The following is a 56,586-nucleotide window of genomic DNA, read 5'->3' on the forward strand; positions in this document are numbered from 1 at the left end:
CTATGGAAGCGGTAACAATTTTGATGAAAACATCAAACTTTTTATACCTTTATATTTCTTGTTTAGTAGCCGGAAGTATTCTGGGCATGAACCGTAAAGTTTTAATTCAAGGCTTTACACGTATGTTCGTACCGCTTGTGTTAGGTACGCTAGCCGCTGTAGCTGCAGGCGTAGCCGTTGGGATGTTATTTGGTTACGGAGCAAAACATACATTTTTCTATATTGTTGTACCAATCATTGGAGGAGGAATTGGTGAAGGTATTTTACCGCTTTCACTTGCTTATTCTCAAATTTTAGGTAGTTCAGCAGAATCTTTTGTGTCGCAAATGATTCCAGCTGCTGTTATTGGAAACATCGTTGCTATCGTATGTGCTGGCTTAATGAAACGTCTAGGAGAGAAAAAGCCAGAATTAACAGGTAATGGAGTTCTTGTGAAGACAAAAGGCGGAGATGGCATCTCAGAAGATACAAATATCAAGAAACCAGTAGATTTTTCGTTAATGGGCGCAGGTCTTTTAATTGCATGTAGTTTCTTTATTTTCGGAGGCTTAGCACATAAGTTTTTAGGAATTCCAGGTCCAGTTTTAATGATCGTAGCGGCAACGCTAGTCAAATGTTTACAAGTAATGCCTGCTAAGATGGAGCAAGGTGCTTACCATATGTACAAATTCATTTCTACGAGCTTGACATGGCCGTTAATGGTAGGCCTAGGAATTTTGTATATTCCTCTTGAAGATGTAGTGAAAATTGTGACACCAGGTTATGTAGTCGTATGTGCAGCAGTTGTTATGGCTATGGTAGCAACCGGTTATTTTGTAGGTAAAATGATGAAAATGCATCCGGTGGATGCAGCAATTGTAACCGGCTGTCACAGCGGTTTAGGAGGTACGGGAGACGTAGCGATTTTATCAGCTTCCAACCGTATGTCACTTATGCCATTTGCTCAAGTAGCAACAAGACTTGGAGGCGCTTCCACTGTTATTTTAGCTACGCTTCTTATGAAACTTTTAGGAGTATAAAATCAAAACAAAAAAGCAGCTCGGTTCGTACGAGCTGCTTTTTTTGTCTTATGAAACACTAACAGGTTTTAAGATGAATTCTTCCACAACTTTTGCCACACCGTCGTTCATGTTTGTATCTGTTACGTGGTTGGCTTTTTCTTTAATATCTTCAGGAGCATTTCCCATTGCTACGCCAAGTCCAGCAAATTCAATCATGGCAAGATCATTATAACTGTCGCCAATAGCAATCACTTCATCGCGTGTAATGCCAAGCTGCTGAATTAATAAATGTAAGCTTGTCCCTTTTGTGACACCTTCTTCTGTGAATTCAAGGAAGTATGGTTTAGAGCGCATTACGCTTAGCTCTCCTTGAAGCTGCTTTTGAAGTTTCTTTTCAACGTGAACCAGCATTTCCGGTTCTGCAAGCATGAGTACTTTTACAACAGGTTCTGTAACGGCATCAGTAAAAGATGAAACAACACGGATCGGCAGACCTGTAATGTCACTTTCAATATCCGTAAATTTATTTTCTACTTCTGTTATAATTTCATCTCCAACGTACGTATGAATTAAAACTCCTTCTTCGCGGCTAATATCGTCGAGACGTGCAGCGGTTCTCGGAGATAATGTGCTGCTAAATAGCTCTTCATTTGTTAAGCAATTAATAATTTTCGCCCCGTTAAACGATAAAATAAAGCTTCCGTACTTTTCTAACTCCAGTTCTTTGGCGATGTGAACCATTCCGTAAGTTGGTCGGCCAGAAGCAAGTACAACTTTTACTCCCGATTCTTGCGCCTTCATTAATGCTTCTTTTGTGCGCGGAGAAATAGTGTGATCATCGCATAATAGTGTATCATCCAAATCTAAAACAATCATTTTGTAAGGCATAATTTTAAATTCCCTTCTTCTACTAGACTCATATCTTCATATGGTACTATAAAAAAACGTTTGATTCAATTTAATGATTTTTTGAAAACAAGAAGCATGCGTATACTTTGTTTGAACGCCTCGTAAGTAGATGAAACAAAGAACTTGAGACATAGCTAAAACAGCCCAATCAATAGCTAAAAGCAATTAAACACATGAAAGCTACGTTTACCATGACAACGAAAAAATACGAAGTAATAATCAATCATTTTGATTATTACTTCGTATTTTACTTCGACTAAAATTCTTTTATTTCAGCCTCTTGATTAGTAAGCTGCTAGAGTTTGATTCGTTTTCTGAGCATCTCCTTCACTGAAAGCTTCTTTTAAGAGCGTATAAGACCGCTTTTTTTGTTCAAAATCTTGAAGAGCAGTAAGAATAATAAATTCATCAATAGAAAATGCCTGTTTCAAAGCTTGGAGCTTTTGACGAACGGTTTCTTTTGTACCGTATATGACGTTTGCTTCTTTTTCTTCAATTCGATAGCTTTCTTTAGACTGCTGACCAAATTCTTCCGCTTTTTCTTTGGAGCCTAATGTAGCGGATTTCCCATTTTGTAAGTATACTTTAAATATTTTTGTGCTGGATGCTAATGCTTTTGCTTCTTCTACGGTATCCGCTACGATGACGGAAAGGGCAACGACAAGCGAGCGTGCATGGGATGAAACGTGCTGATTATAGACGGAAATCGCTTCTTCTAGCACTTTTTGATCACCATTAATGAATTGAGCAAATACATAAGGAAGATTTAGAGATGCCGCTAGCTCTGCGCTTGAAGCACTTGCTCCCAGTAAAAACATATCTGCTGCTTTTTGGGGCCTTGGATAGGCTTTTAAACCGTAAAGAGGGTGATCTTCCGGCAGCGTATCGTTTAGGTATTGTTTAAGTTCTATCAGTTTGTCTGTTAAGGACTTAGTGGGCTGAGAGTTTTGTTGCAAGGCTTGAGTAGAATGAGGTAGTCCTCCTGGTGCTCTGCCGATTCCAAGATCGATGCGATTTGGAGATAATGAGGCTAAAACGTTAAAATTTTCTGCTACTTTATAAGGGCTGTAGTGTTGAAGCATAACACCGCCTGAGCCGATACGGATATGATGTGTTTTGGCGAGCAGGTGAGAAATTAACACTTCGGGTGATGATCCTACAACATGTTCAGAGTCATGATGCTCCGCTACCCAAAAACGGTGGTAGCCAAGTTCTTCTGCTAGCTGAGCTAATTGAATGGTATGCTGAAATGCATCTTCAGCACGCTCACCTTCATAACGCGGGCTTTGATCTAAAATACTTAATTTCACTGAAAACACTCCTTAAAGTTGATAAAAAAGGTAAGAATAATTGGGATTAATTTTAGCAAAGGATTTTCCAGATGAAAAGAGTTTTTTTAAAGAAAAATATTTTTTGAAAAATAAGTTGACTTTGCCATTTTGAGGCTATATAGTTGAATCATCAAATAGAAAAGTCGATAAAACAACTTGGATAAATAAGAATTGAGTGAGTATGTTTCAAAGACACTTCACTTCATTCTCCGGTTTTATCAAAAAAACAGTTAAAGCTGATTGGTCTACCAAAGGCTCCTGAGGAAACTCTAGGAGCCTTTTTGCTGTAAAAAGGAGGGGGAAAAGGTGAGCGATGTATGTATTTTATATAACGGAAGCTCTCATAATTATCAACAAATAGCCTCAGTGAAAGATGAGCTAGAAGCTTGCTTAACCTCAAAAGGAGTGCACGCCGAAGCTATCTCGTATCATGATGTACACGCTTTGAAGCAGGAAGCGCAGAAAGAAGTAAAGGCATTTATTTCGAAAATGAACCAAGCTAAAAGCATTGTCGTTCTGTTATCGGGAGTAAATGAAACATACGTAGAATCTTTTGAACGGCTAACAAAAATATTGCCAGAAGATTTATTGTATAAAAAAATACTTCTGCCAATTCTTATTGGTGAAAATGTGAATTCTTTACTAAAAGCTAAGTATGATTTAAAACTTTTAGCGTCTTTTTTAGGTAGACCTTACTGGCTCAGCAGTCTTTTTCTACTGCATGAATACGTCTCTTTTACAGGTATTAACAATGCGAATGCCAAAAGTCGTTTAAAGGAAGCGGTGGATGAGCTGATTTACAAAGGTAATCTATCCCTTCAAACATTTATAAAATGAGGTGAAGAAAATGAGTGAATTATTTCGATTAGCTACCGTAGAAGATGCTGAAGAACTGTTGGATTTAACGCTTCGAGCATATGAGCCGATTCGAAAGCTAGGAATTAAATTTCCTGCAGCGACGGCAACGATTCAAGTTGTAAAAGAAAACATTCAAAACAGCCGCTGCTACGTGCTGGAAAGTGATGAAAAAATCGTAGCTACGATTACAGCAAGAACGTATAAAGAAATAACGAACTGGCCTTTCTTATGGTGGTTTGCGGTAGATCCTTTGCTTAAAAAGAAAGGAGTAGGTTCTAAACTCTTAACGTGGGTTGAAGAAACGGTTATTCGAGATCAACTGGGGGCTCCTGCTGTTACATTAGCTACTTCTGATCGACACCCATGGCTGATTCCTATGTATGAAAGAAAAGGGTATGAACGCTTTTTTGAAGTCGATCAAGGAGAAGAAGGAAAAGGCGTATTCTTAAGGAAGATCTTACATCCCGAAAGATATGAGTTAGAAAAACACAAGGAGTTACAACAAGCTAATTAATCATTTAAAAGAAAAGAGGAGAAACCATGTCAGTAAAAATTTTATTATGGAATCGAAAAGGTTGTCATCATTGCGAAGAACTAAAAGCATATTTTCATGAAAAAGGCCATCAATATGAAAGTATCGATGTAGAAGGAAAAGATTATTTGCGAGATTTACTTGAAATTAAATACGGTATTCGTCATGTACCGGTCGTTGAAATTGGAGATAAGGGGCAGTTTAAAGGAGTTATTGAAAAAGATTATGAACAAATAGAAAAGTTGATTGAAGACTATTCACCAATCGTTAAATAGCTGCAACATCCATTTTATTAACTCGTTAAAACAATAAATTATTTTGAGACATAGTGAGGGACCAAACACATGAAAAAACTACAGCTGACAGCTATCTTTTTATCACTTCTTTTATTATTAGCCGCTTGCGGAACACCCAATAAAGAAACAGCAGCTAACGCAAGCAAAGACAAAGTGCAAAAAATTATTGTGGGAACGGGTACGCAATTTCCCAACATTTGCTTTCTTGACAATAAAGGAAATCTAACGGGGTATGACGTAGAGCTTGTTAAAGAAATAGACAAACGTCTTCCAAACTATAAGTTTGAATTCAAAACGATGGATTTTTCTAATTTACTTTTGAGCTTGGAATCCAACAAAATTGATTTAGTCGCCCATCAGATGGAAGTGAATGAAGAAAGAAAACAAAAGTTCCTGTTTAATAAAGAACCTTATAATATCTTTCCGCTACATGTAGTTGTAAATGAAAAAAATACGTCAATTAAATCAATTAAAGATTTGAGCGGTAAAAAGGTAATTGTAGGAGCAACGAGTAACTCTGCTAACTTAATCGATAAGTATAACAAAGAACATGGAAATAAAATTGATATCGTTTATTCAGGTCAAGGATCTGATGATACAAAAACGCAGCTAAAAACAGGACGTGCGGACGCTACAATTAGTACGCCGTTTGCAGTTGACTTTGTCAATAAGCAAGCGGACGCAGAGCAAAAAGTTGTGGGACCTGCTATTTCAAATTCAAAAGTATATTTTATGCTTCGAAAAAATGAAACAGGTTTACAAAAAGATGTTGATAAAGCGCTAAAAGAAATAAAAGAAGACGGAACATTGACAAAATTAAGCAAAAAATGGCTAGGAGAAGATTATACAAAAGCAGCTGGAAATAACTAAATCACTTACTGTGACCCAAGCCTTGAACTTGGGTCCTTTCGCTACCTGTAGAGGGAAACAAAGGAGAGAAAAAGATGGGAAAAGCATTTGATATAGAGCTGATTTTCACCTCTATTCCTCAATTATTATCTTATTTGCATATTACAATTTGGATTTTGGTTGCTTCACTTTTGATTGGCAGTACCTTGGGATTGTTTATTGCCCTGCCTCGTATTTATAAAGTACCGGTGTTAAGTCAATTAGCAGCAGTTTATATTTCTTTTATGAGGGGGACGCCTATTTTAATTCAATTATTTTTAGTTTTTTACGGGGTACCTGCCCTCTTACAATTGATTCATATTGACGTTTCTAGAATGGCTCCGCTCGTATTTGTGATTATCACATATTCACTGAGCACGGCGGCGTCTTTTTCTGAAATGATGCGCGGTGCCATTAATAGTGTAGATAAAGGGCAAACTGAAGCAGCGTATAGTGTAGGAATGACCGGAAAACAAACGTTCACTCGAATTGTGCTGCCGCAAGCTCTCGTTGTAGCATTTCCTAACTTTGGAAACCTTGTGATTGGTTCCTTAAAAGATACGTCTTTAGCCTTTACCATTGGTGTCATGGATATGATGGGAAGAGGAGATACCATTATCGCAGCAACGGCTCATGCAGTTGAAGTATATATTGCACTTGCCATTATTTATTATTTGGTAGCCATTATATTAGAGAAATTTTTTATGAAATCCGAACAGAAGCTGCAAAAACACGATCAGCCTGTTCATGTATAAAACGAGCTTACTAAAAGAGGTGTAAACATGATTATTGACGTACCGTTTATATGGACAGCATTTGTAGAAATTTTGAAGGCATTACCTTTAACACTCCTTATTACCATCGGTCCATTACTAGGCGGATTGCTTATTGGTATTGCTGTTGCGGCTGTGAGAATTAATTCAGTAAAAATAATAACGCCTATTGCCAACGTATACGTATCATTTTTTCGAGGAACGCCTGCCATTCTTCATATTATGGTTATTTACCTAGGGTTCCCGCTATTGATTAATAAACTATCAAGCTACTATGGATGGGGCTTCAATGCAAACAGCATTCCTATTGTCGTATTTGTATTAATCGCTTTGTCTTTTACAGCGGGGGCTTATATGTCAGAGATCATTCGCTCTGGTTTGTTAGCGGTAGAAAAAGGACAAATTGAGGCTGCGTATTCCATTGGAATGAATCGTTTTCAATCGATGAAACGAATTGTTTTCCCTCAGGCGTTTGCTTTATCTTTACCAAATTTATGCAATATCTTCATCGGCTTTTTGCATACGTCTTCTATCGCATTCATCGTCTCACAAAAAGAGTTAAACGGTGCAGCTAATATCGTAGCTTCAAATAATCTTAAGTTTTTAGAAGCCTATATTGCTGCTGCCCTTATTTATTGGATGCTGACGATGTTAATAGAAGGAATAACAGCGCTGCTTGAACGAAAATTAACGGTTTATAATCGAGGAGGGGTTGTATGATTACATTAACAAATATTAAAAAAACATTTGGTCAACATACAGTATTGGACGGTATTGATTTAATTGTTAAAAAAGGGGACGTTGTGACCATTTTAGGGCCGAGTGGCTCTGGAAAGACTACGTTTTTACGCTGCATTAATTTCTTAGAAAAAGCAGATGAAGGAGAAGTTTCGATCGATCAATTTACGGTTCAGTGCCAAAAGCCAAACCGCAAAGATATTTTAACTCTTCGACAAAAAACAACGATGGTTTTTCAGCAATACAATTTGTTTAAACACAAAACCGTTATTGAAAATATTATGGAGGGGCTAGTTATTGTTCAAAAGCTGCCAAAGGAAGAAGCAAAACAACGAAGTTTAGACGTCCTTGAAAAAGTTGGGCTTGCTGAAAAAGCAAATGCGTATCCAAGTCAGTTATCAGGAGGTCAACAGCAGCGAGTGGGTATCGCTAGAGCGCTTGCTTTAAATCCTGAAGTCATTTTATTTGATGAGCCAACGTCTGCTTTGGACCCTGAACTGGTGGGTGAAGTACTGTCTGTTATTCGTAAAATTGCTGAAGAAGGAATTACGATGATTATTGTTACGCACGAAATGAGTTTTGCCCGTGAAGTCTCTAATCACGTGGTGTTTATGGACGGAGGAAAGATTGTCGAACAAGGTCATCCTGAAGAAATATTTTTAAATCCAAAAGAAGATCGAACAAAGCAATTTTTCAAGCGTATTAACCCAACGCATTCGCCTTACTCTTATGTTTATGAAAAAACAATCTAATATTTTAATTTAAAACCCACTTGACTCATAGGAATAATAAGTATATGATAAAATCATCAAATTAAACAAACCGACTAGATCACTAGAGGTTCTTTGCACAATGTCACGCATTGTGCAAAGAACCTTTTATTTTTTACTAGACTTAAGGGAAGAAGGGTGAACGTAGTGAATCGAGGAGCATTAAAAGCTAAAACAAGCAAAAAACTTATTATAAAAGGCCAGGTTGTACCTGGAAGGCAGCAAGGAAGACATTTGGGTTTTCCGACAGCTAATATAGATACTCAGCATGAGGAATTAAAAAATGGCGTGTATGGTGTCCTCGTTCATCTGCGGGGACTTGAACATATAGGAGTTATGAATGTAGGCGTTAAGCCGACATTTGGATCGGAACTATCTAAAACATTTGAGGTTCATATTTTGGATTTTAACGACGTTATTTATGGAGAGACAGTTCAATGCGACGTTATCTTTCGGGTGCGAGGTGAGAAAAAGTTCCCTTCCATTGAGTTTTTAAAACATCAAATTAAAGCCGATACACTACAAGTTAAGCAAAGATTTCAACATATGGGCTATGTATCTAGTGAACATACAGCTTCCAAGCTAGGGCAAGCGAGATATTTAAATCTGCCTGATCTACAGTTTTTTAATTGGTGCCACAGCCAATTCAGAGTCAATAAAGGGATTTACAATACAATTGATCAATGGTTTTATGACGAAGGAATTGAAAATATTCACCCTAGAAGAGTTCACGTTATCGCTTTTTTGCAATTTGCACAGGAAGGAAATGAAAGAAAGACAGAAAAAGAAGGAGTCCTTCGCTTTGGAGCAGGCGGTTTGACCAATCAACTACGAGAATTTATGAATGGATATGAAAAAGGAGAATGGTAATATGACAATAAAAAGACAATTAAAGCTAGGGGCTATTATTCATGGAGTGGGAGGAAACATGGGGGCATGGAGACACCCTGAAATTTTGTCAGATGCCAGCGTTAATTTCGGTTTTTACAAGCAGCAGGCTCAAAAAGCGGAAGAAGGAAAATTTGATTTAGTGTTCATTGCCGATGGGTTATATATTAATGAAAAATCGCTTCCGCATTTTTTGAATCGTTTTGAACCTCTCACTATTCTATCAGCACTTGCTTCTGTCACTTCTCATATTGGTTTAGTTGGCACTCTATCGACTTCGTATAGCGAGCCGTTTACGGTGGCTAGACAATTTGCTTCACTTGATCATATTAGCAGCGGCCGAGCGGGATGGAATGTTGTAACATCTCCATTGGAAGGATCTGCGCTTAACTATGGAAAAGAGCACCCCACTCATGATAAACGCTATAGAATAGCTGAAGAGTTTCTAGAAGTAACGAAGGGATTATGGGATTCTTGGGAAGATGATGCATTTATTCGAAATAAAGAAACCGGACAATTTTTTGAAGAGAAAAAGCTGCATCGCTTGCACCACAAAGGGGAATTTTTTTCTGTAGAAGGTCCGTTAAACATTGGCCGCTCAGCTCAGGGGCAGCCCGTAGTGTTTCAAGCAGGCTCCTCTGAAAGCGGAAAAGATTTAGCAGCGAAAACGGCTGACGCAGTGTTTACGGGACAAGATAATTTAGAAGAAGCGAAAGCTTTTTACCAAGATGTAAAATCAAGAGCCGTAGCGCAAGGACGCAATGAAAACGAACTTTTAATTTTCCCGGGAATAGGTCCTATCATTGGCAGTACAACCGAAGAAGCCGAAAGAAAATATGAAGAACTTGCTCAATTGGTAACAATTGAACATGCGCTCAACTATTTAGGACGTTTTTTCGATCATTTTGATTTTTCACAGTTTCCATTAGATGAGGCGTTTCCTGATTTAGGGGATATCGGAAGTAATAGTTTCCGCAGTACAACTGATAAAATCAAAGAAAACGCTAAAAAACATAAGTGGACACTGCGAGAAGTGGCGCTGCGAATTGCTACACCTAAAACACAATTTATTGGGACGCCAGAGCATATCGCTAATTTGATGCAACAGTGGTTTGAAGAAAAAGGAGCTGACGGCTTTATTATTCATTCAAGCGTTCCGCATGGCTTAGATGACTTTGTTGAACACGTCGTACCGATACTGCAAGAAAGAGGCCTGTATCGTACAGAATACGAAGGGAGTACGTTAAGAAGTAACTTGCAATTGAATGTTCCTAAAAATCGTTACACACAGGTGAAAGTTAACTGAAGTGGATTAAAAGAGACTCGAAGGAGTCTCTTTTTTAATATTTTTAATATTAAAAATATGGTAAAATTATTTTTGTAGGTTATTCGTTTCAGTTCATAAGGCCTAAAGGGTTTTGAATACCCGGAAAGGAGTCAAATGGAAAAAAGACATAAAAGTAAGAAGAAGCGTATGATTATGTGGATATCTTTATCCGTTCTTTTAGTCGGGGGAGGAGCGACAGGATGGATATTGTACCAAAACGGAAAAATTCCTTTTTTATCACAGCAAAGTATAAAGGCAAGTGCCATTAAAGTGAATCAACAAAAAGTTGATAAGCTGGAAAGCAACGATCAGCAGGCAAAAGATTTTATAGCTGAACATCATGACGTACTAAATGATTTGACGGGGTGGAGTGCCATTGAGCACCCAGACTGGCCTGCCGTACAAGAAGAAGCGGCAGCCATTAAAAATACCATTGGCACGATTGAAGTAAAAGATTCTGTTTTAAAGAAAGACTTTCAGCATATGGAGAAGCTTGCTGGACAGCTAGAGCAGACGAAAGATCAAGCACTGTTAAAAGAACTTCATCGTTATTTTCATGACTTAGATGTTGTGATCAATGAAGACGATGGATCAAATACATATTTTAATGTTACCAGCTATGGTAAATCAGTTGTAAAGACTTCTAAATGAGCTATAGCAAAAAGCTTTATACATAAAAGTAGTTTTGTATAACAAACGTCTTCGCTTATTCATGCATATGCTACGGATAAGGAGGAGACAGGTTATATGAAAAAAATTTATTTAGATGCAGGTCACGGAGGGGCAGATCTAGGAGCTGTAGCCAGCGGGTTATATGAAAAAGACGTAGTGTTAGCTGTTCAACAGTACATCATCTCTTTTCTTTCTACTCACTATCAAGGATTTTCTCTTTGCACAACGCGTACAACCGATGTGTTTTTGTCATTAAATGAACGGGTCAACAAAGCCAATGTGTGGGGGGCTGATGTATACTTATCTATTCATATAAGTTCAGGTGGCGAAACGGGATATGAAGATTTTATTTATAGCAAAAATATAAATAACCAAACCATTGTGTTACGAAACGATATTCACGATCATGTGAAGTTTGTTCTCGCTAAATACAATCACTCTAACCGAGGCAGGAAATTAGCTAATTATAGTGTGTTAAGGCGTTCATATATGCCGTCTGTATTAACTGAAATTGGGTTTATTGATACAGAACACGATGCAAAGCTCTTAAAAAATCCTCAATTTCTAAAAGATATGGGGGTGGCATATGCAAAAGGGATTGCGCAGTTTTTAAACTTGGAGCCTAAATCTACAAATTCTGTGGGAGATCCTGACGAGGAAGGGTTTCTAAAGCCTACTTTTTTATATAAACCTTTATGGATAAAAACAACCGAGGATAAGGAGACGTATAAGTATACCAATATGTCAGAGAGAACAGGTTATTTAAAAAAGAATACCCTCTTTCAAGTTGATAGTGAAACGCATGCAGCCTGGATAATTGATGGAGAACATTTTATTGAAAAAAAAGATACAATCATTGAAGGAGAAACTATCACAACTGCGGAATTAACAAAAGAGAATATGGAAACATTAAAAGTGTTTGTGACGAAAGAAAAGTTAGAAACAGCGGTAACCTTTTCTGAAGAAGGAGCTGCGGTAGCCATCTTTACACTTCACGATAAAAAAATATTGAATGTAAAAGCATTTTTAGATAGAGAAAAATGGTGGTACAAAGCTGAACGGATAAAAACATCGTGAAGAAACCTGCTTGTTTTTTTGAAGCTTTCACCCTAGTAATTTTACTTATTTTTGATAGAATATAAAGAGCTGAATCGTAAAGATGCATAAAGGTGTGATGGAAATGGAAGAGCAACAAGAAGCGATTGATTTAACAAAAGTATATGTATATGAGGAGTTTCCGGATAAAGTTGCAGGCAGATGCGATAACTGTGGACATGTGAAATTTAAAAGCTTAGTAAAAGACTTTATTTTTATCCGTACATGCGCAAAGTGCGGCATGAAAAAAAGTATTTAAATCCCTACTTCTTTATAAAAAACGCTCTTTTCTAAAATGAAAAGAGCGTTTTTTCTCTATTTAACGTATAAATGATCGCTAAGCTGCTCTGAAATAGTTTCTACATCTTCTTGCACATGTTTTTGTTTTTTCATCATTTCTAACAGGATTTGTTCAAGGTTCTGTGAATGATTTTGCTTATCTTTTGGTTTATGTAAATACTTTGCGATTTGATGCATATTATTGCTTAGCCGGCTTAGCTCAGACTCAATTTTTCGCAGGTTAACTAATAGTTCCACACCTGCTTCTTTGCCGATTAAAGGCGGCTTAACTTTTCCGTCCATAATAAATTTTCGAATGAGAGACGTTCGTTTTAAATTATAGTGTTCAATAAGTTCCTCTAATTTTTCTTTTTCTTCTTCATTCAACTTAATTGCTGGAATGCTGTGTCCTCTCATAAGGTATCTCCTTTCAAGAGCAGTTCTTGCTGCGTTCAATCATATGTAAACATTCTCTTGTCTTTAATAATAGCAACCTTTTCCATGGTTAACTATGGTGAAAAGTTACTAAAATGTCGAACGTACAGTCTGTTAAAAAACTGGTAAATTAAGAAATTTGGTTTAGTAATAGTTGAATTATAGAAGTAATGTCATTATCTACAATATTGCTACTTTATTAAAAAGGCAGCCAAAGGGATGAATATACCGCCTTTGTACTCACCATTTTTGAAAGCGCAGCTTTAAAGAAGAGGGATGGTTTTTATCGTTTTTTCCTCCTACCACATCTTTCCTCCTAGTAACTCTGTCGAATCTTCTAGACTATTGTCTCAAGGGAATAGAAAGAAAGAAGACGAAATGGTTGAGAACGAGGTAAAGTCATATTATGTCTTTATTTACCTCATTTACATACTTTACGGGGGAGGAATACGTTTGAAGCTAAAAAAACGATTAAAACTAAACAAGATAGGGGCAGCCATGCTTGCGGCTGGGGTTATATGTACAGGTTATACGCCTATTCATATGCTACAAGCGCCTCTAGTCGCTCAGGCTGCAGAGAATCAGTCGGACTCTTTGGAGCTAGCATTTGCACAAGCATCTAAAGAATTTGGTGTGCCAGCTTCGCTTTTAAAAGCAATTTCCTACAACAAGTCGCGCTGGGAAAGTCATAATGGGAAACCTAGCGCAGCCGGGGGATACGGCCTCATGCATTTAACAGACATCCCTTTTTTAGAAGATGGAAAAGGAAACGGAACTGCGTCTTCACAACCAGCATATGACAAACAGCAAACGCTCTCCTTAGCTGCTAAGCTGCTTAAGTCAGATAAAGAAAGATTAAAAAATGACCCTGTGCAAAATATTCGTGGTGGCGCTGCTGTACTAGCTTTTATTGCAAAAGACAAAAATGGAAACGTACCGTCTACTGATCAGAAATGGTACGACGCAGTTGCCGCTTACAGTTCTTCTCAAGATAAAGAAAACGCTCAAGTATTTGCCGATGATGTATATGAAACGCTGGAAAAAGGGGCAGAGCGTACAACATCAGATGGACAGCATCTTAAAATTTCTCCTCAACATATAGATATGTCGATTCCTCGTGCTGAAAATTCCAATACGAATAAAGCGGATTGTCCGGCATCTTTAAAATGTGAATACATTCCTGCTTTTTACGGGAAATTCAGCGAAAGTCCTTCAGATTACGGAAACTATGATATTGCAAATCGTCAAAAATCAGATGTTCGCTATATTGTTATTCACGATACAGAAGTAAGTTATGACGGAACCATTGATTTGTTTGCTAACCCTAACAGAGCAGCTGCAAACTATGTCATACGTTCAAGTGATGGACACATTGCACAGATGATTGATAACAAAGATGTAGCATGGCATGCAGGAAACTGGTATTTTAATACGCACAGTATTGGAATCGAACATGAAGGGTTCGCCCTTGAAGGATCCACGTGGTTTACAGAAGAAATGTACCGTTCTTCAGCAAGACTCGTACGCCACCTTGCCAAAGAATATCATATTCCATTAGACCGAGCTCATATTATCGGTCATGACGAGGTACCGGGTTTGTCTCCTAAGGCTCAATCAGGTATGCATTCGGATCCCGGGCCGTTTTGGGATTGGGGGCACTATATGGATTTAGTAGGAAGCCCAGTCGAGCGCCAGCATACAAGCAAACTAGCCGTTACAATTAATCCCGTCTTTGAAAACAATCAGCCAGAGGTATCAGATGCACCAAAGCAGCCGGCCAACTTTGTGTATTTGCATCAAGCTCCTAGCAATGATTCACCGCTACTGAATGAGCCTGCAGCTTCAGGGCCAGGAACGAAACAAACGTTAGACTGGGGAAGCAAAGCTGTAACGGGCCAAACGTACGCAGTGGCTGAGACAAAAGGAGAATGGACAGCGATTTGGTACGGAGGACAAAAAGCGTGGTTTTATAATCCACATAATCAAAATACGAGTAAAGGTACGGGCATATTATTAACGCCAAAAGCAGGAAAAGAAAGCATTCAAGTGTACGGAGGAGCTTTCCCGGAAGCTTCAGCCTATCCTTCTGATATCCCGGTTAAAGACATGGTCCCACTTCAGTATACAATCTCTCCAGATCAGGTGTACGTAGGGGTAGAAAAAGTAAAGAGTGACTATTACTATGCACCCACTTTTACAACAAATCCAAACGATCACAAAATGATTGTGGGAAAAGATGAATATTATCAAATTTATTTTAATCACCGCTATGCGTTTGTGAAAGCTTCGGATGTAGAGATTAAAAAACAATAGAATAGAGTGTTAAAAGAAAGGAAGAGACAGGGTGTATAAAGGGTTTGTCTCTTCCTTTTAATAAAATGTTATGAAAAATTCAGAATTTTATTGACAGTATTGCCTTATAGTGATTTAATAAGATTATTCAACTGGTAATTACATCATTATGAGTTGTAAGTGTAAATAAAATTTATTTTTTAATTCATTTGTCTTACAATGGAGAAAAGAAATAAATTTTAGAAGAGGTGCATTGTGATAGACAATACAAATAAAATAGTGGTAGAAAAAAATAGACCTTTGCCTCTATACTTTCAGCTGAAAGAAGTACTTAAAGAAAAAATTGAAAAAGGAATTTATAAGCCGGATGAATTGATTCCTTCTGAACGAGAACTAATTGATACTTATGGGATAAGTAGAACACCTGTAAGGCAGGCTTTAAATGAACTAGTGGCTGAAGGTTTTTTGAGAAGAGAGCACGGTAGAGGAACCTTCGTTGCACCAAAGAAGATTGACCAAATGTTTTTGGAAAGTTTGAGTAGTTTTGGAGATGAAATGGAGCGTAAAGGACTTTCCTTTGAAACAAAAGTGTTAAATAAAGAGATTGTTGAAAAAACGTCCACTCTTCAAGAGATCTTTGGAGATAAATATCAGTTTTTTTACCGAATTGATCGACTAAGGTATATTGAGGAAGATCCATACGTCCTTGTAACGACCTATATTCCAGCATCTCTTGCATCGGGTCTGCTTGATGAAGATTTAGAGGTTCAGTCTTTGTACAAGACGCTTGAATTAAAATATGGATTTCATATCAGTCATGCTAAGCGTGTAATAGAAGCTGTTAATGCTACGAGTGAGGACGCTGGCGCTTTAAATATTCCTCCGATGTCTGCTGTTCAAATTACAAAAACAACGGCTTTTCAAAAAGATTCTCAGCCTTTTGAGTATTCTATTGGGCGTTACCGTGGAGATTTAAACAAGTTTACAGTAGAGGTAAAATACGAAAGAATATAAGAAAGCTGAACGAGTTTTTTAACTTGTTCATTTCTCTGCACTAACTGGTAATTACGTCATTACAAGATGAAAGAGTTAGTCTATGAGCTATTGAAGGAGGGATGGGTATGAGTAATGGGTATATTATTGCTCATGATATCGGAACAACGGGAAATAAAGCAACTTTATACAAGGCTGACGGAACGTTGGTTAATAGTACGCTCTATAAATATAAAACCTTCTATCCTAAAGCTGGATGGGCTGAACAAAATCCATCAGACTGGTGGGAAGCCGTTTGTGAAACAACAAAAATTTTGCTTGAGCAAAGTGGAGTGAAACGCGAAGAAATTTCTGCTGTGAGTTTCAGCGGGCAAATGCTCGGCTGCTTGCTTGTAGATCGAGATGGAACTCCTCTTGGTAATTCCATTATATGGGCAGATATGCGGGCGGCCGATCAGGCTCGGCGGTTTGAGAATGAAATAGGTATGAAAAATGTTTATGAAATCACAGGACACCGCATTAGCTCATCATATTCTGGAGCAAAGATTAAATGGGTCAAGGAAAATGAGCCGGAACGCTTTAAAAAAGCATATAAAATCTTACAAGCGAAAGATTACCTTGTGTATAAACTAACAGGTATATTTGCAACCGATTATTCAGATGCATGCGGAACTAACTGTTTTGATTTAGTAAATAAAGTATGGTCTCGTGACATTTTAAATACATGGAGAATTGAGCCGGAGCTTTTTCCAGATTTGTATGCTTCTACTGATGTAGTAGGATCAGTAACAGCTAAGGCATCAGACGAAACAGGCTTACTTCAAGGAACTCCTGTGGTAATAGGGGGAGGTGATGGAGTGTGTGCAGCTGCCGGCGTGGGCGTTATGGATGAAGGAGAAGCTTTTAATTACATTGGCTCTTCTTCATGGATTGCAACGGCATCAAACAAGCCTATTTTTGACCCTGAAATGAAAACGTATACATGGGTTCACCTTGATTCTACTAAATATTCCCCTAATGGAACAATGCAGTGCGGTGGGGGATCTATGCAATGGATCACAGAGTTACTTTATCAAAATTCCAACAAAAGCTATGAACTTATGAATAGTGAAGCCGAGCAATCGTCCCCTACGTCAAAAGGGCTAATTTATTTACCTTACTTAATGGGAGAACGCTCACCCAGATGGAATCCGGATGCTAGGGGAGCTTTTGCTGGTTTGTCCATTACTCACACAAGAGGAGACATTGCTCGTTCCGTCATGGAAGGAGTGGCATATAACTTGAAAATTGTACTTGATACTTTTCAAAAAGAAGGAGCACCAATTGACCGGATGTGGGTATTAGGCGGCGGAGCAAAAAGCACTTTATGGCGTCAAATTCTAGCAGATATTTACGGGCTTGATGTGTATGTGCCTAACTATTTAGATGAAGCAACATCTATGGGGGCAGCGATGGCTGGAGCCGTTGGAGTAGGGATAGTAGATAATTTTAAAGAGGCTAAAAAATGGGTGAAGAGAGTAGGTATTCACCATCCTCAGCCAGATATTCAAGAACAGTATCAAGAGTTTTTTTCGGTATTTAATGAAACGTATGAACAGCTAAAACCAGTTTACCAAAAGCTAAAAGTTTTTAATTAAAAATAGAGGAGATGCATGATAAATGAGTACATTATTTCAACCTTTTGCTACACAATTAGATTTTGAAACAGGTAAATTAAATCCAGAAGGAAAAGTCATTATTCGACATTTATCGGATATGGAAGGCATGTACTTAGACGAGGGAGAATTTGAAAATCAACTTAAGAACAACCCGCTTATTTACGAGGTTTATAACGTAGTAGTTCCAGAGACAATGCCTCACATTCAGCATTGCGTAACTATTTTGCATCCAGGAAAAGTAGGAAAAGAGTATTTTATGACCAAGGGACATTATCACGAAGTATTAGATAGAGCTGAAATTTATTTTTGCCTTAAAGGAAAAGGTGAGCTGCTAATGCAAACAAAAGACGGAGAGTTTTCTAGCCTAGAAATGGTGCCGGGAACAGTGGCATATGTGGCACCAGAATGGGCTCATCGCACTGTTAATACGGGGGAAGAACCTTTTGTGTTTTTTGCAGCTTACCCGGGAGATGCAGGCCATGATTACGGAGGTATTGAAACAGAAGGATTTGTAAAGGCGTTAGTTGAACAAAATGACAAGCCAACATATATTGAAAACCCTCGCTATATACAAGCGGTAAAATAACAAAAAAGGAGAAAACCACATGCTTAAAGTATTAATTACCCCTCGGTCATATGGGATGTTTACAGAAGACATTATGAATAAATGGCGCGAAGAGGGGTTTGAGGTGATAAGAGAGGTCGGCCCTATTTCTGAGTCCAGGTTTATAGAGCTCATACAAAATGTACAAGCCTTAATCATAGGAACTGACCATCTTAGCAAAGAAGTTTTAAACCACGCTTCGGAGCTTAAAATTATAGCAAAATATGGAGCAGGTACTGATAATATTCCTAAAGAATATGCAACCCAAAAAGGAATTGTGGTCGTGAATACTCCCGGTGTGAATCATGAAGCTGTTGCAGACTACGCGTTTGGTTTAATGCTGTCTGTAGCCAGACAAATTTCACTATCTTCTCAAAGGCTCAGAAAAGGGCAGTGGACAAAAAACGTAGGTGTTGAACTTTATGGGAAAACGCTAGGGATTCTAGGGTTCGGTGCAATAGGAAAAGCTGTTGCCCGCCGTGCTAAAGGATTTCAAATGAACATCCTCGTTTATGACGTTTTTCAAGATGAGCAGGCAGCTGCTGAATATGGTGCAACCTACGTCCACATAAATGAATTGTTAACAAAAAGCGATGTTGTATCTGTTCATATGCCTCTTGTGCCTGAAACAACAAACCTTCTAAACTATCAAATGATGAAGAAGATGAAGAAAGAGGCAATTCTCATTAATACCGCAAGAGGCGGAATCATAAATGAAACCGATCTTTTTCATATTTTAAAAGAAGAAAAAATACTAGGAGCGGGAATTGATGTATTTTCCGTTGAGCCGCCTACAGATTCTCCTTTGCTAGAGTTAGATAATGCTGTTTTAACCCCTCATAATGCAGCGGCCAGTAAAGAGGCAATCGAGCGTATGACATTACAGTCAACGCATAGCGTCATTAAATTTTTTCAGCAAGGAATTTCAAAAGGGCAAGGAGGGAACCAGCATGTCACGCAAACGTGAAGTTATGAATGGTATTTGCAAAAGTAGTGTTGTGGCAGTTTTACGAGGTACAGAAGCGGAAGTGTTAACGACAGCTAGAGCTGCAATTGATGGCGGAATACAGGCAATCGAACTAACGATGACGGTTCCAAATGCAATTGACATATTACGTCAATTAAAAAGTGAATGTGCCTCTCAGTCCGTTTACATAGGAATGGGTACCGTCATGGACGTTCATTCGGCGGTTAGTGCCCTTCAAGCAGGAGCAGATTTTGTTGTGACTCCTCACTTGGACATGGACATTATTGCGGTAAGCCATCAATATCAAGCTCTTGTTATGCCCGGAACTTTTACAATGACAGAAATGGTTACTGCGCTTAAAGCAGGGTGCGAAATTCTTAAATTATTCCCAGCAGACTTAGCAGGAACGGCTCATATTAAAAATGTAAAAGGGCCTTTGCCTCAAGCTAATATTATGCCTACTGGAGGCGTCAATGAAACAAATATTGAGCACTGGATTCAAGCAGGAGCAATCGCTGTAGGGGTAGGGTCTAATTTAACAAAAGCAGGTGGGGATTCGCTTGACTCCCAAAAAATTCGTGAATATGCCTCTTTGTTGATACGTAAAGCGCAGCAGGCTAAATTGACGCTTAGCGGTATTAGATAATGAAAAATTCAAGTCGTATACAAACTGTTTTAGGCCTTGTGGATTCAAACGAAATCGTACATGTTCAGCCGCATGAGCACCTTATGCTTGAAAAAGGTCATGCAGCGAGTACTAATTCAGATTTATGCATTGATAATGTCGATGTTACAGTAAGTGAAGTAAAGAAACTGTCTGCGCGCTCTCTTGTAGTGGACGCACAGCCGATCGGCGCGGGGCGCATGGCAATGGACCTGATACGAGTCTCCAAACGAACAGATGTTCATATTGTTGCTTCAACAGGGTTCCATAAATCCATGTTCTATTGGCGAGATCATTGGATCCATAATGAATCAGCAGAGGTCCTTACAGCGCTTTTTGTTTCTGAAATTCAAAAAGGAATGTATGTAGGTAATGGAATAGAGAGGCCCACTAAAAAAGTTAATGCAAAGGCAGGGCTAATTAAAACAGCCGTCGATAAAAAGGGGTTAACTCCCTATTATCAAATGAAGTTTGAGGCAGCTGCCGAAGCGTCACTTTTAACAAACGTCCCTATTATGGTTCATATTGAAAAAGAATCCGATCCGTTTGAAATTATTCAATTTTTGACGGATAAACAGGTAGCAGCTAAAAAAATAATTCTTTGTCATCTCGATCGTACTCATCATGACTACGGATTGCATAAAGAAGTAGCGGCAACGGGTGTCTACCTTGAGTACGATACGATTGGACGGTTTAAATATCACAGCGATGATAAAGAAATTGAGTTAATTCACCACATGTTGAATAGCGGCTTTCAAGAATCTCTTTTAATTAGCCTGGATACAACTAGAGCGAGGCTGCAAGCATATGGGGGAGAAATAGGAATTGATTACTTAACTAAAACCTTTATTCCAAAGTTGAAAGTAAGTGGGATTTCAGATAAAACCATTAGTACCTTAGTTCTGGATAATCCGCTCGCAGCTTTAAGCGTTTAGAAAAATCAAGGAGGACACTATGTTAAATCTAGTAAATGCAACCAAACCAACCTTTTATTTTATTGGCGTTACAACAGGACAATCCTCTATCATGAAGCTATTTCCTTTATGGGCTAAATCTCTTTGTATCGATGCGGAGATTAAAGGAATTGATATTGATATTCATGCAAGCCGTGAAGTGTACCGTGAAGTGGTAACTTTTTTAAAGAATGATCCTCTGTCGCTGGGGGCATTGGTCACAACACACAAAATTGATCTATATCATGCGGCAAAAGACTTGTTCGATGAGCTTGATCCTTATGCGCTGTTATTTGGAGAGTTATCAAGTATTTCCAAAAGAGACGGAAAGCTGATTGGACATGCTAAGGATCATATCTCTAGCGGATTAGCCATGGAGGGTTTCCTTCCAAAAGGTTATTGGAACAAACATAAGGGGGATGTCCTTATTATGGGAGCTGGCGGAAGTGCCATTGCCATTGCTTCAAACTTGATCCACGATGCAAAACGTAATGGCATGCCATCTGCTATCTATGTGACAAACCGAAGTCAACCGAGGTTAGATTCAATGCAGAAAATTATCTCGGAAATGTCTACGGATGTACCTATTCAGTATCTTACAGTAGACGAGCCATCTAAAAATGATAAAGTGTTATCTAAACTGAAGCCCTATTCTCTAGTTATTAATGCAACAGGGCTTGGAAAAGATCGACCAGGCTCTCCGCTAAGCAACGAGGCGCTATTTCCTCACAATAGTCTTGTGTGGGAACTGAATTATCGAGGGGATTTGTTGTTTATGCACCAAGCGCTGTCGCAAAAAGAGACGCAGTCATTATATGTTGAAGACGGATGGATTTATTTCATACATGGGTGGACTCAGGTAATATCAGAAGTGTTCCAAATTCAACTAAGCAATGAGCAATTTACTGAAATTGAAAGAATTTCAAGTGAGTTTAATCAATCAAAAGTAAGTGGGAAATAAGGGAGTGAGGAGAAAATGTTTCTCCTCTTCACTTACATAAAACAGAGATAACTAAAAGTGAAAACGTTAACAAAAAAGACTACAAAAAGGTGAAGGATGTGCCTCTTATGAAGATTATAAGCACAGAAAATTATGAGGAAATGAGTTACATGGCAGCTGTTGAAACGGCTAAATGTATAAAGGGAAATCCAGAGTTAGTATTGGGTCTTTCGACCGGAGGAACGCCTCTAGGTACGTATAAAAATTTAATTCAGTTATACGAGGAAGGAAAAGTAGATTTTTCAAATGTAACAACATTCAATTTAGATGAATACATCGGTTTGGAGCCAGAGCATTTCCAAAGTTACGCGTACTATACATGGGAAAATTTTTTAAAATACGTAAATATCAAAGCAGAGCAGGCGCATATTCCTTTAGGTATATTTGAGAACGAAAATCAAGCAGTGAAAGAATACAATGAGAAATTAATGAAAGCCAACGGAATTGACGTACAGATATTGGGAGTTGGAAGGAATGGTCACATTGGTTTCAACGAGCCTCAAGATTACTTGCATGGGGCTACGCATATTGCTAAGTTAACCAAAGAAACGATACGAGACAACGCTAGGTTTTTTTCAAATATAGAAGATGTCCCTGAAAAAGCAATAGCAATGGGAGTAGGAGACATTTTAAAAGCAAGACACATTATCTTTATCGCCAGTGGTAATGAAAAAGCAGAGGCTGTTTATCAAACGTTACATGGACATATTACAACAAGATGTCCCTCTTCTCTTCTTCAGTTACATCCTAACGTCACAGTTATTGTAGACAAAGAAGCAGCCTCGTTACTTTAGATGTCAAGGAGTATTTTAACAGCATAGGTGAATACGGAAGCAAGTGGATTTGTAAAGAAATGATGAGTGATAATAGGGAGGCTTTACAATGAAACATAAAAATTTAGTTCAAATGCCTAATGGGTATCTTAATCGAACGCCTATCTTTCAATTTATTTTACTTTCTATTCTTTTCCCACTTTGGGGAGCAGCCGCGAGTTTAAATGATATTTTAATTGCTCAGTTTAAAAGTGTATTTACTCTTAGCGACTTTGCAACGGCTTTTGTGCAAAGTGCTTTCTACGGGGGATACTTTTTAATTGCTATTCCAGCTTCGTTAATTATTAAAAAAACAAATTATAAGCTTGCTGTTATTACGGGACTAATCTTCTATATTATAGGTTGTTCACTGTTTTTTCCCGCTTCTCATATGGCTACCTATTCTATGTTTTTATGCGCAATTTTTGCAATCGCCATTGGTTTAGGTTTTCTTGAAACATCAGCTAATACGTATAGCTCCATGATGGGACCTAGGGAATCCGCAGTGCTACGCCTTAATATCAGTCAGACGTTTACACCTATCGGATCTCTTTTAGGAATTGTACTTGGTAAGTATTTAATCTTCCAAGAAGGGGAAAGCCTTGATAATCAGCTTGCTAAAATGAGCTCGGAAGAAGCACATATCTTTGGCCTTAAAATGTTACAGCATACGCTGCAGCCTTATAAATATATGATTTTAGTTCTTATTGCCGTACTGGTACTTTTTCTTATAACGAAATATCCTTCATGTAAAGCTCAAATAGAGAAGAACGAGGTAGGGCAAAAAAGCGAATTAATAAAAACGCTAAAGTATTTAGGGGGGAATTCGCGTTTTCGTAAAGGTATCATAGCCCAATTTCTATATGTAGGGATGCAGGTAGCTGTATGGTCATTTACCATCAGATTGGCCTTAGATCTTAATTCTGAAATTAATGAGCGAAGCGCATCAAATTTCATGATTTATAGTTTTATTGCTTTTTTTGTTGGGAAATTTGTAGCTAATCTATTGATGACACGTTTTTCAGCCAAAAAAGTGTTAGTTATCTATTCAATTATTGGTACGCTTTTACTTGCGTATACGTCGTTTGCATCCAGTACGATGGCTGTATATGCAGCTGTTGCTGTAAGCATGCTTTTTGGTCCATGTTGGGCAACAATCTATAGTGAAACGTTAGAAATAGTAGAAGAAAAACAGCATACGGAAGTCGCGGGAGCTATTCTAGTTATGGCTATTGTAGGAGGAGCTGTTATTCCCGCCGTTCAAGGACTTGTATCAGACTTAACAGGGTCGCTTCAACTCGCTTTTTTAGTTCCGACGGCATGTTTTATCTATGTAGGATACTATTTTTATAGTGGTGTAAACAAACGTGAAAAAGTAAAAAAACTAATGAATGAAGACCAAGTTAATTCAGCTAAATAGAAATTGATTTTATAAACAAGGAATTTTACGTTTTTCATCGAATACAATGTAAATTGCCTTAAGTAAAAAAGAAAACTGCTTTGGAAGCAGTTTTCTTTTTTACTTTAATTATTTATTATTATCTTTTTAAAAAAGGAAGGAATGTCCTGTGATTATAATTAAGCCTTTAAGTCAGTGTTCTTTTTCTGATGCGCTAGAAGCATTTAATAAGGGTTTTGAAGATTATTACATTCCGGTTGAGATGTCACTAGATCAATTCATTTGTAGGTTTGGTGTGGATCGTTTATCTGTCGAGCATTCTTTTGTCGCTTTTTATAATGACACACCAGCTGGAATTATGTTAAATGGATTAAAAAGAGTCAAAGGAAAGAAACATGCTTGGAATGGAGGTACAAGTGTAGCATTCCTTTACCGAAAAATGGGAATTGGTGAAGCCTTACTAAAAGCTACACTTGAGAAATATCAGCAGCAAGGAGTAGTGGAAGCCAGTCTGGAAGCATTTACAGTCAATAAAAAAGCCATTCACCTTTATGAGAAATATGGATATGAAATTGTAGATACGCTTTTCTTTCTAAAGCATAGAGGTAGTTTTCCCGCTTCTTTACTTAAAAAGAAGAATCAGCTTGCGTATTCGTTAAAGCGAAGGCTTGCAAAAGATATTCAGAACCTACCCTTTTATACATACGACGTTCCGTGGAAAAATCAATTTGACTGTATTTGTGATGGAGAATCGTTTATTGCGTTGAATGAAAGAAACGAAGAAGTTGGCTATCTATTATTTCAAAAGAATTTTTCTTCCATAGGCATCGTGAATTCCGTTACTTTTTATCAAGGAAGCGTTAAGGAACATATCTCAAATTCAGAGGACGTTCTGGGCTTTTTATTAGCAACCATTTTTAATATGTATGGACCAATTGCTTACAATACATATAATGTACCTGAAAAAGGAAATAGCTTACTCGTGAAAATGTTAAAATCATTTGGTTTTCAAGATTTATATACAGATGAAGGAATCAAACTTGAGCAGGTGTATATGAAAAAACAACTTTAAAAAGCGGCCATGGGCCGCTTTTACTGCATTTCCGTAATTGGATGTGCATCATAAAATTCCTCGATTTTTTCTTGCTGCCCTTCGTATTTTGCTTTCCAGGCTTGAGTCCCGTCCTTATAATTGCGCAGATCTGTTCCGTAGAAGTCGGTTAACTCTTTTCGAGTAATCGTGATTGTCTGAGGAACAGTCGTATTAATAGTAAAGTGAACGCTGTCAACATTTTGTGCGGCAGAAAGTAAAATGGTTGCGTTATGTAAAAGTGTACGTTTAGTTTTAACAGACGTCCAGCTTTTTTCAAACGCATGCTGATTATCTGTTGCAGCGTAGTTAATTGCTAAGTAGTAAGGTTTTTGCGCATTTTGAAAAGTTATACCTTTTAAATAAACGTGTCCTGGAAGTTTATTTGTTATTTCTTCTATTGAAGTATCACGTTCTAAAGAAGAAGTATGATGAATAGAAGAAGCAGAGACTCTTTCAGCAGACAGATTATTATGAGGTGCATAGGCACACCCTGATAGGCAAGTGAGCACTATACAAAGTGTAAGAGAAGCATCTATTTTTTTCATAATGGTAACTCCTTTTGTTTATATCTACTTGTAAAGACGAAAGACCTACACTTTTTGTTTCATACAAAATATAAATTTATTCATTAAAAAGACAGACAATCCAAAATAATAGAAGTTAATAACCCTAATGAAGCAATAAAACCAATAACAGGACCACCTTCTTCAAAAGCTTCCGGCAACATCGTAGAAGCAACCATGGCCACAATTCCACCACCGGCAAATGAGGCAATAAAGCCCATCATGTTTGGGGTAGCGTCTTGAAGAAATAGATATCCAATCCAAGAGCAAAGAGCTGATATAAAGAAGACCGAAAGCCATAATGAAAAAATTTTCTTTCGCTTATATTGGCTTTTTAGTAGTCCGCTTGTCCCGGAGATTCCTTCCGGTATATTGCTGATAAAAATAGAAACAACAAGCAGCCAGCTAACGTGGTGCTGTTCAATCAAACTTGCGCCAATCATCAGTGATTCAGGTATAGCATCCATAATGGTACCAATAAAAATGGCTAGTCCTGAGCTAGCTGGGACAAGGTGGTTTGAACGTTTTCTTTTGTGAGCACCTTTTTTAGCTAAAGACATATCAAGAAGAGTAAAAAGTGCTGCGCCTGTTAAGAAGCCTAAAGAAGAAGCAATAATTCCCGCTTCTTTTACCGAATCTTGAATGAGCTCGTAAGCAGCAGCTCCTAACAAAACGCCCGTGCCAAAAGCCATAATATAAGCAGTCAACTGTTTTTTTAAAGGTACAAAAATAGCTATAATAGCTCCAATTAATACAGCTGAGCCTGAGACACCACCCCACATAAGGGCATCTATCACATGAGATCCCTACTTTCTTGCGTACTTATTTGTAGTGTAACCATCTATGTGATTATTATGAAATAAGATAAAAGAACTAAAAAAATGGAAAAGAATCACTGATTTAGACCTTAAATAAAATAAGTCTTCTGTATAATTGACAAAATTTTCTGATTATGTCCGTTGAAAGTGAAAAAACCTTGTGATAGTCTGATCAAAAGATATAAAGATGGAAAAAAATTCTTTCATCTGTAGAAGGTCAAAAAACTTAATGAGGTCACTTTTAAACGAAAGAAGGAAGACGAGATGAATCCAAAAGCAGTGAAAAGAGAAAATCGTTATGCTAACTTAATTCCTATGCAAGAAATTAAATCCGTTGAACAGCAGCTTTACCCATTTGATATTTATAACAGTCTGCGTCAAGAAGCACCTATTCGTTACGATGAAAGCCGAAACTGCTGGGATGTATTTGATTATGAAACAGTAAAGTATATTTTAAAAAACCCGTCGCTTTTTTCATCCAAACGAGCAATGGAAGAACGCCAAGAAAGTATCTTAATGATGGATCCTCCAAAACACACAAAATTACGAAACTTAGTGAATAAAGCTTTTACACCAAGAGCTATTCAGCACTTGGAGGGTCATATTGAAGAGATTGCAGATTATTTATTAGATGAAGTAAGCAGCAAAAAAAAGTTTGATATAGTAGAAGATTTTGCTGGACCACTGCCGATTATTGTAATAGCTGAGCTGCTAGGAGTACCTATACAAGATCGAGCACTGTTTAAAAAGTACTCCGATGACTTAGTGAGCGGTGCTGAAAATAATTCAGACGAAGCTTTTGCGAAAATGATGCAAAAGCGTAATGAAGGGGTGCTTTTTTTACAAGGGTACTTTAAAGAAATTATCGCTGAGCGTCAGAGAAAGAAACAAGAAGATCTGATTTCGCTGCTTTTAGAAGCAGAAATTGACGGCGAACATTTAACAGAAGAGGAAGTACTAGGGTTTTGTATTCTATTGCTAGTAGCAGGCAATGAAACAACAACAAACTTAATTACGAACGGAGTCCGGTATATGACAGAAGACATAGACATACAGAATGAAGTTCGTCAAGACATATCCCTAGTTCCGAATCTCGTGGAAGAAACGCTCCGCTATTATCCTCCTATTCAAGCGATTGGACGCATAGCCGCTGAAGATGTAGAACTTGGAGAGTGTAAAATTAAAAAAGGGCAGCAGGTAATTAGCTGGGCAGCAAGTGCAAATAGAGATTCAGCTAAGTTTGAACGGTCTAACACTTTTGTCGTGCGTCGTAAAACGAATCCTCACGTAAGCTTTGGTTTTGGCATCCATTTTTGCTTAGGAGCACCGCTAGCAAGAATGGAAGGGAAAATTGCCTTTGCTAAATTACTAGAAAAAGGGGAATTTTCCAAAGTTCAGAATCAGTCTTTAAAGCCAATAGATAGCCCTTTTGTTTTTGGGGTAAAAAAATATGAAATTACTTTTGATAACGCCTGAAAAGCGAGCGCAAATGATGCGCTTGCTTTTTAGCGTTCAGTCTTCCATTTTTGGTCCTCTGAAGGAGACGTATAGGTGTCCATTGAAGAGATAAGCTGTTCGGGAGTATCAGAAATATTGATGAGACGAATAGCAGAATCCGTAGAAAATCCTTCATCTACTGCATGCTGAACCATTTGCATAAGCGGGTTGTAGTAGCCGTTTACATTTAATAACCCCACTGGTTTTTTATGTATGCCAATTTGAGCCCAGCAAAGAGCTTCAAACAGCTCTTCAAATGTCCCGAAACCTCCAGGAAGGGCAATATAAGCATCTGCTAACTCGTGCATAGTTGCTTTTCGCTCGTGCATGCTCTCTACTTCGATGAGTTCTGTCAGCGCGGTATGAACAATTTCACCGCTAAACAAACCGCGGGGCATAATACCAATGACTTCGCCCCCATGTTCAAGCATTTCATTTGCGACTTCTCCCATCAGGCCCATTCGTGAGCCTCCGTAAATCAGCCGGTAGTTTTCTTGGGCCATGTAGCGTCCTAGCGAGACGGCGGTCTCTTTATATTCTGTTTTTATTCCTGCGCTTGATCCTGCAAACACACAAATTGATTTCAATTTCTTCACTCCTTTGTTTCTTCTCTATATAAGTCTTTTCTGTTTATGAACAACAAAATCCTTCTTAATAATTTATGAATTTTCACAATGTCATCGCTTGATTATTCTAAAAACTTTGCTTATAATCAAAGCGAAACATCTGTTTGAAAGCGTTATCTATTTCTTTTCTTTTGATGAAAAAGAGAGTACGCATAGATCTACTTGTAAGATAAGTAGATAATATGAACTTATGGGAAATTGGACCGTTTTAAACGCTTCATTAGTAAGTATACGTACTTGCAGGATTAGGACAAGGGGGATATGGGGATATGATGAATAATTTAATACGCACATTAATGGTACAAACACCGACTGTACCAGGAAACTTAGGAAGAGTAGCAACAGCCATTGGAAATGTAGGAGGAGACATTGGCGAGGTTGAAACCGTTAAAGTAGGACATAACTACACGATGAGAAGTATTACGGTTCAAGTAGAAAGTGAAGACCAGCTTGAGGAATTGCTTGAAGCGGTTCGCAGTTTAGAAGGCATTACTTTACATACAGTATCAGATGAAGTTCTTCATGCACATGAAGGCGGTAAAATTCAAATGAAAAGCAAAATGAAAATTGAGTCGATCGCTGACTTAAGAAGAGTATATACACCAGGTGTAGCAAACGTTTGCCGTGCTATTCAAGAACAGCCCGACAAAGCTAAAATTTATACGAGCATTGGAAACACGGTTGCGATTGTAACGGATGGTACCGCTATACTAGGACTAGGGAATATTGGTCCAGTTGCAGGAATGCCTGTTATGGAAGGAAAAGCTGCGTTATTTGATCAGCTTGCCAGTGTAAACGCTATCCCTATTTTGTTGAATGTAAATGAGCCGGAAGAAATCATTCAAACGGTTAAAAATATTTCACCAGGATTTGGCGGTATTTTACTAGAAGATATAGGGTCGCCTCACTGCTTTGAAATTGAAGAACGTTTAAAAGAAGAGCTAGATATTCCAGTTATGCATGATGATCAACACGGAACAGCAGTTGTGACGCTAGCAGCAGCTATCTCAGCTTGTCGCAGCACAGGTGTGAATTTGAAAGAAGCAAAAGTAGGGCAGATTGGTTTAGGAGCTGCTGGTATCGCTACTTGCAGAATGTTCATGGCTTACGGTGTCAAACAAGTGATAGGAGCTGATAAGTCTCCTGAAGCGAATGAGCGCTTGGTCAGCTACGGTGGAAAAGTAGCGGATTCATTAGAAGAGCTTATGGAGAACTGTGATATTGTTATTGCGACAACAGGTGTACCTGGCTTAATACAGAAAGAATGGATTCGAAAAGGGCAAATCATTTTAGCACTTTCTAATCCAAAACCAGAAATTGAACCTGAAGATGCTCTTGAAGCAGGAGCTATTTATGCTACTGACGGAAGGTCAGTGAATAATGTGCTTGGCTTCCCAGGTATTTTCAGAGGAGTATTAAATGCGGGAGTGCGTGATATTACGCATACGATGCTTGTAGCTGCAGCTGAAGCCATTGCAAATTCAACGCGTCCAGGCGATTTAGTTCCTCACCCTCTTAATCTAGCTGTACACGAAGCAGTATCTGAAGCAGTTGAAAGAGCGGCTGTTGCACACGGAGAGAAAGACGGCGTTTATCGATAACAAACAAGGCTGCCTCGAAATAGGCAGCCTTGTTTGTTTTTTATCAAAAAATAATAAGAAAATAGTAAACGATGAAACTTTTTTCCTTTTTTAACGTAATATAGTAATAGAAATAGTAAAAAAGGTAGAGAAAGGAGTTTTTATGGAGTTTGAACATTTAAAGGGCAAATTGCCCCTCGAGGCTAAAAAAGCGATGCGCTGGCAATCCATTTTTACACATAGCCTGTGGCTTCTGGCAACAGCGGGTTATTTTCTACTCGTTCATTTTTTTGATTGGTGGTCAATTATTGGATGGATATCAGCTGGACTATTAGTCGTGAGCTTTATCATATATACAATTATAGCTCCAAATGTATATATGAATGTATATTCATATGAAGTAACAGATACTCAAATTGATGTGCAAAGAGGGCTCTTCATCTGGTATCATACGAAAATTCCCCTTGTGAAAGTACAGCACGTTGAAACGTTGACAGGGCCGATTTTTCGAAAATTTGACTTGGCATCTGTTAAAATCATCACAGCAGCTGGAAGCGTCGAAATTCCTGCACTCGTACAAAGAGATGCTGAAGCACTGCGAGAGTATATTGCTAGACTAGCAGAGGTAGATGATGAAGATGAGTAAGCGGCTGCATCCGCTATATATTGCAATAGCATTTATTGAACATATAAAAAATAATATCCTGCCTTTTGTGTTTGTATTTATCGTCAATCGGCACCTGTTGTTTACATATTGGTGGGCAACGCTATTAGCGGGAGGCGTAGTCGCTTTATTTGCTTTTTTTACCTGGAGGGAATTTCGTTATGAAGTAACGGAAACGGAAGTGCGTCTGTATAAAGGGATTTTTAAAAAAGAAAAACGATTTATTCAACGAAATCGCATTCAATCGATTCAGTTAGATCAGCCGTTTGTCTTTAGAATTCTTCGCTTAGCCCGGCTTCGTATTGACACGGCCAGCAGCGGTACGGATGCTGAAATTGATTTATCTGGTATTTCACTAAAAGAAGCGCACCATCTTAAAGATACGTTAAAGCTGTCAGGGAGTCAGCCGGAAATAACAGAAAAAAGTCCTGAACGTATGATGAAAGTTTCGGTGAAACAGCTGGCGTTAGCTGCTGCGTTTTCCGGGAATTTTGGCTATATATTTGCTGCTCTTGGTTTTCTCTATCAGTATATTGATACGTATATCAACCGCTGGGTGAAGACAGCTTACGAAGAAGTGATTCATCAATCGATGCTTGGTTTATTTGTATTAGTCGCTGCAATTGTGGTGCTTGCTTATTTGTTGTCTATCGTTTTATATGTGATACGATTTGGCGGTTTTACAGTGGAACGCTACGATCATTATCTACATATTAAATACGGACTATTAAATAAGAAATCCCTTACGATTCCTTTTCATAAAATACAGGCTGTTACGATAGAGGAAGGATTGGTTCGACGCTTATTTGGATGGTCTTCCGTTTCGTTAAATGTCGTAACCTCTGATTTAAAAGAAAAGGTCTATTTACACCCGTTTATCCAGCAAAAAGAGATTTCAGCGTTAATGAACGTATATGTCCCGCACTACGAATATATAAAGTGTCCAAGAAATACAGCTATTCAATATGCATGGTACCCATTACTATTACCGCTCTTGTTATTTGCAGCGGCAGGGATTGGCATCAGCTTTTGGAAATCAATGTTCGTGTGGGTTATTGCTGTGCTATGCCTTGCATATGTACTTATTCACTGGTTGGGCTATCGCCAAGGCGGCTTAATGATGAACGAGGTATTTGTCGCTATTCGCTCACAGTTTTTAACACGAAAAACAACAATTATTAGAAGGAAGAAAGTGGAGCAAATTGAGGTGTTTGCAGGCACCTTTTTATGGAAAAAAGGATACAGGAAAATAAAAATTTCAACTATGGGTACAAGCGGCAGCTATAAATCGGGATATTTTCCATTTGAAATTTGGCATCCTATCTTTCTGCAAGCTACTTCTTCTAAAAAGGCATGAAGAACATCATTGTTCTTCATGCCTTTTGACGTTATCTATTCATTAACTTTTTTCCTTGCTCGTAATAGCTATTCATCACGTCAGCGGGCACCATACTGCCTCCAGTTGACCATACAAGGTGAGTAGCTTTTGACATATCGTTTTCTAGTGCTTGCGCTTGTATATAGGAAGACCCGCTTTCCATCAGGTGAAGAGGCCCTTGTAAACCAGCCGCTGCTGAAGGTTCTATATACATATTTTCACGGTTGGCTAGCTCATAAATAAATCGGAAAAGCTGATCATCTTCTACAGTATAAATTCCGCTAATAAGCGATTTTATCGTTTCGCCTACAAAGCTAGATGGCCTTCCTACAGCTAGTCCATCGGCAGCTGTTATGTTATCAAGTCCAATATCGGTAACGGAAATGCCATCATGCAGCTCGGTCATTAATCCAAGCAGCATGCAAGGAGAGTGAGTAGGTTCAGCAAAAAAGCAGTGAACATGATCACCGTATAGTGCTTTTAATCCAAACGTAATACCGCCAGGACCTCCGCCTACTCCGCAAGGTAAATAGACAAATAAAGGATGTTCAGCGTCTACTTGAATTTGCAGCTCGGCTAGCTGCTTTTCCAAGCGTAAGGCAGCGACGGAATAACCAAGAAATAAATCTCTAGACTGCTCATCGTCAATAAAATGACAGGCGGGGTCTGCTTCGGCTTGCTTTCGTCCTTCTTCCACGGCTTTTCCGTAGTCAGACTGATATTCAATAACGGTTACGCCTTTCGAACGAAGCAAATCTTTTTTCCATTTCTTCGCATCGGCTGACATATGGACGGTGACGTTAAAGCCGAGAGCGGCGCTTATAATACCAATGCTTAAACCTAAATTACCGGTAGATCCTACTGCAATAGAATAAGAAGAAAATAACTTTTTACATCGTTCTTCAGCTAGAAGAGCGTAGCTGTCTTCTTCGCTAAGCAGCCCTTCTTTGATAGCAAGACTTTCAGCAAATTTTAATACTTCATAAATGCCGCCTCTTGCTTTAATAGAACCTGATATAGGAAGATCGTGATCGCATTTCATCAATAATTTTCCTTGCAGCTCGTTCTTCATTTGTTGATTTAAATAGTCTTTCATGTATGCAATTTCTTGAAGAGGTGATTCAATGATTCCTTTTGATGCTTTTAGCTCCGGAAAAGCGATTTGAAGAAAAGAAGAAAAGCGAGAAAGTCGCTCTTTTGCATCTTTTATATCTTTGATATGTAAAGAAAGAGACGAAAGTGCTTCTTGAGCAGGTTTTAAATAAGGATTTATCCAAAGTATTTCCTGTTTATTGATTAAAGGTGTTAATAAAGGATATTCACGCATCCATGTAGCAAGGGGTTTTTGGTGAAATAAATGTGTAGTCATAAAGGCTCCTTTCGCAATATGTTATTTCCTTTATATAGTATCAAGAATAGAAGAAGTTGAAAACGAAAATATCAAAAAGTAGAAAGCGCATTTTAACTGCCTCTTGTATACTAATAAAGATAACTTATACAACTGCATAGAAAAAAAGGAGAGGAATTTATGGCATTTTCAGGCGATGATAGCAGATGTCCTATCTGCGGAGAGAAAAATAACTGTGCTTTTGTACAAGGCAGAGAAATAGAAAAGTGTTGGTGCATGCAGAAAGTTTTTACTCCTGATCTGTTTAAACAAATTCCTTTAGAAAGCAGAGGGAAAGCGTGTGTATGCGTCAAATGCGTTGCGAGACAGAAGGAAGAAGGTGGGGATTAACGTGAAAAAAGGAATTATTTCATACGGTGAGGCATTTATTGATTTTATCGCCAAAAATGAATCTAACACTGACTTTGACCCTTTTTTAGGAGGTACAACCGTTAATGTAGCAGTTGGAGTTCAGAAGTTAGGAGCAAAAGCATCTTATATCTGCAAGTTAGGGAGTGATGAAACAAGTGATTTTGTAAGAAAGAAGCTTTTAATTGAAGGAGTAAACCAAAGCGGCTGTGTAACTTCGGTGACGAAAAAAGTTTGTGAAGTGTATGTACATAAAAGTAAAGAAGGAGATCGTTACTTTCATTCCTACATAGATTCTACCCCTCATGAGCAAGTGTATAAATATGAGCTGCAGGAAGCTCTATTTGAGAAGGCAGCGATTTTTTATTTTGGATCAGGCACTTTGTTTCATCCGATTTCCCAGGAAACTACAAGAGAAGCTGTGAGGCTCGCAAAAAAATATCGTATGCTGGTAGCTTTTGATCCGAATATTCGAATGAAAAGATGGGAAAGTGAAGCAGCATGTAGAAATATTGTAACATCGTTTTTGTACGAAACAGATATTTTGAAAATCTCTCAAGATGAGCTCCTATTTTTGATGAATTCAACAGATCTGACAGAAAGCCTAGAAAAACTGAGAGCGTATCATATTCCGTTCGTATGGGTCACTCAAGGAGAAAAGGGCGCAGTAGCCGTTACTGCAAATCAAACGCTTCATGTGAGTGCAAAAAAAGTACAGGCGATAGACACGACGGGAGCGGGGGATGCATTTATGGCAGGAATTCTCTGGTGTATTCACGAAAAAGGTTTGCCTGAACGTGAGGAGTCATGTAAGCAGTACACAATGTTTGCCAACGCGTTAGGTGGAGCAGTTTCGGCGAGATACGGAGGAATAATTTCACTGAAAGCAAAAGAAGTATCTAGTATAAAAGCAGGTAGCTGATAGCTACCTGCTTTTGAACGTTTATTATTTAAAAAATGACAGTATAATCATAAGGGCAAAAATAATCGTAAGGTGGTTCAATGAGAACACAAACATTAAAGTAGCCCATTTTGTATCTTCTAATTTTTTAAATCCAACAATTCCAAGAAGCATCCACACGAGTGTTAAACCGAACATTGTAAATGCGATAATTTTACTAAACGATAAAAATAAGAACGATGCCGCTAGTAAAATAACTAGGTATACAAGCGTTTGGACTTTGGAACGACGGATACCTTTTACTACAGGAAGCATTGGTACACCTGCGGCTTTATATTCCTCAAGTCTTCTAATCGCAATAGCGTAGAAGTGAGGAGGCTGCCATAAAAACATAAATACAAACAATCCAATTGCTACCGGATGAAATAAGTCTGGTGAAATAGCGGCCCAGCCAATGATTGGAGGCATAGCTCCAGAAATACTTCCGACTTCGGTATTATAAATGGTTGTACGTTTTGTAAGCATAGTATAAGGCACTACATAAAAGAAAAATCCTAAAATACCCATAATGGCGGCCATGTTAGAAACTAAAAATAAAATACCTACACCAATAACAAATAAAGCCAGTCCTAACCATAGAGCAAATTTAGGGTTGACCGCTCCTGTTACCGTCGGTCTGTCTTTTGTACGTTTCATGATTGCATCGATATCACGGTCATAGAAGTTATTAACTGCCCCAGCTCCTCCTACGACAAAGGATGTCCCAATTAAAGCCAAAATAATGATAGGAATTTGTGTCACAAAGCTTAAGTCATTAACAGCAATTGCGAGACAAAGCCCAGCAACCATTCCTAGTGAGTTCGATTTAATAATCCCAGTTTTTATAATAGCACTGATTACTTCCCGGGAAAAATACTGATTGATAGGAAGTGATTCCTTTGTGATAACTTCGGTATTTTTCACAGCAATTCTCCTTTTTGAGCTTATTCTTACATGAATAAACCTAATCTTTATTAATCAACTAAACTATTTTAACAAAAAAATATCGTAATTACATCAAGGTTGCTCGTAAAATTTGTTAACATTCCTTGAACTTTTTTAAAAAACAAAGAAAAATGTCGAATTTCCGACTGAAAATAAGTACATCCTTTATTATAAGATAAAAATGGAATGCTTAAAAACGAAAATTTTGACTATCTGGTGAACTTTTAACGAGCAAGAAACTCGAACTTAATCGTACCATATTTATTGGTAATTGCAATCACATAGTATGTGATGAAAGAAAAGATGTGGTACATTAAAGAAAGAACTAATAAGTTTATTTACTATGTCTTATTCACAAGGAGGATATATGATGCCAGATAAATATGCTAGCTTCTCTGAACTTGCCTCTTATGAAGTATACAACCAAGACTACAAAATTCAATTTGAAATCAGACCTTCTAACATTATTATGCTCGCGATACACGGCGGAGGTATCGAAACTGGAACATCCGAACTTGCTGTTGGCCTAGCGGGCAACGAATACTCGTACTATATATTTGAAGGGTTAAAGAAATCAGGAAATGCCGATCTTCATATCACATCCACTCATTTTGATGAACCTCATGCGTTAACGATTATATCAAAAGAAGACTATGCAGTATCTTTTCATGGATACAACGACAAAAGTGAAAAGCATACTAAAATCGGCGGTGCTGACAAAGCGTTAAGGTCCAAAATACATGAAGCGCTTGTTTCTAAAGGCTTTAGTACAGAAATTTTATCAGATCAAGATCCTGTTTCCGGTACAAGCCCTAGAAATATAACCAATAAAACAGCTAGGCGGATGGGTGTGCAAATTGAGATAAGTAAAGCGCAAAGAGAAGCTTTTTTTTCAACTAACACGAGAAATGAACGTAAAAATTCTAAAACCCAGGAATTTTTTGAGTATATATCAGCTATTAGAAGTGCATTTCCTCTTAGATAAATCAGATACGTTTAGTATTTATTAAACAGGTTAGATTTATTACGGACATGTTTGTGGTATACATATAGTAACTACATAAACTGGAGGAGATAATCATGAAAAAGTTTGACCAAGAAGATACCCTAGAACGACTTAAAGCCTCTTATCGATATTTAAAAAGCATAGACATACCAGAAATCAGCACATTAGATGATCAAAAACGAGCGGAAGCTGTGCAGTTAATCGAAGAGATTGGTCTTAAAATATCAGAAATGCGCGTAAAAGTAGAGTGAGTAAAAAGAGAAAGAAGGACATCTGTCCTTCTTTCTCTTTTTCGACAACTATAAACAGGAGATTGGCCATGAATGAACAATATTATGACGCTTTATTAAATATAAAAACAACGGGAGAACAAAAGGGATTTAATGATTCATTTCATTACCATCGTTATGAACCCACGCCTTATAGTGCATTAGAAGCACTTTTCAGTCAGTATGAGCTAACAAGCAGCGATAGAATTGTCGACTTCGGGTGTGGGAAAGGAAGGCTGAATTTTTATGTGAACTACCTATGTAATGCCACCGCTGTAGGGATAGAAATGAATGAGCACTTCTATGAGCAGGCCCTAGATAATCAGAGGCGCTATTTAAAAAAAGCCAAGGGCCGAAAAAGTCATATTTATTTTCAGTGTTGTTTAGCCCAGGAATATAAGATTCACCCACTAGACAACTGCTTTTATTTTTTTAATCCTTTTTCAGTTCAAATTTTTATCCAAGTAGTGAACAATATTTTGCTTTCGTGGGAAGAGAATAAGCGCGAGATTGATTTAATTTTGTATTATAGTTCAGAGGATTATCTTCATCATCTCGAAAAACACCCTTCTTTCATTTTAAAAGAAGAGGTAATGCTGCCAGAGTTGAATCGTAAAAATCCATATGAACGGTTTTTGATTTATAAAGTAGCTTATTAAGACGACTCATTTACTATTTCATAAAGGTGTATCGTCGCTCGTTCTATTTAACAAATCAGCAGGGGCTAGAAAAAGACCTGCTGATTTTATTTATAACTTTTTAGAAATTAAAGCATAACACTTTATTATGTAAGCGCTTTCTGTTATAATGAAACTAGGTTGGATAGCATGCGTGGCTATCGGTGTACTCAGCGCAGGCGGGGCTAGTACAGAAAGAGAAGGCTACATACAAGTTAATAAACATTTAGTCGATAGAAATAAGAAGTCTCAAAAACAAATTTATTAATTTGTATGCTAAATCGTAAATTAACAGAAACGGCATTTATGATAAGGTTTTAGAGAAAAGAACCCAGCATATACTGTATAAGCAATTTTTTTACTCTAAAAAAGGGTAAAGAAATTGCTTATTTATTTTTAAATAAGTGCACAGCTGTTCAGATTTGTTTTGAGATATCTAGCGTTAGTGTATAATAGTAAAAAGTACGAAAAGTTGACATTGTTAATTGATTAAAGGGGATTTAAAAATGAGTGAACTGAAAATAGATGATGTAGCGAAGCAAAGCGGTTTAACAAAACGTACGATTCGTTATTATGAACAAATTGGACTGATGCCAGCACCTCCAAGAAGTGAAGGTGGATTTCGTCTGTACACGGAAGAACATGTAGAATTTTTAAAGAAAATTACGAATGCCAAAGAAGTCATGGGTTTTTCACTTCAAGAATTACAGGAATTTCTTGCTTTAAGTGATACTCTTGAAATACAAAAGATGGATTATAGGCAAGTGAAAGGAACAAGTCAACAAAAAGAAAAGTTAGAGCAAGTGTTACATACGGTAGAAGAGCAGCTCAAGCTGATTGAACAGAAAAAGAAAAACATCTTAAAAGTAGAGTCTGACCTTCTATCACTGAGAGATCGTGCTAAGGCTGCAATTGTAAAATTCGAGCAGGAAGAATCATAAAAAGCAGGCGCATTCACCAGAAGAGTGCGTCTGCTTTTATGTGTTTTATAGGGAATTTATTTATGATTGTGAAGAGTTTTCTTCTAGCTGTACCCCTAAAAGAAGTAGAATAGCCTGTATCCCGTCGGCTTTTCCGCTGTGAAAGCTTCTTGTTTCAGCATCCAAAGCTTCATTTACAGATTCCATCATATTTGATTCGTATAAGTCTAAAATCAATTGTTTTCCTTCCGGACTCAAATGCAGCTGCCCGCGTTCCTTCATTTTAAACTTCAACTTCTTCAACTCCCTTTCCCATAATACTATCAGTATACAAAATTAATAACATTTACGTAAACGTTAATTTTTGTATGTAGACAGAAGAACGTATTAAGTATAGGTACTAAGTGAGGGGAGAGATACTGGTTATCCTTTGCTTGTTTTAATGTTTGTCAGCTTATAGCCGCAAGCTGAGCATATATAGATAACGTTTTGATTGGACTGAGCAGTTAAAACGGTAGCGAGCTCTTTTTGAGAATGACAGTTAGGACAAATAACAACAGGGGATTTCATGTGATTTTCTCCTTTTCTTTTTTATAGTCGAATTTTATTTTATGTAAAGTTTAATCAAATATCCTTCGTGCTATCAAAAACGACGGAAGATATGTAAAAAAGCATTCTCGCTCAAAAGAAACGGGAATGCTTAAGGTAAGTTTAAAATCCGTCCTGGCTTGCTGTAAATGGAATGTTAAGTCTTCTTTCTACATTGCGTAAGCGCTGATTTAATCTGTTTATACGGTCAGTATGTCGCTCCACAACTCGATTTAAGCGAGTAATTTCTCTGACTTGCTCCTCATTTTGTCTCTCAAGAGCACGAATTCTTCGTTCAAATCCTCCAAGATTTTGAAGCTGCTGTCTTTCATCGTATTCTTCATGCTGTGGTACGTAAGGGGGATAGTATTGTTGAACTGAGTAATCAACTTGCTGAGGAATATATCCAGGGTTGAAATAATAAGGGTTCATTAGGGCACCGCTCCTTTTAAATAGTAACTTCAAATCAAACACGATATAACGTATGCGAAGATAAGAAAAATGCTATAGGCACATACCTAAAGACATTCTGTATTTTAAAAAAGGAAAATATTTTTAGGAGGAAAAAGGAGATAGCAAACCCTTTCTTGAATATGCAAAATAGAAAAGCTTCTTTTTTAGACACTTTATTTAAGAAAGAGGGAAAGTGACCGATGGCTCAAGGGAAACAAAAACCAGCACCTAAAATAGAAGAATCAAAAGCTCCTCCTGCAAAGAAACAAAAGCCGAATAGCCGCAGCACCAAAAAAGCTCCGCCTCCTACATCGCCCTGGGTAAAAGCTGCTTCCATTTTATCTAACATTGATTTCATTCGTTTGTTTCGCGTGCTGTTTCTTGCTTTGGCGGTTGGTTTTATTGTGTATCAATATATTTTACTTACAAAAGGGGTCTTCATCAAAACATACGTAGACCTTTGGCATCATCACAAAATGATCTTGCTAGCTGGAGCTGCATTTATTATCTATACTTCTTTCATCTTTTACCTTGGCTACCGCACCGCTAAAAAGCGCTAGAACGATTATAAACGGCGAATATCATCCATTCTTTAAGCAAACCTTATATGTATATCAGCATAGAGGGGGGAAGAAACGTGGACAAGCAACGAGCAAAACAAATTGCTGATTCACCCGTTATGGCTAACGTTACGTATAACGATACGGCCGTTTATATTCAACATGTAAGCGAAGAAAATGATACGGCAAGAATTTATCCGCTAGGTCAGCCGGAAAATGAACAAAATGTTGCGGTGAGTCAATTAGTAGAGAATTAAGGTGGATAAATAGAGCTACTAGTTCAGTTAAATAAAAGGAAGAGAGCAAATACACAGCTCTCTTCCTTTTATTTATTCTTCCCATTTCTTACTGTTGATTTTCTCAATAATCCCGTGCAAATCACCTGGCTTATGAAACTCAATCGGAGACGCGCCTTTTTCAAACAGAATCGATTCCGCTTCAATTAACGCCACGTAGCGTCCGTTCACTTTTGCTAAATGAATATTTTCACCAAAATCAGCTAGCAGCCCTTTAATCTCTGTTTCGCCAAGCTTCATTTTAAGCTCTGCATCAGGGGTATGCTCGACAATATGAGCAGCGGCTTCCATGACTTGATGGGTATCTAAACGTTCTTGAAGCTCACGCTTTTCACTTGTTGCCCACAGTTCCATGTCTGATTCAAACTGTTCAAGTTCTACGCTTTCTGCTTCAAACGTTTCGCTGACGTGTTCACGCACCATATCCATCACTTGTGTTTTCATAATCTCAGGCATCGGCTCGTTGTAATCAATGAATTTCAAAAAGTCTTCAAAATAACGGGCGTGAGACGCTTGGTGGATAACGAGTTCGCTTTCTTCCACCATGCCTTCTTCAGGCATGTATGGGTATTGAATGGATTTCATGTTTTTAGTAGTAATCGCCATTTCTACGTGACGAATAAGGGTTGATTCATCTGAAATTGAAGCCACTTTTGGTTCGAAGTCACATTTTAAAATAAACACAAAAGCATGATCAAAATATTTTCTTGGAACAGCAGATACCACTAAAAATGCTCCTCCTCGAACGGCTGCAGTATCAAGGTATGCATTGATAAACTGTTCGCTGTTTTCTTCAAATTCTTCTTTGGTTGTGGCAAAACGAGTGCGGTGAAATAAATTATAATTAGGGTTTGAGTCGAGAGCGTGTCCCGGTTCAACTATAAAATACCCGAGCTTTGTAGGCACTTGTTCTGCTTTGGGGTGTCGCTCTACTTTGCGCTTTACAATTTTTTTAAATTCACCGTCTAAAAAATCTTTAATGGAACTTTCTTCATATTCTTCCGTATCAAGCGTTTGAAAATGCTTATATTGTTTAGAGGCCTGTTCTTCTTTTCCTTCTACTTGTATTACGTAAAATGATAAAAAATTAATTTTAAAATCCATAGCAGTCACCTTGTTTCTTTTTAGTCAGTTACTTCAGTATAAGAAAGAGTCCGGTAAGCGTCAATGCCTGTTAGCTTTAGGGGAAAAAGATCTATTTATACAATTGATCAGCTGAGGAATAGTGTATAAAGCAAAGAATAGGAGAGGCAGGGGGCCTCTCTTATTTATACTGCTCCAAACGTTCAAAAAAGGTTTTGACAAACTTATAAAAAATTTTATCAGAAGGTGCTAAATCACGATTTCTAGGAATAATCATTCCGACTGTCCGCTGAAGCTGCGGCGTATGAATAGGAAGTTTAGTCGTAAAACGAGGAGTCGTTTCAGACACTGTACTTTCAGGAAGAAGCGTCACGCCAATTCCTGCGGATACAAGACCTTTAATCGCATCTAAATCTTCTCCTTCAGATGAAATATTGGGCATGAATCCTGCTTGTTTGCAAGCGTCAAAGGCCATTTTATGTAAAATGAATCCTTTTGGAAATAGCACAAAATCTTCATTTCTTAAATCCCGCAGCCGAATGTTATCCCGTTCAGCGAGCGGGTGATGAGAAGGAACAAGGGCTAAAAGATTTTCAGTGAATAGAATATGCCCTTCAATACTCTGATCTTCTACAGGTACAGGGCCTAAAAAAGCGATATTGATATCTCTTTTTTTAACCGATTCAATTAAAAATTTGTACGAACCTTGTCTAAGATGAAAAGCAACATTTGGGTGCTCTTCTTTAAAGGCTGATATAATAGTAGGAAGAAGATGACTAGCAAGGCTTGTTGGAAATCCGATTTTAATCGTTCCTCTTTCGGGATCCAAGTATTCATCAATTTGTTCTTTCGCATAGTCAATAGCTTTCATAGCCGTCTCCGTATGCTCAAGAAAGACTTTTCCTATTGCTGTTAACTTGACATTTCTTCCTTCACGTTTGAATAAACTAACACCTAGCTCAGATTCCAGGTTCGCGATTTGACGGCTGATTGCTGATTGAGCTACATGCAGATATTCTGCCGCCTCAGATACGTGTTCTCTTTTTGCAACTTCCATAAAATAGCGTAATTGACGCAGTTCCATAAGCATCCTCCATCTATATATATCAAAATTAGATTAGTTTTATCTAAATTATATATTGTTTATATTGATTTGAAAACTTACAATGTAAACAGGTGATCTTAAAAAGATAAAGAAAACGAACGGGGGAGAAGAAGATGACATACAATCAAATGCCAAAAGCTCAAGGTCTCTACCGTCCTGAATTTGAGCACGATGCATGTGGAATCGGACTATACGCTCAATTGAAAGGCGTAGCGTCACATGATATCGTTAAAAAAGGACTAAACATGCTTTGCCAGCTTGACCATCGAGGCGGACAGGGAAGTGATCCGCTAACAGGAGATGGAGCTGGATTAATGGTACAAATTCCACACGCGTTCTTTAAAAAGACATGCGTTGAACTGAACTTGCCAGAAAACGGTCGTTATGGAGTTGGAATGATCTTTTTCTCAAATAATGAAGACGAGCGTCGAGAAATTGAAGCTTATATTAATAAATTAATTGAAGAAGAGGGACAAACGTTATTAGGTTGGAGAACTGTGCCTGTAAATGTCGGAAAAATCGGAAAAGTTGCAAAAGAAAGCTGTCCATACGTACGACAAGTATTTATTGGGGCAAATGACAGTATTCAAGATGACTTAGCGTTTGAGCGCAAGCTATATGTTATTCGTAAGCAAGCGGAAAATTGGGCGCAGGCACGTCAAAACCGTTTTTATTTTACAAGTCTTTCAAGCAGAACAATTGTGTACAAAGGGTTGTTAACACCTGAACAAGTGGATGCTTTTTATCTTGACCTACAAGATGAAGACTTTACTTCAGCGTTTGCTTTAGTGCATTCTCGCTTTAGCACAAACACGTTCCCAAGCTGGGAAAGAGCACATCCAAACCGTTATTTAATTCACAACGGTGAAATCAATACGCTTCGCGGTAATCAAAACTGGATGAGAGCGCGTGAACAGCAGTTTGTTTCGGACGCATTTGGTAAGGATTTGCCGAAGGTTCTTCCAATTTTAGATGCTGAAGGAAGCGACTCATCCATGTTAGATAATGCGCTAGAGTTTTTTGTATTGGCCGGCCGCAAGCCAGCCCATGCAGCGATGATGCTTATTCCAGAGCCTTGGTCTGAGAATCCGCACATGTCAAAAGAAAAACGTGCTTTCTATGAGTATCATAGCGCATTAATGGAGCCATGGGATGGTCCGACTGCTATTTCGTTTACGGATGGAAAGCAAATCGGTGCTATTTTAGACCGTAACGGTTTACGTCCAGCTCGCTATTATGTTACAAAAGATGATTACATCATACTTTCATCAGAAGTAGGCGTCATTGATGTTGAAGATGAAAATGTGTTATATAAAGATCGTTTAAGCCCAGGTAAAATGCTTCTAATCGATTTAGAAGAAGGCCGAATTATTTCAGATGAAGAAATTAAATCTGAAATGGCACAGGCTGAGCCTTATCAAGAATGGTTAGATGAACAGCTGGTAACGTTGCCAGAAGTGCAGGAAGAAAAATCTGAATACTTCGATGATTTGGTCATTCGCCAGAAGTCATTTGGCTACACGTATGAAGATATTCATAAATATTTAGTTCCAGTTATTACAGAAGGAAAAGATCCGCTTGGTTCAATGGGTAATGATACTCCATTAGCCGTGTTGTCTGATCGTCCTCAATCGCTGTTCAATTACTTTAAGCAGCTGTTTGCTCAAGTAACGAACCCACCGATTGACGCTATTCGTGAACAGTTGGTTACATCAACAATGACGTTGCTTGGTGCAGAAGGGAATTTACTGCATCCAACCAAAGAAAACATTCATCGAATTCAGCTTGAGACGCCGGTTTTAACAAACGATCAAACTCATCAGCTGAAGTCTGCCATTCATCCAGATTTCAAAAGTGCTGTTATTTCTGCGGTGTTCACAAATGATTTAAAAGCAGATCTTGATCGCGTATTTGCTGAAGCTGAAGCGGCAATTAACGCAGGCGCTAGCATTCTTGTTCTGACAGACCGTGAAGCGGGAGCTCACTCTGTAGCCATTCCAGCTTTATTAGCGGTCAGCGGGCTGCACCAGCACCTAGTGCGAAAAGGAAACCGTACAAAGGCGAGCATTGTAGTGGAAACAGGAGAAGCGCGCGAAGTGCACCATTTTGCAGCACTGATTGGTTACGGAGCAGACGCAATTAATCCATATCTTACTTTTGCAACATATCAAAATGAAATTAACGCAGGTACGTTGAACGTATCGTATGACTATGCTGTTGAGAAATATGTAAAAGCCGTTACTGAAGGTGTTGTAAAAGTAATGTCTAAAATGGGAATTTCAACGGTGCAAAGTTATCGGGGCGCACAAATTTTTGAAGCAGTTGGAATCAGTGCAGAGGTTATCGAGCAATATTTTACAGGTACTGCCTCGCAACTTGGCGGTATCGGTTTAGATGTTATTGCAAAAGAAGCGAAAACGCGTCACGACAATGCTTATGTTGAAACAATTGAGCAAACGTTAGAGTCAGGAAGCGACTTCCAGTGGAGACACACGGGCGAGCATCATGCGTTTAATCCAAAAACAATTCACACGCTGCAGTGGGCTTGCCGTAAGGGAGATTACAGCTTATTTAAAAAATTCTCTGAATCGGCTAATGAAGAACGCATCGGTTTCTTGCGCAACCTATTCTCGTTTAATGGAACGCGTTCATCTATCTCCATTGATGAAGTGGAATCAGTTGATTCGATTGTAAAACGTTTTAAATCAGGTGCTATGTCGTTTGGATCTTTAAGTCAAGAAGCTCATGAAACATTAGCGATTGCGATGAACCGTTTAGGCGCACGCAGTAACAGTGGAGAAGGTGGCGAGCACCCTAGCCGCTACACTGTGGATGAAAATGGAGATAATCGCCGCAGTGCGATTAAACAGATTGCTTCTGGCCGTTTTGGAGTGAAAAGTCATTACCTTGTGAATGCGGATGAGCTTCAAATTAAAATGGCACAAGGTGCAAAACCCGGAGAAGGCGGTCAGCTTCCAGGAAACAAAGTATATCCATGGGTAGCAGATGTGCGTGGATCAACGCCAGGAGTAGGCTTAATTTCACCTCCTCCACACCACGATATTTACTCGATTGAAGATTTAGCACAGCTTATTCATGACTTAAAAAATATAAACCGTGATGCACGAATCAGCGTCAAACTCGTTTCAAAAGCAGGAGTAGGAACGATTGCTGCCGGAGTAGCAAAAGGAGTAGCGGACGTTATCGTTATTAGCGGCTACGACGGAGGTACGGGAGCATCTCCAAAAACAAGTATTAAACATACGGGACTACCGTGGGAACTGGGCTTAGCGGAAGCTCATCAAACGCTTATGTTAAACGGTCTTCGCGAAAAGGTAGTGCTTGAAACAGACGGGAAATTAATGACGGGTAAAGATGTAGTCATGGCAGCACTTTTAGGAGCAGAAGAGTTTGGTTTTGCTACGGCGCCTTTAATTGTTTTAGGCTGTATCATGATGCGTGCGTGTCACTTAGATACATGTCCAGTTGGAGTGGCGACGCAAAACCCAGAGCTTCGTAAAAAGTTCCTAGGAGAAGCGGATCACATCGTTAACTATATGAAATTTGTTGCACAAGAAGTACGCGAAATTATGGCTGAACTTGGATTTAAAACAGTAGATGAAATGGTTGGACGTACAGACGTATTAAGCGTTAGCGAACGTGCAAAAAATCACTGGAAGGCGCAGCACTTAGACTTAACAACTCTTTTATATCAAGCTGAAGGTGTACGTACTTTTAAAACACCTCAAAACCATAAAATTGACGAATCTCTTGATATGCAAAAAATCTTGCCAGCGGTACAGCAAGCAATCGAGCATAAGTATCAAGTCGAGTTAGAACTGCCAATTTCTAATATTAACCGTGTAGCTGGAACAATTGTAGGAAGTGAAGTTACAAAACGTTACGGTGAGAAAGGTCTGCCAGAAGATACGATTACTCTTCGATTCACTGGCTCTGCAGGTCAAAGTTTTGGTGCATTTGTTCCAAAAGGAATGTCTATGTATCTAACTGGAGATGCAAATGATTATATCGGAAAAGGGTTATCAGGAGGTAAAATCATCGTTGCTCCACCTAAGGAAACAACAGCTGTGTCAGGTGAAAATGTTATCGTCGGGAACGTGGCATTTTACGGTGCAACAAGCGGTGAAGCTTATGTTAGCGGGCTAGCAGGAGAACGTTTTGCGGTTCGTAACAGCGGTGTGAACGTAGTGGTTGAAGGAATTGGCGATCATGGCTGTGAATATATGACTGGCGGACGCGTTGTCGTATTAGGTGATGTAGGTAAAAACTTCGGTGCGGGAATGTCTGGCGGTATTGCTTACGTATTTGCTGATGATCAAGAAGCATTCAAAAACCTTTGTAATAAAGACATGATTGGGTTTGAGAGCTTAAAAGGAGAAGAAGCAGAAGAAGTAAAAGAGATGATTGCAAATCACCTAAAATATACTGACAGTCATAAAGCAGCATTTGTATTAGAAAATTGGGAAGAATCGCTTTCGAAATTTGTAAAAGTGATTCCGAATGATTATAAACGCATGATGAATCGCATTGAAGAGCAAAAAGCAGCTGGGTTAACGGAAGAAGAAGCAGCTATGAGTGCGTTTGAGGAAAATGCAAAACAAGAAAAGAAAGCATCGGCAAAACAACAAGAAGCGGTAGCTCAGTAAGAAAGGGGAGAGTACGATGGGAAAACCAACAGGATTTATGGAAATCAAACGTGAAAAAGGGAAGGAACGTGACCCGTTAAAACGTTTAGGTGATTGGAAAGAGTATGCTGCTCCTTTATCTGATGAAGCGCTAAGCCGTCAAGGAGCACGATGTATGGATTGTGGCACACCTTTTTGCCACATGGGAATGGATATTAATGCTTTTACTTCTGGATGTCCAATCTATAACTTAATTCCAGAGTGGAATGATTTAGTTTATAAAGGACGCTGGAAAGAAGCTTTAGAGCGTTTAATGAAAACCAACAACTTCCCGGAGTTTACAGGGCGCGTTTGTCCTGCTCCGTGTGAAGGTTCCTGTACGCTTGCTATTTCAGACCCAGCGGTTTCAATCAAGAATATCGAACGCGCTATTATTGATAAAGGCTTTGAGAATGGGTGGATTACTCCGCGTATTCCGGAGAAAAGAACAGGCAAAAAAATTGCTGTTATTGGCTCTGGGCCAGCAGGCTTAGCGAGCGCAGATCAGCTGAATCAAGCGGGTCATTCAGTAACGGTATATGAAAGAGCAGATCGTGCCGGTGGTTTATTAACATATGGAATTCCAAATATGAAGCTAGATAAAGAAGTAGTGGAAAGACGTGTTCGCTTATTGACACAAGAAGGTATTGATTTTGTAACGAATACCGAAGTTGGAAAAGACATTACTGCTGAAGAGTTAAAAGAACAATATGATGCTGTCATTTTGTGTACAGGAGCTCAGAAGCAAAGAGATCTAGTATTAGAAGGTCGTGAAGCAAAAGGAGTTCACTTTGCAATGGACTACTTAACAACTTCAACAAAAAGCCTTTTAGATTCTAACTTCAAAGATGGTCAATTTATTGATGCTGAAGGAAAAGACGTTATTGTTATTGGAGGCGGAGACACGGGAGCTGACTGTGTAGCTACTGCTCTTCGTCAAAAATGCCGCAGTGTTGTTCAGTTTGGTAAACATCCTCAGCTTCCTGCTGAGCGTACGGCAGATAATATGTGGCCTGAATATCCACATGTATTTAATCTTGAATATGCTTATGAAGAAGCACAGGCGAAATTTGGGGACGATCCACGTGAATATTCAATTCAAACGAAAAAAATCGTGGCAGATGAGCAAGGTAATCTAAAAGAACTTCATACGGTTCAAATGGAAAAAGTAAAAGGTGAAAATGGACAGTACATCTTTACCGAAATTCCAGGAACAGAAAAAGTATGGCCAGCTCAGCTTGTCTTTATTGCGATTGGGTTTGAAGGTCCAGAGCATCCGGTTCTATCAGCGTTTGGTGTTGAAACGAAAAATCGTCGCGTAGATGCAGCGTATGGAAATTACAAAACAAATGTTGAAGGTGTTTTTGCTGCTGGTGATGCTCGTCGTGGGCAAAGTTTAATCGTATGGGCTATTCATGAAGGTCGTGAAGTAGCTAAACAAGTTGATAGCCATCTAATGGGAGCAACTGTATTACCATAACAAAAAACCGTCACAATTGTGGCGGTTTTTTGTTTATCTAGTATTTGGCACTTCATTTCCTCTACGTAAATTTTCAAATGAAACGGTTAAAATCGTGTTAGTAATTCGAACTTGTGAAACAGGGGAAACGCTGTATAAGTTAAAAAGTTCAAATATCCAGGGATCACGTTTTTTCAGCTGTCGCGCGGCTTTTTCGACGCGTTCGTTAATAGATCCGCTGTAATTGTTATAGTTATCATCAACAAATCTTACAATGGAACGAAATAAGTATTCTGTTAGTTTGCTATCCATCCCACCTCGTTGAGCATCTCTGTAGATGGACTGATACTGGCGTTTTAAAATTTTCATCACTCTGTCTACATCGCGTGTAGATCTAACTTCCTCTTCTTCATGCAGGATATAAGAAAATAAGTCTTCATTGTATCTATAAGGTTCTAAATAATTTTCATTCGTAGTAGGAACCACTGGATGGTAGTAGCGCGGCATATAGGGATAAACCCATTGACTGTACATGAGACATTCACACCTTCCTCGTTCATTTTCCATTAGTTTATGCACTAGCGTGCTAGCTGCTGCATGTTTGTTTTAAATAAAATTTAGGGGTTTGATAATAGGACCACCCTCTAAATTCTTGATAAGTCGATACAAAATAAATGTAAATCGGTGTATTTAGCAAGTCTGGATAATGTTGAAAAAATGCTTGGTCTCCGTAAAATATTGCTTCTAAAGCAAGCGGAAGCTCCCGGCGGAAAATGTGATAACGAAGCTGTGCTTGCTCGCGGCTGAACTCACCTCCGCTAACAAAAACTTCGCCTTGAATAACTGCTTGTCGGTCTGTTACGTGAAGAGCAGCTAGTACTTCATCACGCATATTTTTATCTATCGCCTTGTTGTTATATGAGCATCCGATGCTTAAAAAAAGCTGACCGGTTGTATCAGAATGAGTAAGAGTATATTTTCTTCCAGAAACCGGATAGGAGGAAGTAGCAGGGGGAATGAGAGTCGTAGAGAGTTTTGAAGAATTAAACGAACTCATAGTCATTGACACTCCTTTTTTTGAATAAATTTCAATATTATACGGCGCTATGGGCTCAGATGTGATAAATGTCTACTTTCTTTCTGCAACAAAGGCGTTTTGATGTACTTTTCGAGAAATGAATGGTAATATTTAACTAAAATTATGCGTGTACAGTCCCCGAAGATTGTCTTCAAAAGCAAATGTGAATGGAGGTTATCACTTGAATATCACAACGTTTGACGGTAAGTATGGAAACTGGTTAACGACTAAAAACCCTCTTCAATTTCAAGCAGCGACTGCCTATGGGAACATTGGGCTGGCTCCTATCTATTGGGGAACAAAAGAAGAAAAAAATGGATGGTATTACATGTATCAGCCTGAAGAAATAACGGGCGTTCAAGTAGAAGGTGAAGTTGATGGTGGTAAATTTCTCATTCGAATTCCTGATGACTGGAATGGAAAGTTAGTTATGTCGGGAGTTCCAGCTACCAGAGATGAGAAATCAACGGATTTACTGTTCAGCGACTATGTGTTGGCAAAAGGGTTTGCGTTTGCTGCTTCTGATAAAGGGACACAGGGAGAAGAAGTGAGAGATGATCCATTTGCTAAAGCAAAAAACGCTCTAGTCAAAGAAGAAGACTCCATTAGAAAATGGCATATTCAATACCGAAAAGTGACAAAAATTGCTCAGAGATTTTTGTTTGAAAATTATCGTCACAAACTCCAGAAAGAAGTGACAGAATATTTTGATATAAAAACGTATGCTTTAGGTATTTCTAATGGGGGTTATGTTGTTCGCTATGCTTTAGAAAACGATGGGAAAAATGGAGAGCCTCAGCTTTTTAATGGAGGGGTTGAATGGGAAGGGGTTATGTGGCGAGCTGATCACGATAACTTGATCACTTCCCTAACACCTGTTGTAAATCATGCCGAAGAAGCACTGTATACGGTAGGTGAATCGCAAAAAGAAGCTTTGCACCGGTTGTATCAAGCAGGGTTGCCAAAAGGATCTGAGTTTTTATGGCCATATCATGACCAGTATTATTGGTTTTTAACACTTAATATATATAGAGATGAGTTTGACAGTCAAGCACCTGGAAGCATTCCGTGGCAAAAATACTTGACGCTTTTTGAAAACGGAGTTAGAGATCGTTCGTTAGATTCTATTTTTAAAAAGTATGATTATCAAGAAAGACCACAAGATGTTAAGCAAAAAGTTCGTGAAATTGAAAATACAGGTGATATTTCCGTTCCGTTGATAAGCATTACAGGGTCGTTAGATGCTCTTATTTTTCCGGATATTCATGCTTATCCTTATGAACAACTGGTAAAAGATTCTGGTAAGCAGCACCTTCATCGTCACTACGTAATTGAAAATGGAAACCATATTGATAGCTTAGTATGGAATCATCAAATTGATCCGGATCGAAAGCTTCAGCCTCTCCTTCCTTATGTGTATCAAGGATTTGAACTGCTATGTGATTGGGTGGAGAATTTTGAAGAACCTCCGAAAAATAAGAAAATAAGTGTGCCTCTCAAGGAAATGCATGTAAAGGATCTAAAAACAGAGGAAGACGTGCTGCCGTTGACTACAAAGAAAAGCATATCAACAAAAAAATAAATCATCGAAAACCGTGCCGAAGGCGCGGTTTTTAATTTAGAAAAGCAACATTTGAATAAAAACAGCTTCTATGAATACAAAATATTATAGTGCGATAAGAATGGAATATACGTTATTTGTTATTTATTTTTATCTATTTAAAATAAAAATAATAAAAACATTGAACAAAACCGAACTTTTGTGTTAGATTAATAACTATAATTCGTACATTTATTAAATGGCTACAGTTGAAAGGAGCAAAAAACATCATGACAGCGAAAGTAATTAAAGGAAAAGAAGTAGCGCAAGAACTGCGCGCCGCATTAAAAGAAGAGGTAGCTCAATTAAAAACAAAAGGTATCGTTCCTGGTTTAACCGTAATTTTAGTAGGAGAAAATCCTGCTTCCCAATCATATGTAAAAGCAAAAGCAAAGGCTTGTGAAGAAATCGGTGTTGCGTCTGAAATTATCAAACGTGACGTAACGATTACGGAAGAAGAGCTTTTAAACGAAATCCATCACTTGAATGGAAATCCATCTGTTCATGGTATTCTTATTCAACTTCCATTACCAAAACATATTGATGAAAAAGCAGTATTAAATGCTGTATCTCCTAAAAAAGATGTAGATGGCTTCCACCCAGTAAGCGTAGGGAATATGGTCATTGGCGATGAGTGCTATTTACCATGTACACCACACGGTATCGTTGAGTTAATTAAACGTTCAGGTGAAGAAATTTCAGGTAAACATGCGGTAGTAATTGGACGAAGCAATATTGTTGGTAAACCAGTATCCATGCTGTTACTTCAAGAAAGTGCAACGGTAACAATTGCTCACTCTCGCACAAAAGATTTATCTGCTTTAACAAAACAAGCTGATATTCTTGTGTCAGCTGTAGGACAACCTAGACTTATCAAAGCAGATGATATTAAGCCGGGTGCCATTGTAATTGATGTAGGTAACACAATGGAAAATGGTAAACTCGTTGGTGATGTTGATTACGAAGCGGCTTTAGAAGTTGCAGGTTATATCACACCAGTACCAGGCGGCGTTGGTCCGATGACCATCACAATGCTATTAAAAAATACGGTAGACGCTGCTAAAACAATTAACAACGTAAAATAATAGAAAGTTAAAAATCCCGTGCGTATATGCACGGGATTTTTTTGCTTCAGCAATGGAATGAAAGCTAAAAGAATAGAATGTAACATTCTGTATAGAAAGAGGAGGAAGCGATGGTTACGTTACCTGCAACGGTATATTCTCAACAAACAGTGAAGAAAAAGTTAAACGTTTACTATCCAGCTGTTCATTTGACTAATCCAGCTGTTCAGCACAGCATTAACAGTAAGATCTTGCAGCGTACGAATGAATTAATTCGTCAGCAGGGATATGGAGAAAATCCGGATACAGAAGAAACGGGTTATTATGAGTTGAAAACAAACGAGCGAAATGTGCTCAGCTTAACGCTTGTCAATTTTGCTTATTCCGGGGGAGCGCACGGATTGACCGTGGTAGTTCCGTTAACGTTTAATGTGCTGACTGGAAAAACGTATCAACTAAAAGATTTGTTTAAAAAAGACAGTAATTACGTAAGTGTTCTTTCTAAAATAGTAGGAGCGCAAATAAAAGAGCGCGATATTATGGTTCTTGGAGAATATAAAGGAATTAAACCAGATCAGGATTTTTATATCGCCGATAAATCACTTGTACTATTTTATCAGCTGTATGACCTGGCTCCTTACGCATATGGAATTCCTTACTTTCCAATTTCTATCTATGCTATTCAAGATATTATTACAGATGAAAGTCCACTTGGACAAATGTTTGGATAAAGTTATAAAAAATTGCGGTGCGGCCGTACGTATCTTTTTAATTCGGCCGCTAACTGCTGACGAAGCGAACGAACGCCAATCGCTTCAGCAATATCTTTTGCTACAGGAAACACCCCGATTTTAGTGATATGAACACGAAGATAACCCTTGTACAAGCATCCTCGCTCCGCATGCTTGATTTTGGTGCGTACAACAGCTTCTATTTTATCGTTTTCATTTTGCAAAGGGTAAGAATCTGTAATATGAAAACGAAAAGAATATTCCTCCATCACCATCATCCTTTTTTCTATGATATGTACTAGCATACTATACAAATAGTGAATCAGAAAAAATAAATGTGTCAAAAGAACAAAGCGCAAAGTAATCAAGGAAGCAGTTTCTTGCATGTAATGATCATTATTTGTGAACGATAACAGAAAAAGACAAAAAGCTGGAGTTGCGATGATAAAAATAGCATTCAAAGGATTACTTATTATTTTATCTTTATATATTCTGTATGTGGTTATAACGGCGGTGGTTCTCTTTTATGTACCTTTAAAAATAGGAGAGGAAACGACCTCAATTAAACCGGCTAGCTTTTTTGGTCACAGTGAGTCTACGGATCGAGTGAGACTTCTTGAAGATGGTTATGAGGCAGGAAGAGTTCGTATTCAAATGATTCAACAAGCTGAGAAATCGATTGATATTGCTTATTACTCAATAGGAAAAGGAGAGTCAACTGATTTAATTATGGCCGCTCTTTTTAAAGCAGCTGATCGAGGCGTCCATACTCGCGTTCTTTTGGATGGGATAGCTAACGGCTTACGGGGAAACCGAAGGGGCGTGCTCTATGCATTAGCTTCACATCCTAATATTGAAGTGAAGTATTACGAACCGTTTCAATTGTTTAAACCTTGGGCGTGGCAAAATCGTATGCATGACAAAATAATGGTTGTAGACGGACAGCTAGGCATAATAGGGGGACGGAATATAGGGGACAAATATTTGGCTAAAAAGCCTCCTCCAGACTTCGTCTATGATCGTGATGTCTTTATTACAAACAGTAAACATAAACAAGATAGCGTCATCACTCAAATGCAAAATTATATAAATGAATTATGGGCTCATCCCTACACTAAAAAAGCTTTTCATCATCTCACACAGTACCAGGTTGATCAGGGGAAGAGGATGAAAGCTTTGCTGCTGCAGCAATATGATAAAGCTAAGCAAGTAGCAGAAACGTTTGCGACCCCCAAGATTAATTGGAATGCTTCCACCGTTTCTACAAAGCGTGTTTCTTTTATTCATAATCCAATTGAACGCTTTAATAAACGACCTTTTATGTGGAAAACGTTTATTAACCTAGCAGAAGAAGCTAACCGCTCTGTTCTTATTCAAAGTCCTTATGTGGTGCCCACCAATGCGATGAGAAAGTATACAGCCATGAAAAAGAAGCCAGACGTTCAATGGACGCTACTCACAAATTCAGTTACATCTACGCCCAATGTGTTGGCTTTTTCCGGATATATTAGTATGCGTGATACGATTATGAAGACAGGTGTAAAGCTTTACGAATACCAAGAACCTTATTCGATCCATGCAAAGTCTGTGATTTATGATCAAAGACTTAGCGCCGTAGGCTCTTTTAATTTAGATTCCCGTTCTACATTTTTGAATAACGAATCAATGGTCATTATCGATAGTCAAAAATTTGCAAAAGAGTTGACGATGGCGATGGAAAACAAAATGGATAAAAGTATTCTTATTGCCAATCACAAGCGCTGGGTTAAACCTCCTGAAATCCAAAAGAAAGAAGAGCCTGTTATGAAGCGTACCTTACTGTATACCCTTGCAAAAGTAACGAGGTTTTTTAAGGAGTTTATTTAAACAACCGGCAGTAGAACAAAAAGCACTCAATGAACATTCATTGAGCGCTTTTTGTTACATCCCTTATAAATAAGCTCATACAACGATCACATCACGTAAATTATCCTCTTTTATTTATTGGGAAAAATCGGTAGTATAAACATAATAAACAAAAAGGAGGAAGGTACGTGGAAACCGCTGTTTTAATTAAACCAGATGCAGCTTATAAAAAGGCTTATATGAGCTTTTATCATGAATGGAAAGCAAGCGGAGAAAAAATGATTCCGTGGGTCATTGCTAAAGATCCTGCTTACTTTGAAAAAATGGTTCAAGAGTTATTAGATGCAGAAAAAGGGATCGGATTAAAAAAAGGATTTGTACCCGATTCCACCTACTGGCTAATGCATCACGAAAGAGTAATAGGCGTAGTTAATATCCGCCATGAGCTAAGTGAAATACTTCGAAACAGCGGAGGACATATAGGGTATGGTATTCGGCCAAGTGAAAGACAAAAAGGATATGCCAAGCTGCTACTGAGGTTATCTCTTCAAGAAATTAAAAAGCTGGGAGTCCAACGGGCATTAGTTGTGTGTGATGATTGGAACACTGCTTCTCGTCGAACTATTCTGGCAAACGGTGGTATACAAGACGAGGATTATATAGAAGAGGACGGGGCTATTGTTCAACGCTTTTGGATTCATACGGATAAAATGGCATAAAAAAGAGATGAATTTTTTAATTCACCTCTTTTCTGCTTAGTCATATTGTTTTAAAGCTAACTTCAGCCGCATATAGGTATACATAGCGTATGCCTGTCTTCCTTTTAAACTGTACGGATTTGCTTTGGAGCAAAGACACTCAAGAAATTGCTCATCACATGAGCGGCATGATCCGTAATCTTCATAGCATAAATCATGGTATTTACAGCAGCAGTCTACATCATTTACAGGACATCCCGGACCACTGCATCCGGGGCCACACCATTTATAGCCGGGGAAGAGGCAGGGCGTGGCTTTCCGTTTATTCGGAACAGACATAATCATACATCCTTTTCAATAGTCTCTTTACATTAAATGCAAAAAAGAGAAAAGAGAAAGGGACAAACACCTTGCAGCAGTAGCCTAATTTTCATGAATTTCTATTTAATCGATAAATGCGTCATTCATCCGCATT

At 38.3% G+C, this 56,586-nt stretch carries 61 protein-coding genes (2 of these 61 only partly in view); 43 read left to right on the forward strand and 18 right to left on the reverse strand.

Annotated features, from left to right (window positions below; genetic code table 11):
- A protein-coding gene (locus ACMX9J_RS01115; RefSeq protein ID WP_416225318.1) for a 2-hydroxycarboxylate transporter family protein crosses the window boundary here: on the forward strand, window positions 1–1,019 show its 3' portion. The gene continues 325 nt to the left of window position 1, outside the view; the window shows 1,019 of its 1,344 coding nt (coding positions 326–1,344); its start codon lies beyond the left edge, outside the window; its stop codon occupies window positions 1,017–1,019.
- A gap of 48 nt (window positions 1,020–1,067) precedes the next feature.
- Here ACMX9J_RS01115 and ACMX9J_RS01120 read toward each other — a convergent pair whose 3' ends face one another.
- Together ACMX9J_RS01120 and ACMX9J_RS01125 are read right to left on the reverse strand one after the other, a co-directional pair.
- On the reverse strand, window positions 1,068–1,889 hold the full coding sequence (locus ACMX9J_RS01120; protein WP_176344154.1) for a Cof-type HAD-IIB family hydrolase: 822 nt from the start codon (window positions 1,887–1,889) through the stop codon (window positions 1,068–1,070).
- 305 nt (window positions 1,890–2,194) lie between these two features.
- Window positions 2,195–3,220, reverse strand: coding sequence for an LLM class flavin-dependent oxidoreductase (locus ACMX9J_RS01125; protein ID WP_034265631.1), 1,026 nt, complete (start codon window positions 3,218–3,220; stop codon window positions 2,195–2,197).
- A 327-nt stretch (window positions 3,221–3,547) separates the two neighbouring features.
- Between ACMX9J_RS01125 and ACMX9J_RS01130 the strand changes: the two genes are divergently transcribed.
- From ACMX9J_RS01130 to ACMX9J_RS01185, 12 genes are all read left to right on the forward strand, one after another.
- Window positions 3,548–4,078, forward strand: coding sequence for a hypothetical protein (locus tag ACMX9J_RS01130; protein WP_028413593.1), 531 nt, complete (start codon window positions 3,548–3,550; stop codon window positions 4,076–4,078).
- A gap of 10 nt (window positions 4,079–4,088) precedes the next feature.
- Window positions 4,089–4,613 (forward strand): GNAT family N-acetyltransferase, encoded by a 525-nt coding sequence (locus tag ACMX9J_RS01135; RefSeq protein ID WP_176344153.1) that lies wholly within the window; start codon window positions 4,089–4,091, stop codon window positions 4,611–4,613.
- A gap of 26 nt (window positions 4,614–4,639) precedes the next feature.
- Window positions 4,640–4,906 carry a glutaredoxin family protein gene (locus ACMX9J_RS01140; protein ID WP_028413591.1) on the forward strand — a complete coding sequence of 89 codons (267 nt, stop codon included), beginning with the start codon at window positions 4,640–4,642 and terminating at the stop codon, window positions 4,904–4,906.
- A 69-nt stretch (window positions 4,907–4,975) separates the two neighbouring features.
- Window positions 4,976–5,797 (forward strand): amino acid ABC transporter substrate-binding protein, encoded by an 822-nt coding sequence (locus ACMX9J_RS01145; protein ID WP_033578803.1) that lies wholly within the window; start codon window positions 4,976–4,978, stop codon window positions 5,795–5,797.
- Window positions 5,798–5,871: 74 nt separating this feature from the next.
- Entirely contained in the window at window positions 5,872–6,570 is a 699-nt protein-coding gene (locus tag ACMX9J_RS01150; RefSeq protein WP_033578804.1) for an amino acid ABC transporter permease, read from the forward strand.
- A 27-nt stretch (window positions 6,571–6,597) separates the two neighbouring features.
- Window positions 6,598–7,308 (forward strand): amino acid ABC transporter permease, encoded by a 711-nt coding sequence (locus ACMX9J_RS01155; RefSeq protein ID WP_014460395.1) that lies wholly within the window; start codon window positions 6,598–6,600, stop codon window positions 7,306–7,308.
- Window positions 7,305–8,078: an amino acid ABC transporter ATP-binding protein gene (locus ACMX9J_RS01160; RefSeq protein ID WP_034265635.1), complete on the forward strand. Its 774-nt coding sequence runs from the start codon at window positions 7,305–7,307 to the stop codon at window positions 8,076–8,078. The genes ACMX9J_RS01155 and ACMX9J_RS01160 overlap by 4 nt, the downstream gene beginning before the upstream one ends.
- A gap of 165 nt (window positions 8,079–8,243) precedes the next feature.
- A complete protein-coding gene (locus ACMX9J_RS01165) occupies window positions 8,244–8,966 on the forward strand; it encodes a riboflavin kinase (protein ID WP_047751101.1) in 723 nt (240 codons plus the stop codon).
- Window position 8,967: 1 nt separating this feature from the next.
- Window positions 8,968–10,290 carry an LLM class flavin-dependent oxidoreductase gene (locus tag ACMX9J_RS01170; RefSeq protein WP_033578807.1) on the forward strand — a complete coding sequence of 441 codons (1,323 nt, stop codon included), beginning with the start codon at window positions 8,968–8,970 and terminating at the stop codon, window positions 10,288–10,290.
- 135 nt (window positions 10,291–10,425) lie between these two features.
- The gene (locus ACMX9J_RS01175; protein ID WP_033578808.1) at window positions 10,426–10,962 is read left to right on the forward strand and encodes a hypothetical protein; all 537 of its coding nucleotides are present in this window, start codon (window positions 10,426–10,428) and stop codon (window positions 10,960–10,962) included.
- Window positions 10,963–11,058: 96 nt separating this feature from the next.
- Window positions 11,059–12,060, forward strand: a complete 1,002-nt coding sequence (locus ACMX9J_RS01180) for an N-acetylmuramoyl-L-alanine amidase (protein WP_325075653.1) — start codon at window positions 11,059–11,061, stop codon at window positions 12,058–12,060.
- A gap of 97 nt (window positions 12,061–12,157) precedes the next feature.
- A complete protein-coding gene (locus ACMX9J_RS01185) occupies window positions 12,158–12,337 on the forward strand; it encodes a hypothetical protein (protein ID WP_025752091.1) in 180 nt (59 codons plus the stop codon).
- Between the two features lie 56 nt (window positions 12,338–12,393).
- Here the strand turns inward: ACMX9J_RS01185 and ACMX9J_RS01190 are convergent, their stop codons facing one another.
- Window positions 12,394–12,774 carry a plasmid mobilization protein gene (locus ACMX9J_RS01190; RefSeq protein ID WP_028413582.1) on the reverse strand — a complete coding sequence of 127 codons (381 nt, stop codon included), beginning with the start codon at window positions 12,772–12,774 and terminating at the stop codon, window positions 12,394–12,396.
- Window positions 12,775–13,245: 471 nt separating this feature from the next.
- Here ACMX9J_RS01190 and ACMX9J_RS01195 point away from each other — a divergent pair, with 471 nt between their 5' ends.
- The 11 genes from ACMX9J_RS01195 to ACMX9J_RS01245 all read left to right on the forward strand — a co-directional run bounded on the left by ACMX9J_RS01195 (window position 13,246) and on the right by ACMX9J_RS01245 (window position 25,206).
- On the forward strand, window positions 13,246–15,105 hold the full coding sequence (locus ACMX9J_RS01195) for an N-acetylmuramoyl-L-alanine amidase (protein ID WP_034265650.1): 1,860 nt from the start codon (window positions 13,246–13,248) through the stop codon (window positions 15,103–15,105).
- 234 nt (window positions 15,106–15,339) lie between these two features.
- A complete protein-coding gene (locus ACMX9J_RS01200; protein ID WP_049164277.1) occupies window positions 15,340–16,098 on the forward strand; it encodes a GntR family transcriptional regulator in 759 nt (252 codons plus the stop codon).
- Window positions 16,099–16,205: 107 nt separating this feature from the next.
- Window positions 16,206–17,714, forward strand: a complete 1,509-nt coding sequence (xylB, locus tag ACMX9J_RS01205; RefSeq protein WP_176344151.1) for a xylulokinase — start codon at window positions 16,206–16,208, stop codon at window positions 17,712–17,714.
- 22 nt (window positions 17,715–17,736) lie between these two features.
- Entirely contained in the window at window positions 17,737–18,321 is a 585-nt protein-coding gene (locus ACMX9J_RS01210) for a glucose-6-phosphate isomerase family protein (RefSeq protein WP_033578812.1), read from the forward strand.
- Window positions 18,322–18,340: 19 nt separating this feature from the next.
- Window positions 18,341–19,306: a phosphoglycerate dehydrogenase gene (locus ACMX9J_RS01215; RefSeq protein WP_047751097.1), complete on the forward strand. Its 966-nt coding sequence runs from the start codon at window positions 18,341–18,343 to the stop codon at window positions 19,304–19,306.
- The gene (locus ACMX9J_RS01220; protein ID WP_033578814.1) at window positions 19,290–19,952 is read left to right on the forward strand and encodes a bifunctional 4-hydroxy-2-oxoglutarate aldolase/2-dehydro-3-deoxy-phosphogluconate aldolase; all 663 of its coding nucleotides are present in this window, start codon (window positions 19,290–19,292) and stop codon (window positions 19,950–19,952) included. Before ACMX9J_RS01215 ends, ACMX9J_RS01220 begins: the two co-directional genes overlap by 17 nt.
- Entirely contained in the window at window positions 19,952–20,905 is a 954-nt protein-coding gene (locus ACMX9J_RS01225) for a phosphotriesterase family protein (protein ID WP_047751096.1), read from the forward strand. Before ACMX9J_RS01220 ends, ACMX9J_RS01225 begins: the two co-directional genes overlap by 1 nt.
- A 19-nt stretch (window positions 20,906–20,924) precedes the next feature.
- Window positions 20,925–21,884, forward strand: a complete 960-nt coding sequence (locus ACMX9J_RS01230; protein ID WP_033578816.1) for a shikimate dehydrogenase family protein — start codon at window positions 20,925–20,927, stop codon at window positions 21,882–21,884.
- A gap of 107 nt (window positions 21,885–21,991) precedes the next feature.
- Window positions 21,992–22,717, forward strand: coding sequence for a glucosamine-6-phosphate deaminase (gene nagB / locus ACMX9J_RS01235; protein ID WP_416225319.1), 726 nt, complete (start codon window positions 21,992–21,994; stop codon window positions 22,715–22,717).
- Between the two features lie 88 nt (window positions 22,718–22,805).
- Window positions 22,806–24,155 (forward strand): L-fucose:H+ symporter permease, encoded by a 1,350-nt coding sequence (fucP, locus tag ACMX9J_RS01240; RefSeq protein WP_033578818.1) that lies wholly within the window; start codon window positions 22,806–22,808, stop codon window positions 24,153–24,155.
- Between the two features lie 148 nt (window positions 24,156–24,303).
- Window positions 24,304–25,206 (forward strand): GNAT family N-acetyltransferase, encoded by a 903-nt coding sequence (locus ACMX9J_RS01245; RefSeq protein ID WP_154972864.1) that lies wholly within the window; start codon window positions 24,304–24,306, stop codon window positions 25,204–25,206.
- 20 nt (window positions 25,207–25,226) lie between these two features.
- Here ACMX9J_RS01245 and ACMX9J_RS01250 read toward each other — a convergent pair whose 3' ends face one another.
- Window positions 25,227–25,772 (reverse strand): DUF4825 domain-containing protein, encoded by a 546-nt coding sequence (locus ACMX9J_RS01250; protein ID WP_154972865.1) that lies wholly within the window; start codon window positions 25,770–25,772, stop codon window positions 25,227–25,229.
- A gap of 83 nt (window positions 25,773–25,855) precedes the next feature.
- Window positions 25,856–26,587: a ZIP family metal transporter gene (locus ACMX9J_RS01255; RefSeq protein WP_416225320.1), complete on the reverse strand. Its 732-nt coding sequence runs from the start codon at window positions 26,585–26,587 to the stop codon at window positions 25,856–25,858.
- Between the two features lie 285 nt (window positions 26,588–26,872).
- Between ACMX9J_RS01255 and ACMX9J_RS01260 the strand changes: the two genes are divergently transcribed.
- The gene (locus ACMX9J_RS01260; protein ID WP_176344149.1) at window positions 26,873–28,084 is read left to right on the forward strand and encodes a cytochrome P450; all 1,212 of its coding nucleotides are present in this window, start codon (window positions 26,873–26,875) and stop codon (window positions 28,082–28,084) included.
- Between the two features lie 29 nt (window positions 28,085–28,113).
- Here the strand turns inward: ACMX9J_RS01260 and ACMX9J_RS01265 are convergent, their stop codons facing one another.
- A complete protein-coding gene (locus ACMX9J_RS01265; RefSeq protein WP_176344148.1) occupies window positions 28,114–28,692 on the reverse strand; it encodes a TIGR00730 family Rossman fold protein in 579 nt (192 codons plus the stop codon).
- A gap of 308 nt (window positions 28,693–29,000) precedes the next feature.
- Between ACMX9J_RS01265 and ACMX9J_RS01270 the strand changes: the two genes are divergently transcribed.
- From ACMX9J_RS01270 to ACMX9J_RS01280, 3 genes are all read left to right on the forward strand, one after another.
- Window positions 29,001–30,332 carry an NAD-dependent malic enzyme gene (locus ACMX9J_RS01270; RefSeq protein ID WP_034265658.1) on the forward strand — a complete coding sequence of 444 codons (1,332 nt, stop codon included), beginning with the start codon at window positions 29,001–29,003 and terminating at the stop codon, window positions 30,330–30,332.
- A 142-nt stretch (window positions 30,333–30,474) separates the two neighbouring features.
- Window positions 30,475–30,957, forward strand: coding sequence for a PH domain-containing protein (locus tag ACMX9J_RS01275; RefSeq protein ID WP_013056785.1), 483 nt, complete (start codon window positions 30,475–30,477; stop codon window positions 30,955–30,957).
- Entirely contained in the window at window positions 30,950–32,332 is a 1,383-nt protein-coding gene (locus ACMX9J_RS01280; RefSeq protein WP_224357898.1) for a PH domain-containing protein, read from the forward strand. Before ACMX9J_RS01275 ends, ACMX9J_RS01280 begins: the two co-directional genes overlap by 8 nt.
- A 31-nt stretch (window positions 32,333–32,363) precedes the next feature.
- Here the strand turns inward: ACMX9J_RS01280 and ACMX9J_RS01285 are convergent, their stop codons facing one another.
- Window positions 32,364–33,722, reverse strand: coding sequence for a D-serine ammonia-lyase (locus tag ACMX9J_RS01285; protein WP_176344147.1), 1,359 nt, complete (start codon window positions 33,720–33,722; stop codon window positions 32,364–32,366).
- Between the two features lie 159 nt (window positions 33,723–33,881).
- On the opposite strand from ACMX9J_RS01285, the gene ACMX9J_RS01290 reads away from it, so the two are divergent.
- Entirely contained in the window at window positions 33,882–34,091 is a 210-nt protein-coding gene (locus tag ACMX9J_RS01290) for a cysteine-rich CWC family protein (RefSeq protein WP_176344146.1), read from the forward strand.
- 1 nt (window position 34,092) lies between these two features.
- Complete coding sequence (locus tag ACMX9J_RS01295) at window positions 34,093–35,031, forward strand: carbohydrate kinase family protein (protein WP_034265670.1); 939 nt, start codon at window positions 34,093–34,095, stop codon at window positions 35,029–35,031.
- A gap of 24 nt (window positions 35,032–35,055) precedes the next feature.
- Here ACMX9J_RS01295 and cyoE read toward each other — a convergent pair whose 3' ends face one another.
- The gene (cyoE, locus tag ACMX9J_RS01300) at window positions 35,056–35,973 is read right to left on the reverse strand and encodes a heme o synthase (RefSeq protein ID WP_013056789.1); all 918 of its coding nucleotides are present in this window, start codon (window positions 35,971–35,973) and stop codon (window positions 35,056–35,058) included.
- Between the two features lie 391 nt (window positions 35,974–36,364).
- Here cyoE and ACMX9J_RS01305 point away from each other — a divergent pair, with 391 nt between their 5' ends.
- From ACMX9J_RS01305 to ACMX9J_RS01320, 4 genes are all read left to right on the forward strand, one after another.
- Window positions 36,365–36,979: a poly-gamma-glutamate hydrolase family protein gene (locus tag ACMX9J_RS01305; RefSeq protein WP_230624623.1), complete on the forward strand. Its 615-nt coding sequence runs from the start codon at window positions 36,365–36,367 to the stop codon at window positions 36,977–36,979.
- Window positions 36,980–37,074: 95 nt separating this feature from the next.
- On the forward strand, window positions 37,075–37,251 hold the full coding sequence (locus tag ACMX9J_RS01310; RefSeq protein ID WP_165573411.1) for a hypothetical protein: 177 nt from the start codon (window positions 37,075–37,077) through the stop codon (window positions 37,249–37,251).
- Between the two features lie 68 nt (window positions 37,252–37,319).
- Window positions 37,320–37,928 (forward strand): methyltransferase, encoded by a 609-nt coding sequence (locus ACMX9J_RS01315; RefSeq protein WP_176344145.1) that lies wholly within the window; start codon window positions 37,320–37,322, stop codon window positions 37,926–37,928.
- A 524-nt stretch (window positions 37,929–38,452) separates the two neighbouring features.
- Window positions 38,453–38,887, forward strand: a complete 435-nt coding sequence (locus ACMX9J_RS01320) for a MerR family transcriptional regulator (RefSeq protein ID WP_033578828.1) — start codon at window positions 38,453–38,455, stop codon at window positions 38,885–38,887.
- A gap of 60 nt (window positions 38,888–38,947) precedes the next feature.
- Here the strand turns inward: ACMX9J_RS01320 and ACMX9J_RS01325 are convergent, their stop codons facing one another.
- The 3 genes from ACMX9J_RS01325 to ACMX9J_RS01335 form a co-directional block, all read right to left on the reverse strand.
- On the reverse strand, window positions 38,948–39,160 hold the full coding sequence (locus ACMX9J_RS01325) for a hypothetical protein (protein ID WP_028413567.1): 213 nt from the start codon (window positions 39,158–39,160) through the stop codon (window positions 38,948–38,950).
- Between the two features lie 129 nt (window positions 39,161–39,289).
- Window positions 39,290–39,436, reverse strand: a complete 147-nt coding sequence (locus ACMX9J_RS01330; RefSeq protein ID WP_098626789.1) for a hypothetical protein — start codon at window positions 39,434–39,436, stop codon at window positions 39,290–39,292.
- Between the two features lie 141 nt (window positions 39,437–39,577).
- Entirely contained in the window at window positions 39,578–39,886 is a 309-nt protein-coding gene (locus ACMX9J_RS01335; RefSeq protein ID WP_013056797.1) for a flagellar hook-associated protein FlgK, read from the reverse strand.
- Between the two features lie 221 nt (window positions 39,887–40,107).
- On the opposite strand from ACMX9J_RS01335, the gene ACMX9J_RS01340 reads away from it, so the two are divergent.
- On the forward strand, window positions 40,108–40,467 hold the full coding sequence (locus ACMX9J_RS01340) for a hypothetical protein (RefSeq protein WP_176344144.1): 360 nt from the start codon (window positions 40,108–40,110) through the stop codon (window positions 40,465–40,467).
- A 77-nt stretch (window positions 40,468–40,544) separates the two neighbouring features.
- Window positions 40,545–40,724 (forward strand): small acid-soluble spore protein H, encoded by a 180-nt coding sequence (locus tag ACMX9J_RS01345; protein WP_028413564.1) that lies wholly within the window; start codon window positions 40,545–40,547, stop codon window positions 40,722–40,724.
- Between the two features lie 72 nt (window positions 40,725–40,796).
- Here the strand turns inward: ACMX9J_RS01345 and ACMX9J_RS01350 are convergent, their stop codons facing one another.
- Both ACMX9J_RS01350 and ACMX9J_RS01355 read right to left on the reverse strand, forming a co-directional pair.
- Window positions 40,797–41,867, reverse strand: a complete 1,071-nt coding sequence (locus tag ACMX9J_RS01350) for a DUF3900 domain-containing protein (RefSeq protein ID WP_033578829.1) — start codon at window positions 41,865–41,867, stop codon at window positions 40,797–40,799.
- Window positions 41,868–42,027: 160 nt separating this feature from the next.
- Window positions 42,028–42,930: a LysR family transcriptional regulator gene (locus ACMX9J_RS01355; RefSeq protein WP_013056801.1), complete on the reverse strand. Its 903-nt coding sequence runs from the start codon at window positions 42,928–42,930 to the stop codon at window positions 42,028–42,030.
- A gap of 134 nt (window positions 42,931–43,064) precedes the next feature.
- On the opposite strand from ACMX9J_RS01355, the gene gltB reads away from it, so the two are divergent.
- Together gltB and gltD are read left to right on the forward strand one after the other, a co-directional pair.
- Window positions 43,065–47,618, forward strand: coding sequence for a glutamate synthase large subunit (gene gltB / locus ACMX9J_RS01360; protein WP_033578830.1), 4,554 nt, complete (start codon window positions 43,065–43,067; stop codon window positions 47,616–47,618).
- Between the two features lie 16 nt (window positions 47,619–47,634).
- Entirely contained in the window at window positions 47,635–49,116 is a 1,482-nt protein-coding gene (gene gltD / locus ACMX9J_RS01365) for a glutamate synthase small subunit (protein ID WP_013082931.1), read from the forward strand.
- Window positions 49,117–49,149: 33 nt separating this feature from the next.
- On the opposite strand, the gene ACMX9J_RS01370 is transcribed toward gltD, so the two are convergent.
- Complete coding sequence (locus ACMX9J_RS01370; protein WP_034265689.1) at window positions 49,150–49,629, reverse strand: hypothetical protein; 480 nt, start codon at window positions 49,627–49,629, stop codon at window positions 49,150–49,152.
- 52 nt (window positions 49,630–49,681) lie between these two features.
- Window positions 49,682–50,152 carry a staygreen family protein gene (locus ACMX9J_RS01375; protein ID WP_028413560.1) on the reverse strand — a complete coding sequence of 157 codons (471 nt, stop codon included), beginning with the start codon at window positions 50,150–50,152 and terminating at the stop codon, window positions 49,682–49,684.
- Between the two features lie 202 nt (window positions 50,153–50,354).
- Here ACMX9J_RS01375 and ACMX9J_RS01380 point away from each other — a divergent pair, with 202 nt between their 5' ends.
- From ACMX9J_RS01380 to ACMX9J_RS01390, 3 genes are all read left to right on the forward strand, one after another.
- Entirely contained in the window at window positions 50,355–51,755 is a 1,401-nt protein-coding gene (locus tag ACMX9J_RS01380) for a tannase/feruloyl esterase family alpha/beta hydrolase (RefSeq protein ID WP_154991405.1), read from the forward strand.
- Window positions 51,756–52,003: 248 nt separating this feature from the next.
- Complete coding sequence (gene folD / locus ACMX9J_RS01385; protein ID WP_028408722.1) at window positions 52,004–52,858, forward strand: bifunctional methylenetetrahydrofolate dehydrogenase/methenyltetrahydrofolate cyclohydrolase FolD; 855 nt, start codon at window positions 52,004–52,006, stop codon at window positions 52,856–52,858.
- Window positions 52,859–52,968: 110 nt separating this feature from the next.
- Window positions 52,969–53,568: a DUF3298 domain-containing protein gene (locus ACMX9J_RS01390; protein WP_176344143.1), complete on the forward strand. Its 600-nt coding sequence runs from the start codon at window positions 52,969–52,971 to the stop codon at window positions 53,566–53,568.
- Between the two features lie 2 nt (window positions 53,569–53,570).
- Here the strand turns inward: ACMX9J_RS01390 and ACMX9J_RS01395 are convergent, their stop codons facing one another.
- Window positions 53,571–53,837: a diaminopimelate epimerase gene (locus ACMX9J_RS01395; RefSeq protein ID WP_176344142.1), complete on the reverse strand. Its 267-nt coding sequence runs from the start codon at window positions 53,835–53,837 to the stop codon at window positions 53,571–53,573.
- Window positions 53,838–54,009: 172 nt separating this feature from the next.
- On the opposite strand from ACMX9J_RS01395, the gene ACMX9J_RS01400 reads away from it, so the two are divergent.
- Both ACMX9J_RS01400 and ACMX9J_RS01405 read left to right on the forward strand, forming a co-directional pair.
- On the forward strand, window positions 54,010–55,434 hold the full coding sequence (locus ACMX9J_RS01400; RefSeq protein ID WP_416225321.1) for a phospholipase D-like domain-containing protein: 1,425 nt from the start codon (window positions 54,010–54,012) through the stop codon (window positions 55,432–55,434).
- Window positions 55,435–55,652: 218 nt separating this feature from the next.
- Window positions 55,653–56,132, forward strand: a complete 480-nt coding sequence (locus ACMX9J_RS01405) for a GNAT family N-acetyltransferase (protein WP_048021498.1) — start codon at window positions 55,653–55,655, stop codon at window positions 56,130–56,132.
- 36 nt (window positions 56,133–56,168) lie between these two features.
- Here the strand turns inward: ACMX9J_RS01405 and ACMX9J_RS01410 are convergent, their stop codons facing one another.
- Entirely contained in the window at window positions 56,169–56,456 is a 288-nt protein-coding gene (locus ACMX9J_RS01410) for a phospholipase (RefSeq protein ID WP_306460855.1), read from the reverse strand.
- A 99-nt stretch (window positions 56,457–56,555) separates the two neighbouring features.
- A protein-coding gene (locus tag ACMX9J_RS01415; protein ID WP_028413554.1) for a MarR family winged helix-turn-helix transcriptional regulator crosses the window boundary here: on the reverse strand, window positions 56,556–56,586 show its 3' end. 401 nt of this gene lie beyond the right edge of the window; only the last 31 of its 432 coding nucleotides appear in the window; its start codon lies beyond the right edge, outside the window; the stop codon is at window positions 56,556–56,558.

Origin of the sequence: Priestia sp. RMT2NF4 (assembly GCF_047872835.1) — a bacterium.
In the GTDB taxonomy this organism is placed as follows: domain Bacteria; phylum Bacillota; class Bacilli; order Bacillales; family Bacillaceae_H; genus Priestia; species Priestia zanthoxyli.

What these genes read in the sequence shown, in the direction of transcription:
- ACMX9J_RS01145 (WP_033578803.1), top strand. Translation starts at nt 4,976, where the DNA reads ATGAAAAAACTACAGCTGACAGCTATCTTTTTATCACTTCTTTTATTA.
- ACMX9J_RS01215 (WP_047751097.1), top strand. Translation starts at nt 18,341, where the DNA reads ATGCTTAAAGTATTAATTACCCCTCGGTCATATGGGATGTTTACAGAA.
- ACMX9J_RS01335 (WP_013056797.1), bottom strand. Translation starts at nt 39,886, where the DNA reads ATGAACCCTTATTATTTCAACCCTGGATATATTCCTCAGCAAGTTGAT.
- ACMX9J_RS01400 (WP_416225321.1), top strand. Translation starts at nt 54,010, where the DNA reads ATGATAAAAATAGCATTCAAAGGATTACTTATTATTTTATCTTTATAT.
- ACMX9J_RS01220 (WP_033578814.1), top strand. Translation starts at nt 19,290, where the DNA reads ATGTCACGCAAACGTGAAGTTATGAATGGTATTTGCAAAAGTAGTGTT.
- ACMX9J_RS01350 (WP_033578829.1), bottom strand. Translation starts at nt 41,867, where the DNA reads ATGGATTTTAAAATTAATTTTTTATCATTTTACGTAATACAAGTAGAA.
- ACMX9J_RS01120 (WP_176344154.1), bottom strand. Translation starts at nt 1,889, where the DNA reads ATGCCTTACAAAATGATTGTTTTAGATTTGGATGATACACTATTATGC.
- ACMX9J_RS01355 (WP_013056801.1), bottom strand. Translation starts at nt 42,930, where the DNA reads ATGGAACTGCGTCAATTACGCTATTTTATGGAAGTTGCAAAAAGAGAA.
- fucP (WP_033578818.1), top strand. Translation starts at nt 22,806, where the DNA reads ATGAAACATAAAAATTTAGTTCAAATGCCTAATGGGTATCTTAATCGA.
- ACMX9J_RS01330 (WP_098626789.1), bottom strand. Translation starts at nt 39,436, where the DNA reads ATGAAATCCCCTGTTGTTATTTGTCCTAACTGTCATTCTCAAAAAGAG.
- ACMX9J_RS01280 (WP_224357898.1), top strand. Translation starts at nt 30,950, where the DNA reads ATGAGTAAGCGGCTGCATCCGCTATATATTGCAATAGCATTTATTGAA.
- ACMX9J_RS01340 (WP_176344144.1), top strand. Translation starts at nt 40,108, where the DNA reads ATGGCTCAAGGGAAACAAAAACCAGCACCTAAAATAGAAGAATCAAAA.
- ACMX9J_RS01140 (WP_028413591.1), top strand. Translation starts at nt 4,640, where the DNA reads ATGTCAGTAAAAATTTTATTATGGAATCGAAAAGGTTGTCATCATTGC.
- ACMX9J_RS01155 (WP_014460395.1), top strand. Translation starts at nt 6,598, where the DNA reads ATGATTATTGACGTACCGTTTATATGGACAGCATTTGTAGAAATTTTG.
- nagB (WP_416225319.1), top strand. Translation starts at nt 21,992, where the DNA reads ATGAAGATTATAAGCACAGAAAATTATGAGGAAATGAGTTACATGGCA.
- ACMX9J_RS01275 (WP_013056785.1), top strand. Translation starts at nt 30,475, where the DNA reads ATGGAGTTTGAACATTTAAAGGGCAAATTGCCCCTCGAGGCTAAAAAA.
- ACMX9J_RS01310 (WP_165573411.1), top strand. Translation starts at nt 37,075, where the DNA reads ATGAAAAAGTTTGACCAAGAAGATACCCTAGAACGACTTAAAGCCTCT.
- ACMX9J_RS01270 (WP_034265658.1), top strand. Translation starts at nt 29,001, where the DNA reads ATGATGAATAATTTAATACGCACATTAATGGTACAAACACCGACTGTA.
- ACMX9J_RS01150 (WP_033578804.1), top strand. Translation starts at nt 5,872, where the DNA reads ATGGGAAAAGCATTTGATATAGAGCTGATTTTCACCTCTATTCCTCAA.
- ACMX9J_RS01395 (WP_176344142.1), bottom strand. Translation starts at nt 53,837, where the DNA reads ATGGAGGAATATTCTTTTCGTTTTCATATTACAGATTCTTACCCTTTG.
- ACMX9J_RS01390 (WP_176344143.1), top strand. Translation starts at nt 52,969, where the DNA reads ATGGTTACGTTACCTGCAACGGTATATTCTCAACAAACAGTGAAGAAA.
- ACMX9J_RS01230 (WP_033578816.1), top strand. Translation starts at nt 20,925, where the DNA reads ATGTTAAATCTAGTAAATGCAACCAAACCAACCTTTTATTTTATTGGC.
- ACMX9J_RS01375 (WP_028413560.1), bottom strand. Translation starts at nt 50,152, where the DNA reads ATGAGTTCGTTTAATTCTTCAAAACTCTCTACGACTCTCATTCCCCCT.
- ACMX9J_RS01190 (WP_028413582.1), bottom strand. Translation starts at nt 12,774, where the DNA reads ATGAGAGGACACAGCATTCCAGCAATTAAGTTGAATGAAGAAGAAAAA.
- ACMX9J_RS01135 (WP_176344153.1), top strand. Translation starts at nt 4,089, where the DNA reads ATGAGTGAATTATTTCGATTAGCTACCGTAGAAGATGCTGAAGAACTG.
- gltB (WP_033578830.1), top strand. Translation starts at nt 43,065, where the DNA reads ATGACATACAATCAAATGCCAAAAGCTCAAGGTCTCTACCGTCCTGAA.
- ACMX9J_RS01160 (WP_034265635.1), top strand. Translation starts at nt 7,305, where the DNA reads ATGATTACATTAACAAATATTAAAAAAACATTTGGTCAACATACAGTA.
- ACMX9J_RS01210 (WP_033578812.1), top strand. Translation starts at nt 17,737, where the DNA reads ATGAGTACATTATTTCAACCTTTTGCTACACAATTAGATTTTGAAACA.
- ACMX9J_RS01225 (WP_047751096.1), top strand. Translation starts at nt 19,952, where the DNA reads ATGAAAAATTCAAGTCGTATACAAACTGTTTTAGGCCTTGTGGATTCA.
- ACMX9J_RS01285 (WP_176344147.1), bottom strand. Translation starts at nt 33,722, where the DNA reads ATGACTACACATTTATTTCACCAAAAACCCCTTGCTACATGGATGCGT.
- ACMX9J_RS01315 (WP_176344145.1), top strand. Translation starts at nt 37,320, where the DNA reads ATGAATGAACAATATTATGACGCTTTATTAAATATAAAAACAACGGGA.
- ACMX9J_RS01320 (WP_033578828.1), top strand. Translation starts at nt 38,453, where the DNA reads ATGAGTGAACTGAAAATAGATGATGTAGCGAAGCAAAGCGGTTTAACA.
- ACMX9J_RS01170 (WP_033578807.1), top strand. Translation starts at nt 8,968, where the DNA reads ATGACAATAAAAAGACAATTAAAGCTAGGGGCTATTATTCATGGAGTG.
- ACMX9J_RS01405 (WP_048021498.1), top strand. Translation starts at nt 55,653, where the DNA reads ATGAGCTTTTATCATGAATGGAAAGCAAGCGGAGAAAAAATGATTCCG.
- ACMX9J_RS01180 (WP_325075653.1), top strand. Translation starts at nt 11,059, where the DNA reads ATGAAAAAAATTTATTTAGATGCAGGTCACGGAGGGGCAGATCTAGGA.
- ACMX9J_RS01305 (WP_230624623.1), top strand. Translation starts at nt 36,365, where the DNA reads ATGCCAGATAAATATGCTAGCTTCTCTGAACTTGCCTCTTATGAAGTA.
- ACMX9J_RS01185 (WP_025752091.1), top strand. Translation starts at nt 12,158, where the DNA reads ATGGAAATGGAAGAGCAACAAGAAGCGATTGATTTAACAAAAGTATAT.
- ACMX9J_RS01290 (WP_176344146.1), top strand. Translation starts at nt 33,882, where the DNA reads ATGGCATTTTCAGGCGATGATAGCAGATGTCCTATCTGCGGAGAGAAA.
- ACMX9J_RS01260 (WP_176344149.1), top strand. Translation starts at nt 26,873, where the DNA reads ATGAATCCAAAAGCAGTGAAAAGAGAAAATCGTTATGCTAACTTAATT.
- folD (WP_028408722.1), top strand. Translation starts at nt 52,004, where the DNA reads ATGACAGCGAAAGTAATTAAAGGAAAAGAAGTAGCGCAAGAACTGCGC.
- xylB (WP_176344151.1), top strand. Translation starts at nt 16,206, where the DNA reads ATGAGTAATGGGTATATTATTGCTCATGATATCGGAACAACGGGAAAT.
- ACMX9J_RS01250 (WP_154972865.1), bottom strand. Translation starts at nt 25,772, where the DNA reads ATGAAAAAAATAGATGCTTCTCTTACACTTTGTATAGTGCTCACTTGC.
- ACMX9J_RS01410 (WP_306460855.1), bottom strand. Translation starts at nt 56,456, where the DNA reads ATGATTATGTCTGTTCCGAATAAACGGAAAGCCACGCCCTGCCTCTTC.
- ACMX9J_RS01370 (WP_034265689.1), bottom strand. Translation starts at nt 49,629, where the DNA reads ATGTACAGTCAATGGGTTTATCCCTATATGCCGCGCTACTACCATCCA.
- gltD (WP_013082931.1), top strand. Translation starts at nt 47,635, where the DNA reads ATGGGAAAACCAACAGGATTTATGGAAATCAAACGTGAAAAAGGGAAG.
- ACMX9J_RS01175 (WP_033578808.1), top strand. Translation starts at nt 10,426, where the DNA reads ATGGAAAAAAGACATAAAAGTAAGAAGAAGCGTATGATTATGTGGATA.